This window comes from Amycolatopsis sp., from assembly GCF_036008905.1.
GTDB lineage: Bacteria > Actinomycetota > Actinomycetes > Mycobacteriales > Pseudonocardiaceae > Amycolatopsis.
Genome location: NZ_DASYMU010000134.1, coordinates 1 through 56,535 on the forward strand (window position 1 = coordinate 1; position 56,535 = coordinate 56,535).

The following is a 56,535-nucleotide window of genomic DNA, read 5'->3' on the forward strand; positions in this document are numbered from 1 at the left end:
ACCGGCGCGGGGCTGACGGTGAATCCGGTCATCGCGGCGCAGAACTTCCCCGGTTTCGCCTCGTTGTCGATGCCCGGAGTGCTGCGCATCGTCTACCCCACCTTCATCCACTACGAGTTCTACGTGCCGGTGGACGAGGACACCCACCAGTACGTCGGGCTGATGGTCAACTTCGTGACCGGAGTCAAGAAGCTCGCGTTCTATGCCAAGTACCTCGGTGCGATCCGCTGGCTGTTCCACGGCCAGTTCTCCGGACAGGACGAGTGGATGGTCCGGGTCACCGACGCGCCACCGGAGAAGTTGTATCGCCCAGACCTGTCGCTGACGGCGTGGCGAAACCTGGCCGAGCGGGAATACGCCGAAAAGATCGCCGCCGCTGTGGCACACGAACCCGAGCGGCCGGTCCGACCGGCGCGTGAACGCGGCAAACCGTCGGCGCGCAAACCTGCTGAACCGGCGTCCGAATCCACCGTCCCCGGCGCCACCGAGTAGAGGAGACCTCTGATGTTCAAGACCCTCGTGAACGTGACCATCGGCGTACTGCTGGCCGTGGGCGCGCCGATGGCCTGGCGTTTTCTCGCCGCGCGCACCAATACCCAGGTGCACCAGGTGAACCCGTGACTGTGGTCGCCGATCCGCTCGCCGGCCTCGACGAGGCCCGGCGGCGGTGGACCGAGCAGGCGTGGGCTCGAATCGACCGGGAACGACTGCGCGACCTGATTGTCGCGATGGTGGATATCGCGAGCCCCACCGGCGACGAAGCGCCGCTCGCGCGGCACATCAGCCGGACTCTCGCAGACCGCGGCATCGAGTCACACACGATGTATCTCGATGATCGGCAGGCGAATTCGTGGGGCCGGCTGCGCGGCGACGGAACCGGACCGGACCTGCTGCTGTACGCCCCGATCGACACCGTCACGAGCGGAACCGTCGAGGAGGACGTGCCATGGGCGGCGGACACGCTGCGCCCGGACCTCACCGCGCGGGCGATGGCCGTCGACGACTACGTCATCGGGCTGGGCGCCTCCAACCCCAAGGGCCACGCGGCGTGCGTGCAGGCCGCCGTCGAAGCGATCCGCGCCGCCGAGGTTCCCCTCACCGGCGACCTGCTTGTCGGATTCGGGGCGGGCGGGATGCCGACCAACGCACGCCCGGACGTCGGCAACCCGCGCCGCAACACCGGTCAGGGAGTCGGCTGCTCCTTCCTGCTCGAGCAAGGCGTCTGGGCGGACTTCGCCCTCATCGCCAAACCTGGGTGGACGGTGTCCTGGGAGGAGGTCGGCCTGACCTGGTTCGAGATCACCGTGCACGGCAGCCACACCTATGTCGGGTCGCGCCATCGGCTCCCGTACCGCAACCCGGTGGCGCTCGCGGGAGAGGTGGCGCTGCGGCTGGAGCGATGGTTTCCGGAATACTCGGCCGCCCACGACGACGGACTGGTGTTGCCGCAGGGCATGGTGGCCAATATCCGGGGTGGCTGGGAGCGCACCGCATCGTTCACGCCGCAACTGGTGCGGATGATGGTGGACCTGCGGTTGAGTCCGCGCACGACGCCGACGGCCGCGAAACGGGAACTCGTCGCGGCGGTGCGGGCAATCGCGTCGGAGCTCGATGCGCGCGTCGACGTCGAACAGATCTTGGCGATCCGAAGTGAGTCGTCGGACCCGCGGATGTGGTTGTGCCGCAGCGCTGTCGAAGCATGGGAGGCCGCGGAGGACGAGCCGCACCGCGAGGTCCGTGACGGTAGCGGTGCCACCGATGCGAACATCCTGCGCGGCCGTGGCATCCCCACCGTGCGGGTCGGCATGCCGAAGGTCGTGGATGCGCCTTTCGAGGTGGATTTCGCGATGGGGATGAACACGGTGGATCTGCGCGAGGCGGAGCGGCTGACCCGGTATCTCGTCCGCGTCGCCGTCGACACGGTGACCCGGACACTCGTGGAAGTAGGAATGAGCTGATGGCGAAGATCGTGCTCGGTGTCGGTGCCTCGCACAGCACCCTGATGAACACGCACTGGGAGGAGACCACCCACAAGGCCGAGGCCGAGCGTTTCCGGGACGCGCTGTACGCGACCCGCGAGCGCATCGCCGCCGCGCGACCGGACGCGGTGATCCTGCTCGGCTCCAACCACTTTCGCGGCTTCTGGCTCGACCTGATTCCGCCGTTCACGCTGGGTGTCGGCGAATGCAACGCGAGCGGCGAATCGGGCACTCCGGCCGGACCACAACAGGTCGATGTGCCGCTCGCACAGCATCTGGCCGCCGAGATCGTGGAGAGCGGGCGTTTCGATCTCGCCTTCTCCGCCAGGCTGCAGATCGACCACGGACAGTCGCACGCCATCCAATACCTGCTTGCGGGCCTGGATGTCCCGATCGTGCCGTTGGTGGTCAATGTGTTCGCACCGCCGCTGCCGACGTTCAAGCGGTCCGAAGAACTCGCCGTCGCGCTCGGTGCGGCGATCGAGTCCTTTCCGGAAGACAAGCGGGTGGTGGTGATCGCCTCCGGTGGGCTCTCACACCAGCTGCCGTGGCCGGACTGGCGTGATCCGCACGGCGAGGACGAGGACTTCATGGTTCGGGCCTGGCTGGACGGCCGGGAGAACTGGGCCGGCTACGACGTTCGCCGCCGCCAGATCATTCGTGCCGCCGAGGCCGCGATCTCCCCTGAGTTCGACAACCGGGTCCTCGACCTGTTCACAACGGGCAAGGCGGCCGAAGTCGCCGACTACTCCACGAGCGAGCTGGAGGCAGCGGCAGGAAATGGCGCCCAGGAGTTGCGCACCTGGTTGATGATGGCGGCGATCATGAATTACATTCCCGCCGAGCGCATTGCCTATGAAGCGATTCCGGAATGGTTGACCGGAATGGGTGTCGTCGTACTCGACCCCGCCGGGCTGCCGGCGCAGTGATTTCGCTCGCTTTCCCACTCCCATTGTAAAGGAGCAACGCATGACAATCTGGAATGAGCTGGGCGGCCTCGACTTCACCGTGCGGACCGTCGACGCCGGCGGCGTCCCTACCCGCGCGCTGCAGGCCGGCTCGGGGGAGGAGGCGGTGGTGTTCCTGCACGGAACCAGCGGTCACCTCGAAGCCTTCGCCCGCAATATTGCGGTGCACGCCCCGTCCTACGAATGCCACGCCATCGATATGCTCGGGCACGGTTATACCGGAAAGCCCGACTACAAGTACGAGATTCCGCGCTACGTCGAGCATCTGGTGAACTATCTCGATGCGGTCGGGCTGGCAAAGGTTCACCTGGTGGGCGAGTCGCTCGGTGGCTGGGTGGCGGCGCAGCTGGCGAGCGAGCAGCCCGATCGGGTGCGGTCGCTGCAACTGCTTGCCGCCGGTGGCACGGTCGCGAACCCGGAGGTCATGCAGCGCATCAAGACCTCTACCACCAATGCCGTGCGCAGCGATGACATCGAGTTGACTCGAGCCCGGTTGCGGCTGCTCATGCACGATCCGGCGCACGCGACCGAGGAACTGGTCCAGGTCAGGCACCAGATCTACCATCAGCCCGATTTCGTGGCGAACATCCACAACCTGCTTTCCCTGCAGGAGATGGAGATCCGGCAGCGCAATCTGCTGCGTCCGGACCGGCTGGCTCGCATCGAGGCGCCCACGCTGGTGGTGTGGGGCCACGAGAATCCCTTCGGCGACGTGCCGGAAGCCAAGAAGATGGCCGAGGACATTCCCGGCGCGCGGCTGCAGTTGTTCACCGAGTGCGGCCATTGGCCGCAGCATGAGCAGGCCGCGTTGTACAACCCGCTGAGCCTGGAGTTCCTTGCCGAGGCGTCGGCGCGCGCGAAGAGCGTCGCCTGACGCTTCGGTCGCTACCCGCCCCGAGCCGGCCGCGCACACCCGCGCGGCCGACTTCCGGCATCGAGAGGACCGAGTACGGCCACTCGATGTTCGCGCCGTTTCAGCTGGGTTACGTGGATCTGGTTGTGCCACGTGCAATGTTGCCTGCGGGTAATTTCCCCGGCCCGGTCCGCTCGGTGAACCGGATTGGTATTCGCGTTGCGGCGGTGCGTTTAGGTTCCTTCACCACGGTCCGCTAATGCGGCACAGATCACAAATTGAGGTGGGCAGACATGGCCTGGCGATCGGAATTCGGCAAGGTGGCCCTTGTTGCGGCATCGGTGGTTCTCAGCATCGCCACCGTTGTAGCGTGCAGCCGCCCGGCGACCCGGAGCACTGCGGACGTGGGCGGTGGCCCGCTGCGGATCGCGGTCGGAATCGACCCGGCCTACGCGCCGTTCTTCGTCGCCGATCAGGAGGGCATGTTCTCCGCCGCGGGACTGGACGTGAAGCTGGTCCAGTTCGGTCGCGGCGGCGAGGCCGTCGACGCACTGGCGACCGGACAGGTGCAGGTTGCGGGTAGCTCCGACACGACAACCATCTCGCAGCTGCGGCAGAACCCGTCGCTGCGTGCCATGTACTCGTACGAGGCGTCCGGCAGTTACGTCAAGGTGGTGCTGCGCAACGGTGTCGACTCCGCCGCCGGCGTCAAGAAGATGGGCATCGTGGCCGGGCTGAGCCAGATCTCCACCGACAAGTACCTCGAAGCCCATGGCGTGCCCGCGGGGTCGGTGCAGATGATCACCGCGACCCCGGCCGACATGCCCGCGCTACTCGCCCGCGGTGACATCGACGGCTACGTGCTGTGGGAGCCGTGGCCGGCCACCGCGCTGTCGCAGGGCACCGGTCACGTCGTCGCGGTCACCGGGGACTACAACTGGTTCTACCACCACTGGGCGATCACCACGGCGCCGTGGCTCCAGGCCAACGAGGCCGCCGCCCGTTCGATCGCCAAGGTGCTCGCCGAGGCCAGCCAACGGGTCGAGGCCGATCCTCAGCTCGCGGCCACCGCCACCAAGAAGGCGGTCAACGTCGCCGAGGACCAGACCATCACCGCGGTCAACGAAATCGACTTCGGTATAGCGAATCTCACCAAGAAGGACGTCGAAGCCGCACAGTCCGTCGTCGACTTCTACAAGAGGATCGGTGTGTTGTCGGAGCAGCCGGATCTGGCCTCGACGATGCTGCTCGACATGTACCAGGAGGGCAAGTGATGAGTGCCGTCAGCACCACCGGCGTCCCCGTCGACATTCGCGGGCTCGGCATCAGTTTCGGCGCGGCCGAGGTCGTTTCGGAGATCAACCTGGAAGTGCTGCCGGGCGAATTCGTCTGTCTGCTCGGGCCGAGTGGGTGCGGCAAGTCGACCCTGCTCTCCGCGGTGGCCGGCTTCGTCAAGCCCAGCGCGGGTGAGATCCGCTGTGACGGAGAAGAGGTCGCGGGCAGCAATTCGCACGCGGGCATGGTCTTCCAGAGCTCCGAGGCGTTGTTCGACTGGCTGACAGTGAGCCGGAACGTCGCCTACGGACCGCGCATGCACGGCGCGAACAAGTCGGAGCAGGCCAGGATCGCCGCCGAGTACCTGGCGATGGTCGGACTTCCCCACGCCGGCGACAAGTTCCCGGCGCAGCTGTCGGGCGGTATGCGTCAGCGGGTGCAGATCGCGCGGGTGCTCGCGAACCAGCCGTCGCTGGTGTTGATGGACGAGCCGTTCGGCGCGCTCGACGCACAGACCCGGCAGGTCCTTCAGGGCGAACTCGGCAAGATCTGGCGGCACACCGGTTGCACGGTCGTTTTCGTCACCCACGACATCGATGAGGCGCTGACCCTCGCCGACCGGGTGGTGGTGATGTCGGCCGGCCCGAACGCCCGGATCAAGAGCATCTACGAGGTGCGTGCGACGCGACCGCGGGACCGCGCCGATCCGGACGTGATCGAGTTGTACCACCAACTGCGTGACGACATCCGCGCCGAGGTAGTGGCGTCGCTGCGCAACCAGGGCATCGAAGAGGAGCAGCTATGACCCCAGTGGTGCAGACCCCGGCTCCCGTGCGTGCCGCGGCCACGCAGCGCACTCGCAACCGCGGCGCCGGCGTGCTGCGCACGGCCGCGTTGTGGACGGCCTCGGCCGCCATCGGGCTCGGCGTCTGGTCCTTCCTGGCCTGGTGGTACGGGCCGACAACCATCGCGTCCCCGGGTGAAGTGTGGTCGGCCGCACGGGAACTGGCTGAGAGCGGGGTGCTGTGGAGTTCGATCCGGGCGTCGGCGCAGCGCGTCCTGATCGGCTGGGCCCTTGGCGTGGTGATCGGTGCGCCGATCGGCATCCTGATGGGCCGGGTCAGCGTCGTCCGTCAGCTGTTGGACCCATACATCGAGTTCTTCCGGTTCATTCCGCCGATTGCGTTCGTGACGCTCGCGGTGGTGTGGTTCGGGATCGGCGAGACCTCCAAGGTAGTGCTGATCTTCTACACTTCGGTGTTCATCGTGACCGTCAGCGCCATCGCCGCGACGGTCGCGATCAGCGAGAACAAGCTGCAGGCCGCGACCAACCTTGGCGCGGGCAAGCTGCAGATCATGAAGACGGTGGTGCTGCCGTCCTCGGTGCCCGGCATAGTCACCGGCGCCCGCCTTGCCATGGGTAACAGCTTCCTGACCATCGTTTCCGCCGAAATCGTCGCCGCGGACCGCGGCATCGGCTCGATGATCTGGCAGGCTCGCAACTACGGCCGGATCGACTGGACCTTCGTCGGCATCATCGTGCTCGGGATCATGGGCTTTGTATTCGACCGAGTGCTGCGCCTGCTCTCCACCCGCTACCTGTCCCGCTATGGCGTCAAGTAACGGGACAGATAACCGCAACAATGGGTCCATCCGCATCCTTCGGGGTGCCGATGGACCCATTGTTGCGTCAGGTGGGTGCGGTTAGTGAATATAGTCTGCTCAATGGACCGAATTCGTTTCTTCGGTCCCGCGACATTATTAGCGTTACCGACGTGAACGCATCGTCCGAAGCGTCGACCGGCACCGAGCTCGATGTCGACATCCTGATCATCGGCGCCGGCCCGGCCGGGCTGTACGCCGCGTACTACGCCGGGTTCCGAGGGCTGCGCGTGGCGGTGATCGACGCGCTGTCCGAGGCCGGGGGTCAGGTCAGCGCGATGTACCCCGAGAAGGCCATCCTCGACGTCGCCGGCTTCCCGTTGGTGCGGGGGCGGGATCTGATCGGCGCCCTGCTCGAGCAGGCCGCTCCCTACGACCCGGCTTACCTGCTCGGCGAGCAGGCGCAGACCCTGAGCCACCGCGTCGACGGCCGAGTTGTGATCGGAACCAGCAAGGACCGCAACGTCACCGCGGGCGCCGTGGTGATCACCGGCGGGATCGGAACGTTCATCCCGCGGCCGTTGGCCAGGGGGCTCGACTTCCTCGACCGCGGTCTGAGCTATTTCGTGCCCGACCTGTCCGCGCACGCGGGCAAGGACGTGGTGATCGTCGGCGGCGGCGACAGCGCATTCGACTGGGCGGTGCACCTCGAGCCGATCGCCGCCTCGGTGACTCTGGTGCATCGGCGCGACAAGTTCCGCGCGCACGGCGCGATGGTGACCAGGGTGCAGGGCAGCAGCGTGCGGATGTTCGTCAACGCCGACATCTCCGCGGTGCGGGGCAACGGCTGGATCGCGGAGGTCGACGTCGCGCACAAGCTCGATGAAACCATCACCACCCTGCCGGCGCAGTCCGTGATCGCGGCACTCGGATTCACCGCCGATCTCGGGCCGATGATGCGGTGGGGCATCCAAATCGACGCGCGTCACATCGTCGTCAACACCCGTATGGAGACGACCGCGCCGCGCGTATACGCGGCCGGGGATATCACCGACTACCCGGGCAAGGTCCGGCTGATCGCCGTGGGATTCGGCGAGGCGGCGACCGCGGTCAACAACGCGGCCGCGACGCTCGACCCGGACGCCGAGATCTTCCCTGGCCACTCCACCGAACAGGAGGGCTGAGCAATGGCTTTCGTCATCGGCGAACCGTGCATCGACTACACGGATCGCTCGTGCATGGAGGAGTGTCCAGTCGACTGCATATATGAGGGCGAGCGCAAGCTCTACATCAACCCGACCGAGTGCATCGACTGTGGCGCCTGCGAACTCGCCTGCCCGGTGGAGGCGATCACAGTCGACCGCAAGGCCGACCCAGAGTTCAAAGAGGACGCCAAGCGGTTCTTCCTCGAGATCTTGCCGAGCCGTTCCGAGCCGATCGGCAATCCTGGTGGCGCGGCGAAGATCGATGTGGTCGGCGTCGACACCCCGATGGTGGCGGAGTTCTGATGGGGGTGCGATTCGGGTACGCCGACACCTCATTCGGGCAGCTGCACTACGCCGAGCAGGGCAGCGGTCCGGCATTGCTGATGCTGCACCAGACTCCGCGATCCTGGGACGAGTTCCGGGAACTGATCCCCTTGCTCGCCGTCGACTTCCGTGCGATAGCGATGGACATGCCGGGATTCGGCGCCAGCGCCGCGTTGTCCGCGCCGCAGACGATCGAGGCGTTCGCCTGCGGCGCGTGGGAATTGCTCGACGGCCTCGGCATCGAGCGGGCCACGGTGCTCGGTCATCACACCGGCGCCGCGGTGGCGGTCGAGATGGCGGCAGGCCGAGGCGAGCGCCTCGACGCCGTGGTGCTGTCGTCGTGCCCGTGGGCAGATGCGGCATATCGGGCCGGGCACTCGAATGCCGGCGGTGTCGACCGCGCCGACCGGACGCCCGACGGCGGGCACCTGCGGACGCTGTGGGAGTTGCGCCGCCCTTACTACCCGGACCCGGTGACCGACCTGCTGGACCGGTTCATCCACGACGCGCTCTCCTTCGGCGTCGACCCGGCCGAGGGGCACCGAGCCTGTGGCCGGTACCGGATGGAGGAGCGGATCGGCGCGGTGCCGGTGCCGGTGCTGCTGCTGGCCGCGGGCGCGGATCCGTTCTCGATGCCGAACCTGCCGAAGCTGCGTGACCACCTGACCGGCGCCCCGATGGTGGAGAGCGTGGTGATCGAGTCCGGCACCGTCGCGCTCGTCGAGCGCGAAGCGGAGGAAGTGGCAGCGGCCGTGCGGAGATTCTTCGCATCGATCGAAGCGGGCATGGCGCAGTGAGCCTTTCCGCGTGACACGCAGGCGGGGGACTGGTTCACCTGCGTGGATCGGGTCCGCTGACCGGACCGACCGGATGTGCGCCGCGGCCCTCGGTGACCTACCGTCTCGTATCAGGTGCGCAGGCCCCGCTTGACACAAGACGTCGATCGATAGCGCCGGACCCGCCAGGAGGTACCCATTGACAGCCGCACGGGAATCAACCGAATACGGAACGGTGGTGCCGACCAACGCCGCCGGGCTGCCGGTCGGCGGGGACGTGTCCTCTGTGCTCGGCAAGACGCGGCTGATCCTGGATGCGTTCGACAGCGACCACAGTGACCTTTCGCTGACGGAACTCGCACGCCGCAGCGGGGTCGCGAAGGCGTCCGTGCACCGGCTGGCGGGCGAACTGGTCGAGTGGGGTCTGCTCGAGCGGGCGGGCACGAAGTACCGACTCGGCCTGCGGTTGTTCGAACTCGGACAGCTGGTGCCGCGACAACGGATCCTGCGGGACGCCGCGCTGCCGTACATGGAGGACCTGCTGCTCGCCACTCAGGAGACCGTGCATTTCGCGGTCCGGGACGGCCTCGACGTGCTGTACATCGAAAAGATCATCGGGCATCGTGGCCTCAACCAGCAGTCGCGGGTGGCGGGCCGGTTGCCGCTGTACTGCACGGCCACCGGCAAGATGATCCTCGCGTATTCCCCGCAGTCCGTCTTCGACGAGGTGGTCGGGCAGGGCATCACCGCGTTGACGACGCGGACCACCATGTCGGTCGCCGTGCTACGCCAGCAGCTCCAGCGAATGCGCAAGGAACAGCTGGCCGTCGAGGTGGAGGAGACCAAGCTCGGCTACATGAGCGTCGCGGTACCGGTGTTCAGCGGCCCGAACACACTCGCCGCGGCGCTCTCGGTAACCGGGCCGACCGCCCGCATCAACGTCAGCCGGTTGACCGGCGCCCTCCGGACCGCGGGGGCGGGGATCAGCCGTGCGTTGCAAGCGATGAAGTGTACGCATTCGGCGAACGACCGTGCCGCCCGGATAACCTCGTGCAGCCCCACGATTTGCTCGTTCAACGGCTGCGGCAAGTAGAAGCGCCGCTCAGCGTCGCCGGTCTCGGCCGGTCTCGGCGTCCCACGTCGCCGGGCCGACACCGCGCGTCCGAAGCTCGGTTTTGCGGACCTTCCCGGTCTCGGTGAGCGGCAGCGCGTCCACCGTTTCGAAGTACCGCGGTACCGCGAAGCCGGCCAACCGGCGCCCGGCGAACCACCTCAACTCGGCAGGGTCCACTGTCATGCCGCGGCGCGGCACGATCGCGGCCATGACCTCGTCCTCGGCCAGCTCGGACGGCACCGGGAACACCGCGACCTGCGCGACCGTCGGATGCCGGGCGAGTATCTCCTCGACCTCGCAGGCGGAGATGTTCTCGCCGCGCCGACGGATGACGTCCTTGATGCGATCGACGAAGCGGAACCAGCCGTCGGTCTCACGGACCACCCGATCCCCGGTGCGCAGCCAGGAGCCCGGTTCCGGCGGCGGCTCGCCGACGTAGCCGAGCGCGAAAGCGCCAGGCAGGGCGGTGCGGACGACGAGCTCGCCCGCCGTTCCGTCGTGAACGCCCTGGCCCGCGTCGTCGATTACCCGCGCGTCGTAGCCGTCCATGGCGGTGCCGAGGTAGCCAGGGCGACGGTCGCCCGGCAATGTGCCAAGCACGAGATTTGTTTCGGTACTGCCGAACCCGTCGATCAGCTCGACGCCGAAGCGCTCCCGGAACGGCGCCCACAGATGCTTCGGCGTTGCGGGCGAGAGCGCCCGGGTGACGCGATGCGCGCGATCGCTCGCCGAGGGTGGTTGTCCCGCGAGCATCGCGACCATCGCACCGAGCAGATACACCACCGTCGCGTCCGCATCGGCCAGCCGGCGCCAGTGCTCCCGCACCGAGAAGTGTTGTCCCAGCACGAAAGTGCCGCCCGCGACGAGAGCCTGGAACAGCGCGTTGATGGCGTTGGTGTGGAACAGCGGAAGGCCGTTGTAGAGCACGTCGTCCGGGCCGAGCCCGAGCGAGGCGCCGACGCCACGTCCCCACCACAGGAACTGGGCATGCGGGCAGCGCACCCCCTTCGGCCGGCCGGTGGTGCCCGAGGTGAACAGGATCGCGGCCGGGTCGAGCGCGGACACCGCGTTCGCCGGGTCGGGGGCGGGCGGGAAATCCGGCCGTGGCGCGGTGTCGGTGCCCAAAATCCACCGGACGCCGGTGAAACCGGCTTCGTCGATCCGGTCGAGGAACGTGGGCTCGACCAGCACGTGTCGGGTGCCCGACCGGGCGAGCGCGTGGGCAAGGGCGTCGCCGCGCAGCGCGGTGTTCAGCGGCACCGCGATGGCGCCCAACCATCCGCAGCCGAGGATCAGGTCGAGCAGTTCGATCCGATTGGTGGACATCGCGGCCACCGGCTCGGTGGCGCGTATACCGCGATCGGCCAATGACGCGGCCATCGCCGCCGCGCGCCGCGCGAGAGCGGTGTAACTCAGGCACAGGTCACCGACCCGCAAGGCGGGGTGGGCGCCGCGGGTCTCGGCGCGGTCGATCAGGAGCGCCGGGATGGTCATGGCCGCCGGCAGCGGGGGCTGACGGTCCGATGCCGTCATGCCTGCGGCCGTGTTGACGTTTGCTCGATCATCTCGTGTTCAGGGAACGACAACCGCACGGCCGGTGACCTTCCCGTCCCGCATCAACCGCAGGGCATCGGCGATGTCGTCGAGCGGGAACCGCTGTACCGCGAGGCTGACCTCGCCTGCCACGAGCCGGTCGATCAGCTGCGGTGCGAGCTGGGCTTGGCGTTCGGTGCGGCGCATCATGTTGACCGGCAGGACCGCCACGTCGCTGAGCAGCCAGTTGGGCAGGTCGATCCGGAGTTCGGTGCCGAGCGTGTAGCCGACCAGGACGGCGCGGCCACCCGGCGCCACCCGCTCGAGCAGGGGCGGCAGAGCGTCACCGCCGAGGGTGTCGATCAGCACCTCCGCTACCGGCTCGGCCCCCAGCGCCGCGGCCAACTCGGGCCCGCGTCCGACGACCGCGCGCACGCCCGAGGGCACCAGCGCTGCCTGGTCCTCCCGCGGCACCACCCCGATCACCTCGGACGCGCCCGCGAGCAGCGCGAACTGGGCGGCCATCGACCCCACCGCGCCGGACGCGCCGGAGACGACGACCCGCTCGCCCGGGACCACCTGGGCCACGTCGTTGACGGTGACGAAGCCGGTGGTGCTCGGCAGGAAGAACGTAGCTGCCACGTGCGGGTCGAGTGCGGAGTCGAACGGGGTGAACACCTTGTCGGCGGCCACCAGGTACTCGGCCCAGCAGCCCGCCTTGAACAGCCCGATCCCGCCGCCGCGCACCAGAACCTTCGTACCCGGCTCGAAGGTGTCGGACTCTACGACGGTGCCGGCGCCGTCGGTGCCGCCGATGTGCGGCAGGGGCGGACGGACATTGAACGTTCCGCTGGCGACCGTCATATCGAGGTGCCCCAGCGCGGCCGCATCGATGCGGACCAGCGTCTGCCCACCGACCGGGGTCGGGGTCTCGATCTCATCAATGATCGGGGCTTGTCCGTAGCTGTGCAGTCGGGCGGCGCGCATCTGTTCTCCTTCAAGGTTTTTCGTACGCAATGAGCGGTCCGCGCGGGTCAGGACAGCACCGAGCCGGCGCGCAGTCGCGCAATGGTTTCCGACGAGTACCCGGCCACGTCACCGAGCACGGCGTCGGTGTCAGTGCCGAGCATCGGCGCGGCCCGGCGCACCGCGACCGGCCGGCCGATTCGGACGGGTGCACCCTCGTGCAGGAAGGGGCCGACCCGCGGGTGGACGCCGCGCACGTAGTAGCCGCGCGCCCGTAGATGGGGGTCCGCTTCGACCAGGTCACGTCCGTTCTGCACCGCGCCCGCCGGAACTCCCACGCTCTGCAGTTGCTCGGCGGCGAGGTCGGCCGGCATGGACACGGTCCACGCGGTGATCACCGCGGCGATCTCGTCCTGGTGCTCACGCCGGGTCTCAGCGGTTCGGAAGCGTTCGTCGACAACCCATTCGGGACGTTCGATCACCACACACAGTCGCTCCCAATCGGCTTGGTCGCGTACCGCGATCGCACACCAGCGGTCCGGTCCGAGGCAGCGGAACACTCCGTGCGGGGACATCGTGGGATGCGCGTTGCCCAGCGGAGTCGGAACTTGACCGGAACCGGCGGCTCGCACGACGCTGGTGCCCATATGCGAGGCCATCGCCTCGTATTGGGACAGGTCGACGTGCTGGCCGCGGCCGGTGCGGTCCCGGTGGTCGAGGGCCGCGAGGACGGCGGTGGCGGCCTGTAGTCCGGCCACGATGTCGCCGTGCCCGTAGATCACGCCGACAACTTCATCGGCGCTCCAGCCGGTCAGTGCCGTCAAACCGGCTGCCGCGGAGACGATGTCGGCGTACGAAACCCAACCGCGCAACGGCCCGGTATGGCCCATTCCGGACATCGACACATACACGATGTCCGAGCGCAGTTCACGCATTCTCTCGTAGCCGAGGCCCATCCTCTCCATTACCGACGAGCTGAAGTTCTCGATCACCACGTCGCTTTGCGCGATCAGGTCCGCGAGTACGGCCAGCCCCTCCGCGGAGCGGGTATCGAGAGTGATGCTGCGCTTGTTCCGGTTGACGTCGTTGAAGTAGCCGCTGGTGTCCGGGTCGTCGTGCGGGCCGCGCGACAGGTGCATAGCGGGAGCGAAGCGAGTCGGATCAGGCCGTCCGAGCGACTCCACCTTGATGACGTCGGCACCGTGGTCGGCGAGGATGCGGGTGCAGTAGGGGCCGGCGAGCACCCAGGTGAGGTCGAGCACTCGGATTCCGTCGAGCGGCATTCGGCCACCGCCTGGCGAGGTGGCCGCTTGTCGCGCCGCGCTCTGCCCTCGGAGCGGACCAAGCAGCGCCTGATGCTCGCCGAGTTCGGGCACGGTCAGCGCACGGACTCGCGCGCCCTCGGGAAAGGCGAAACCGAAACCAAGGTCACGGGTGACCGATTCACCGGACACCACGTCGAGGAAGAAGTCCCGATCGTTCAGCTGCGGGTTGAGCAGCAGTTCGTCCGGGCGGTCAACGGCGGCCCATGGCAGTTTGCGCTCTTGGGCCGCGACCGCGAATTCCTGCTTGGTCCATTTGCCGAGGAACCGTTGCACGACCTCGAAGATGTGGTCCTGGTGGATCTTTCGTTCCACCGGATCGTTCCACCGCGGGTCGTCGAGGTCTTCGGCGGCGCCCTCCTCGATCAGCCAGGCCAGCAGCGCGTCCCACATGCGTGGGCTGCCGCCGAGGCCGCCGCCGAGGTATCCGTCGGCGGCGCGGAACAGTCCGTGCGGCACCAGCGGATGCACCCGGCCCGGACGCGGTGGCACCCGATCCTCGTGCAGGTAGGCGAGGGCGCCTGCCTCGAGACCGGCCGCAACGCATTCCTGCACGGCGATGTCCACCGTGGGAACCGGGCCGTTCGCACGCATGCGGAGTCCGAGCAAGGCCCCGATCGCGGCGTTCACCCCCGCCAGTTGCTCGGCCTGGCCTTCGGGCAGCGCGAGCGGTGGACCATCCGGATCGCCGACCTGTGCGAGCATGCCACCGAGCGCCGCGACCACGAGGTCGGTCGCGGCCCAGCGTCGGCGCGGGCCTTCCATACCGAACGGCGTGACCCGGACGTGGACGGTCGAACCATGCTGCGGCGGAGCGGGTTCGGTGCCGACGTCGCTGCCGTCGAGGAAGATGTCGGCGTTCGCCAGCAGCCGGGTCAGATTGCGCCGACTTGCCTCGGTCGCGAGGTCGAGGACCACCGACTTCTTGCCGGCGTGCCAGTGCGCGAAGGCGTGCCCGTCGAACTCACGGCGGGCGGGATCACCTTCGGGAGGTTCGACGAGGATGACCTCGAATCCGAGCCCGACGAGGATGCGCCCGGCAGATCGGATGAACGGGCTCGACAGCTCCACTACCCGACCAGCAGATTCGACCATCGCTACTCCGTTCGCTCGTGTTGTCCGGCACGCGTGTCCCCGGCGGCCCCGGTTGGCCCGAACCTACGGTTGATGACGCGGTCGGGGTAAGCATTTTGTCCTGCTGAACGGACCGGAACGGGGCGGTGCGACAGACACATTCCTCAGGCAGGCGGTCCGGCGACATGCTTGGTCACCCAACCGCGCAGGATGCCGGTGCCGGTGTCAACGGGCCCGGAGATCTTGTTCTGGCCGCGGAAGAACTTCACGAGGGAATCGGCGCGGGTGATGTCGTCGTCGGTGAAATCGCGTGCACCGAAGTTGATCTGGGTGACGGTGCGCTTCGCCGCGGCGGGATCCATCTGGATGGAGGCGGAGACAGCCTTCGCCGCCCTGTCCGGATCGGGCTGCACGATGGCGGCAGCGTCGGCGACGACCCGGAATACGCGCGCGGCGGTGTCCTCGTGCGTCGCGAGCCAGGATTGCGAGGCGAGCAACCACTGTGAGTACTGCGCTCCGAAGTCACCGCTCGTCGCGACCACCTTGCCGCCGGTTCCGACAGCCTGAGCGATCCACGGGTCGAACGATATGAAGCCGTCGATGTCGCCGCGCGCGAGAAGCGCGGGTTGTTCCGGCGGGCCGGTGTTCACCAGTTTCGTGTTCGCCGGATCGATCCCGAGGCTGCGCAGGTAGATGTCGGTGAAGTACAGGCTGATGCCGGGGAACACCCCCATCGTCTTGATCGACTGTGGAGTCACGCCCGGGCGCAGCACCACCTGGAAGTATCGCTGCGAATCCTCGTAGACACCGAGTGCCCGCAAGGTCGGGTTGGCGGCCATGACGGTCAGGGCGGTCGAGTCCGCGTTGCCCGACATCTCGGAGGTACCGGCGACGACGTTCTGCGCGCCGGCCGCACCGCCCTCGGTCTGGACGATCTGCACGTCCAGACCGGCCGCCTTGAACAAGCCTTCCCTGTCGGCGAGGAAGAACGGGGCGTAGGAGGGGTCGACGCCGACCGAGATGCGGATCGGGCCGTTTCCCGACGCCGCCGTGGTCGCGGGGCGGGAGCAGGCGGTGGCGGCGAGGGTGACCGCCGCGAGCACGGCGATGGCAACAAATGTGGGTCGACAAAATCTGGATGTCATGGTGGTTTTCCTGCACGTAGTCGGAATGCCGATTCGATTCGTCTCAGCGGCCGGTGAAGACCGGGGCCCGCTTGTCCAGAAACGCCTGCAAGCCCTCGGCGGTGTCGGCGGTCGTTATCAGTTCCAGGACAGCGGCGAACTCCACATCCAGCGCTTGATCGATGGGCAATTCGCGTCCCTCCTCGATAACGTGCTTGAGCAACCCGATGGTTCGGGTCGGCTTGGCCGCAAGCGATCGGGCGATACCGTCTATGCGGGAATCGAATTCGGCGTCCGGTACGACCTCGTCCACCAACCCGATCCGCAGCGCTTCCTCGCCCGCGAGCCGGTCACCGTTGATCATGAGCAGCTTTGCGCGGTGCGCACCGAGAAGCCGCGGCAGGCGTTGGCTCCCGCCCGCGCCGGGAAACAGTCCGAGGCCCACCTCCGGGAAGCCGATGGTCGCCGAAGAGGTCATCACCCGCATGTCGCAGGCCAGTGACAGTTCGGCGCCGCCGCCGAGCGCATGGCCGTTGATCGCGGCGAGCACCGGTTTCGGGGCCGTCTCCAGCAGGCGCTGCACCTCGACCCATGGTCGCATCGCACGCTGGGTTTCCTCGGTGAGCTCGCGCATCACGGCAATATCGGCTCCGGCGACGAAGAAGCGTCCGACGCCGCGGACAACGATGCAGCGGATGTCGGGATCGGTGGTCAGCGGCCCGAGCGCGTCGAGTAGCTCGGCGATCAGGGCGGGGTCGAAGGCGTTGGCCGGCGGCCGGTCGATCCGAACAGTGGCCACCGCACCGGAGATGCTCACGTGCAATCGCGATGCGTTAGTGGGCGGGATGGGCGTCATCACTGGCTCCGGTGGGTCGGGAAACGTCGAATCACGTGACAGCGCCGAGTATCGCCACCATCGGGGAGGATGGACACCGACAGGGTCCGGTGGGCGAACCGCACGTTCGTCCGGTTCCCGAGTCCGGTGCGGCCAGCTCAGCGGGATCGCTGAAGCCACTGGGCAGGTGGGGTCGTGAGTGACAACAAGTGTTCTAACACTCGTAGACACTCACGAGCCCACCCACCAGATTGAGCGGTCTGCCGACAGAAGAGCACGCCACGTTTGGCTTCCCCACGGTAAGGACCGAACAGTCCTTGACGCGGTTTCGGTTCGCGGCTAAGGTCGGGCTTGCCGGGTCGGCCGAGGCGTTCAGGTCGACGGTGAGTCGGGGACTAACTATTTCTGCAGGTCCCGCGTGAACCCTGGAGCGTCGACGAACTCGGAGAAGGCGTAGTGCCGGAGTACGTCGAGGAAGGCCTGTTGCTGGGTGGGATCGACATGACCAAGGAGATCCTGTTCGGCCTTCTGCGTCGCGGCCGTCGCACGCTGGCAGAGCTTGCGCCCGCGTGCGGTAAGGGTCGGTCGGCGAGCCCTCCGGTCCCGTGGATCCGGGGTTCGGACAACCAGTCCTTTGGTCTCGAGGGAGTCAAGGGTCGCGGAGATGACGGATTTGTCGATCTTGACGAGCGCGGACAACTCCAGCTGGGTCATCGGCGAGGACATCAGCGCGACCATCACGAAGTGTTCTTTGAGGGTCACCCCGGTCGCCTCCAGTGCGGCGGACTTACTCTGGCCGAATCCGAGCCAAGCGCGATTCAGTAGCCAATTGATGTCGCCGTGCAGCGGATGTTCGGAGCCTTCCATTCGAGCATCGTACCCAATGTCCGCGCCGTGGCGTCCTCGGAGCTAGACCGTACTCCTCGGCCGTCAGTGTCCTCAGTGGACTAATCTTGACAAAGAACATCTTGGCAAATACTATCCTGTCCTGGTCAATCGCGGATCCTGGGTTGACGAGGCCGCTCCTGGCCACCGCTTCACCCAGCTGGACGTGAGTCGGACAGTGTCCCTTCGCGCTTGTCGGGTAGCCGGCGCCTGCTGCCACGAGCGATCTTCCAATGATCATGACAAGGAGAAAAAGGCATGAGCGACTCGAGCTCAATCAGTGCGGCACTCGACCGGCCGGTGATTCTCATCAACGGCATGGGGTCGAACTTCGACTCGCTGTGGCGACGGAACGGCTGGGTCGACAAACTCGAGGCGGCCGGCCGAACCGTGATCGGCGTGGATCTTCCCGGCCATGGGGCCTCCAAGGATGCCGCGGGGCGCGACGCCGCCGATCTCCTCCTCGACGAGGCCGCGAAGCACGGTTCGGTCGACGCCATCGGGTTCTCCGCCGGCGCGTGGGCGTTGCTGCTTGCGGCGAGCGAACAGCCGGATCTGTTCGAGCGGATCGCTGTTCTCGCCGCCGCCGACGCCGTGATGACCGGCGGGATGCACAGCGCGGCCATGAACCAGCCTCTCATCGACAGCCTGCGTTCCTCGGAACCCTCGGACAATCCCATGGTGAACCTGCTTCGCGCGGTGATCGCCGATGCCGGCAACGATCCGGAGGCGATCGCGGACTACCTTGCCGCAAGCAAGCGGTTCGTCACCGTCGAAGGCTTGGGCCTGATCACGGCGAACGCGCTGGTCATCGACGGCAGCGCGGACGGCGCCGGGCAATCGGAGCTGGTGGCCACGACGATTCCGAAGGCGGAACACGTAACCCTCGACGGCGCGGACCACTTTGAGATCCCCACCCTCGCGAAATGCTTGGACGTCGCTGTTTCGTTCGTCACCAACGATTAGTAAGCGGCATACGAGCTCAGCGCCGCTATGTCGCTGTCACCGAACTCACATCGTTGTGACGAGGAGAAGTTGAAATGACCGACAATCCCGAAGTGCTGATCATCGGTGGGGGTCCGGTCGGCTTGAGCGCCGCGCTGGCCCTCGGCCGCGCGGGCATCACCTGCTTGGTGCTGGAACGGCGTACCGAATTCTCCAGGTATCCCAAGGCCAATGGGGTGCACGCACGGACGATGGAGATCTTCCGGGAATGGGAGGTCGCCGGACCGGTCAAGGCGCTGACCGCCGGCATGCCCGACGAGGTCACGATCGCCTGGATGACCCGCTTGACCGGTATCGAGCTCGGACAACTCGTCCTCGGCGAGGACGGTGGGGTTTCCCGCGTGTTCGACGAGCAATCGCCGGAAAAGATGTCGACCGTGGGACAGCACATGTTCGAGCCGGTGCTCGCCGAAGTCGCCGGCGACCTGGACAGCGTGACCATCGAACTCGGCTGCGAGGTCGTCGACCTCACCGCCGGCGACGCTTCGGTCACGGCGACCTATACCGACCGTACCGGCGCGCGGCAATCCGTCGTCGCGCAGTACGTGATCGGGGCGGACGGTATACGCAGTGTCGCCCGGCGCAAGCTGGGGATCGGTGAGCACGGCGAGGCGTCGCTGGGTACGGCGATCAACGTTCAGTTCGACGCGGACCTGGACGCCATTCTCGGTGGCCGTCGTTCCCCCATCATCTGGATTATCAACGCCGACACGCAGGGGGCGTTCATTCGCGACAGTCCCACTCGGTGGCGTTACAACTTCGAGATCCCGCCCGGCGCGGACGTCGACGCGGTTACCCGAGATCGTTGTGAGCGGGAGGTCGCCGACGCGATCGGTGCGGTCGTGCCGTTCACCATTCATCACATCTGGTCCTGGGGCCACGATCAGGCGGTCACGGACAGGTGGCGTGAGGGCCGGGTCTTCTTGGCAGGAGACGCCGCGCACCATTTCCCGCCGCATGGCGGCTTCGGGATGAACAGTGGAATACAGGACGCGCACAACCTGGTCTGGAAACTGATCGCGAGCTTGCGATGGCGCGCCGGCGACGGACTGCTCGAGTCGTACGAGGCCGAGCGGCTCCCGGTTGCGGAGTTCAACGGCGACAAGATGATGGAGAACACGCGGCAGATGGAGAAGACAGGATTTCTGTCGCAGGACAAGAGTCTTCTTTCGGCCATCGAGACCGACGCGGGAGAACCCGTTCGCCGCGCGATCGCCGAAGGTATTCCCGCGCAACGAGACCAGCTCGCCTCGCACGGCCAGCAATTCGGATACCAGTACGTCAGCGGGGCGGTGGTACCCGACGGTACCGAGCTGCTCGTGTCGGGCGTCGCCGAGTACCGGCCGACCGCCCGGCCGGGTGCGCGGGCTCCGCACTCCTGGGTGTGTCTCGGTGGTGAGCGGATTTCGACGATCGACGTCTACGACGGCGGATTCGTCCTCCTGACCGGCCCGGACAACGCGGGCTGGGTGCGGGCCGCGGATGAGGTTCGTGCCGAACTGGCCGTCCCGGTCAAGGTGCTCGGGCTGGGCACCGATCTCGTGCCGGTCGATGAGCTCATCGGCGATCTCCTGGGGCGTTACGGCCTGGAGCCGACTGGTGCGCTGCTTGTCCGGCCGGACGGATTCGTCGGCTTTCGCTCAGCCGACCGCGCCGACGACGAGCACAAGGCGTTGAGCGGCGCGCTGCGTCAAATCCTCAACAGGAGCGTTTCATGAGCAATCCCGGTATGTCCGAAGAATCACTGATCCGGAACGACGTGGTTCGGCTCCGGGAAGTTTCCGCGGGCTGCTTCGCGGTGGTGATCGACAATCCACCCTTCAACCTGGTTGATTCCCAGGTGTTCGCCGGCCTGCAGTCGGTCAGGTCATTCGCCGGGGATTCGGCGAACGACGTCTCCGTACTCGTCTTCGAAAGCGCGAACCCGGAGTTCTTCATCAACCACGTGGGCCTCGACATCTCCGATGAGGGGGTGTCCGAACCCATGGTGATCCACCAGGAGTGGCCGGCCTTCAGCCACTGGCTCAGCTCGAGCCCGGTGGTCACCATCGCGATCCTGCGCGGACGGGCTCGGGGGTTTGGCTGCGAGTTCGCCCTGAGCGCCGACATGCGGTTCGCCAGTAAGGAGAACGCTCGAATCGCGATGCTCGAGGTCGGCTTCGGTGCGGTCCCCGGCGGCGGCGGACTCGAATGGAGCCAGCTCCTCGCCGGACGCGCACGAGCCATGGAGTTCGTCCTGAGCTCCGATGATTTCGACGCTGACACCGCGGAGCTGTACGGCTTGGTGAACCGGTCCATTCCGGACGCGGAGCTCGATGCCTATGTATATCGGCTCGCTTGCCGCATCGCGAGCTTCAATCCGTCCGCGGTCGCGACGGTCAAGAGCTATCTCACCAAGCGCCAGGCCATCCCACTTCCGGCGGACCTGGCCGATATCGGTGCTGTCGCGGGAAGTCTGCTGTCGACAGACGCGGGGCAGGCCGTCGTTGCCCGGATCATGGCCAAGGCAGGAGGTGTCCCCTTCGACTACCAGGTGGAACTCGACTTGCCGAAACTCTGCGACACGCCCTGACTTGGCCCTGGCGATCTCTTTTTCTTGGGAGCTTCAACTATGTCTCGAACCGCGCTGCTGCTCGGCGGCACCGGACTCGTCGGCGGCCACTGCCTGAACCAGCTCGTCGCCGACAACCGGTACAGCCGGGTCACGGTACTGACCCGCCGGCCCCTATCGGGCGTCGACGAGTCCGCGGGGCGCCTGGACGTACGCGTCGTCGATTTCGATCGGCTCGCCGAGCAGTGGGAGTTCACCGCCACCGACGTCTACTGCTGCCTGGGTACCACCATGAACTCCTCCCGAGAGGAGTTCCAGCGCGTCGATCACGACTATCCGGTCGAGGCAGCGCGGCTGGCCAACGGCGCCGGAGCGCAACGACTCGCGATTGTCTCGGCGGTCGGTGCCAACCCCCGGTCGCGAATTTCCCTGTTGCGGGTCAAGGGTGAGACCGAGCGTGACGTCTCGGCTCTCGGCTACGGCGGTGTCGAGATCTTCCAGCCTGGGACGTTGCTCGGCGACCGCGCCAAACGGCGCTCCGGGCAGGGGATCGCGAACGCGGTCGGCCCCGTGGCGGCCCGCGTGATGGCGGGTCCGCTCAGGCGCTTCCGGCCGGTCGGGTCCGAAGTCGTGGCGAGGGCGATGATCACCGCCCTGCAGCTGGACAGGCCAGGGGTACATGTTCACACCAACAAGGAGATCCTGGCGCTGGCCGCAACCGCGGGATAAGCCCGCCGGCCACCTGACCCTGACCGGTCAGGTGGCCGAGCCCCGCCGCTCGAACCGCTCCCAGCGCAGGACCGCGGTAAGTTCTCGGCCGCCGTACGGCAGGGTTTCCGGGTTGGTCAGTTCGAGGCGTGGCTCGACCAGGACGACCTCGCGGGCCGCGGGCGCGTGGACCCAGTTCGGGAACAGGCTCACTTCCGGCTCGTGGACGACAACCGAATCGCGCTCGACGTGGTAAGGCCCGGCGTACGCCACGTAGCCGCGGGCGGCTGCGGCGGACTCGGCGTCGGTGCCGTCGCCGAGTCCGCCTGCCTGATACCTGGGGCGGCCGAGCCGCATGATCTGTACGGACATGAAACCGTCCACTGTGTACACGAGGTAGCCCATTGCATCCTCTCCCAACGGGTAGCCGACGAGCACACCGGCCCCGTCACGCACCTCATAGGACACCAGCCGCCACGATCCCACCAGGCGCTCCCGAAGTGGTCGGGAATCAGCACCGGCCCGCAGGGACATGATTGTCCTTCCCGCTGAATTCGATGGGTGGGCGTCAGACCCGCAAAGTGCCGGCGAGGCCGCGGCCGTGCTCGTGCGCGGTCTGCTTGGCGGCGGCGCGGATCTGCTTGGCCAGCTCCTTGAACGGTTTGAGCGCCGGGTTCACGTCGGCCAGCGTGAATTCCAACTCGACGACCTTCAGTTCCAGCTTCCACACGTCGGCGAGGACGCGGCGCATCCAAGCGGTGGCGTGATCCCACCCTTCGCGCGGTGTGCCCTGCGCGTAGCTGCCGCCGCGCACGGTCACCAGCACCGCCTGCTTGCCCGCTGTCGCCGGCTCGACGCCCGCGGTCATCCTCGGATCGCAGATCACCAGGTCCACCCAGGCCTTGAAATGCTGCGAAACCCCGAAGTTGTACAGGGGTACGGCAAGCAGCAAGGCGTCGGCGTCGATCAGCTGATCGGCCGCCGCCGCGGCCAAGTCCACGGCCTCGCGCTGTTCGGGGGAGCGGTCGCCCTCGGGCACGTACGTCGCGTTCACCGCGGTCGACCACGCGGTCGCCGGGATCGGGTCGATGCCGATATGCCGCGTGACCACCGGTGATTGCGGGTGGGTGGTGCGCCACTCCTGCTCGACGATGTCGGCGATTTCGCGGCTGTGCGAGCCTTCGACCCGGATGCTCGCGTCGAGACGGAACAGGGACATGACGACCTCCTGGTCGCTATTGGATGTCTGGTGACTTACCGCGGCCGCCGGCCGGGCGAGACGATTCTGGTCGGCCGTGGTCAGCAGACGATTTGTGCGGCAAGCATCTCGGCGCTCGTGCGTCGACGGGAGAAAGTCAGACGCCGCAGGACGAAAGAGCTATCCGGCAGTTCGTAATCGAGCCTATCCACGAACCAGGCATCAGTCAAGGACTCGTTAGTCCTTGACTGATGCCCTCTTTTCTTCGGCACCATTTAAGGACAAATTCGTCCTTGACTGGTGCCGGGTTTCTGGCTAACCTCAAGGACAACGACGCCGCCCGGCTTTCGCCGGCTCAGCGGATTTCCGAGACGCCGCGTCGACGTGCCTTCTATCGAGAAGAGGAAAGAAATGGCGCCACCGAAACTTTCTCACCTTGTTGTGAACACCAGCAACTACGAAGTGATGAAGAACTGGTATATCGATGTGCTCGAGGCGACGATCGGTGTCGAGACCACGGACCACAGCGCGTGTTTCCTTCGGATCGACGAAAGTCACCATCGCTTCGGCATGTTCAACGTCGCCGAGACCGACGAATCCGTGTCGATGGCGCGGCCGGGAGCCGCCGTCGGTTCCGTTGCCCGGCTGAACCATTTCGCGTTCGAGTATCCGACGCTGGAGGGGCTTTGTGAGACGCACGTGCGGCTCGCCGGCTCCTCGACGACTCCGTCGATCTGCCTCAACCACGGCCCGACGATGTCGATGTACTACGAGGACCCGGACAAGAACACCGTCGAGTTGTACTTCGACAGCGGGTACACCGAGGAAGACATGGTCGCGTTCTACGCGGGAGGTGACAGCTACGTCCTGAGCCCCACCCCCTTTGACCCCGCAGAGCTGCTGAAAGGGCTCCGCGGTGGAAAGTCCGTCGCCGAACTGATCGCCTGGTCTCCGCCCGGCGAGTGACCGGCCGCCTTCGTAATCGTGTCAATCGAAAGGATGTAGGCAGATGCGGCTCGTCAGTTTCGGTCCACGTGGCAGCGAACTTCCCGGTGCGGTCGTCGGCGACTCCGTACTGCCGCTGGGACGGGTCCTGGCCGATATCGGACTCGAGAGGGCAGGGTCTCTTCGCAGTGCGCTGCCGTTCCTCGGCATTCTCGGCGAGGGGATCGACGCGGCGCTGAAACGGGGCGACGAGCTGATCCCGGTCGCCCGGACACGTCTCGGTCCGCCGATCGTGGATCCGCCGAACATCTTCTGCTGCGGCGCGAACTACTTCGGTCACCTGATAGAGCAAGGTATCGACCCGGCGAAGATGCCCACCCTCCCGGTCATTTTCCTCAAGCCCGCCTCGGCGCTTTCGGGCCCTGCCGATCCGATCGTGCGTCCGGTCGAGTGCGCGCAGTTCGACTACGAGGCGGAGCTCGCGGTCGTGATCGGCAAGGGCGGCCGGAGGATCTCCGCGGACCGCGCCGCGGAGCACATCGCGGGCTACATGATCTCGAATGACGTCAGCGCCCGCGATCTCGGCGAGGGTGAGAGCAAGAAGCTGAATATGGCGCCGCTGTTTCAAGTAATGCGGATGAAGGGGTGGGACACGTTTCTCCCGACCGGGCCGTGGCTGGTCACCCTCGACGAGGCAGGTGGTTACGAGGACATTCGTATCCAGACGTGGGTCAACGACGAACCTCGGCAGGACGCGTATGCGAAGGAAATGGCGAACAGTCCCTACCAGCTCGTCGAGTGGGTGAGCGCCACCACCACACTTCGGCCTGGTGACATCATCACGACCGGTACCCCGGCGGGTCCCGCAGTCGGGATGTCGTCACCGAAGTGGCTCACGCCCGGCGACGCCGTCCGTATCGAGATGACCGGACTCGGGTCCATGAAGACGTCCGTGGTGGACGAGTAGACGCGACGAAACTGTCTGGAGAAACAGTGGGTGGCCCCAAGCGAAGTGCGTCGACGACGCGGCCTACGCGCGAGCGCCTGACGTATGCTTGCGCGATGTCGAATCGCAGCAGCGCCGGTATTCAGGTCACTGAGCGGGCAGTCCGTACCCGGCGGGGCGCTGCCGAAGTCCAGCAGGCGATCACCGATGCTGTCGTCGCCGAACTGGCCGAGGTCGGGTTCGGGCGCCTTACCTTCGACAGCGTCGCCGAGCGTGCCGGCACCGGCAAAAGCCCACTGTACCGGCGGTGGCCTGACACGACGGCGCTGGTGATCGACGCGTTGGAGACGCTGGGGATGGATCCGGCCGGTTTTGCGAGGAGCGGCGTCCTGCGGAAGGACCTGATCGGGCTCACCCGTTACATGACCCGCACGCATCAAGGCGTCAAGGGTGCGGCATTCCGCAGCCTGCTGGGAGAAGCGCACCGCTACCCGGAGCTTCTCGACCGGTTCAAGGCCCAGGTCCTGGCCCCACTGTTCGACGCGCTGACCGAACTGCTGCGCGACGCAGCCAAGCGTGGCGAAGTGTCGTCGAAGCGTCTGACGCCCGTGGTCCTCGAGGTGTTGCACGCACTGGTCATCAAACGTCTGCTCTTGGAACCTCGCGACCTGACCACTAAGGACATCACCGAGATGGTCGACCAGGTACTCCTCCCTCTCGTCGTCGCATGAGACCGGCGCCTCCACAGAACCCGGGGCACATCACTCGCGGGTATGGTCGGGGAGAGATCGAGAAACCCTGACAGGAGAAGCGGTTGCGCACATCGCGGCAGATCCACGCGGTCGACTCGCACACCGAAGGCATGCCCACGCGCGTCGTGGTTGGCGGTGTCGGCGTGCTCCCGGGCGAAACGATGGCGCAGCGTCGTCTCCATTTCCTCGAGCACAGGAACGATCTCCGTACGTTCCTCATGTGCGAACCCCGTGGCCATGAAGCGATGTCCGGAGCGCTGCTGCAGCCACCGATCCACCCGGAAGCGGATTTCGGCGTCATCTACATGGACGTCGAAGGCGCCGTGCCGGTGTGCGGCCACGGCGCGATGGGCGTGGCGACGGTGCTCGTCGAGACGGGCATGGTCGAGGTACGCGAACCCGTCACCGTCGTCCGGCTCGACACTCCGTCCGGATTGGTCGTCGCCGAGGTGGAGGTGCGGGACGGGAGCGCGCTGCGGGTTTCGGTGAGCGGTGTGCCGTCTTTCCTGGCGGGTAAGGATCTCGAGATCGAGGTACCGGGGTTCGGCGATGTCACTTACGACCTCGCGTACGGCGGGAACTACAGCGCTATCCTCGACCTCGAGCAACTCGGCCTGCCGTTCACGCGCGATGCGGGCAGGCAGATCCTCGAGGCCGGTCTTGCTGTCGTCGCCGCGATCTCGGAGAAGCAGCCGCCCGTGCATCCGTTGGGGGAACCCGCCGCCTTCCGCCACGCGCACCTGGTCGCCCCCGGCGCGACAGGTCTGCATTCCCGGCACGCCATGGTGATCAGCCCGGGCTGGTTCGACCGTTCCCCGTGTGGCACCGGCACGGCGGCGCGGATGGCGCAGCTGCACGCCCGCGGCTCGCTTCGGCTGGAGACCGATTTCGTCAACGAATCGTTCTTCGGCAGCAAGTTCACCGGCCGCCTCCTGGCGGAGACCTCCGTTGGCGACGTCAGCGCCGTGGTGCCGCGGATCTCGGGGCGCGCGTGGGTGACGGGGACGGCGCAGTACAGCCTGGACCCGGGAGACGCGTTCCCGGTCGGGTTCCTCTGAGTGGCTCGCGGCCGTCCCTCGCCACTGCTGGTCGTATCGGGTCAGTCGGCCCAGTTCGTGGAGTGGCTGAGGCCCAGCTCGATGTCGGCGGCCGCTTCCTGCACCAGGGGGACCAGCGCGCGCATGTCTTCGACGGACTTCCGGCCGATGTGCGTCGAGAGGTTGATCGCGGCACGCGCGCGCCCCATCCGGTCGCGTACGGGGACGGCGATGGCGACCAGGCCTTCTTCCAGCTCTTGGTTGACCAGCGCATAACCCTCTTCGCGCACCTTCTTGAGCTCGGCGCGGAAGGCGTTGTGGTCGGTGATGGTGCGGGGGAGCACCGGGGTCAGCTCATAGGTACGCAGGTAGGTTTCGAGGTCGGCCGTCGGCAGGTTCGCCAGCAGGACGCGCCCCATCGCGGTCGCGTAGGCCGGGCGGCGGGCGCCGACGTTGACCGAGATCGTCATCATCGCGGAACCGGGAACCCGGACGACGTAGACGATGTCGCCGCGGTCGAGGATCGAGCCCTCGCTCGCCTCCGCCGTGTCGCCGACGAGTTTTTCCAGCCGTGGCAACGCGATGTCGGGGAACGACAGCGCGGAGAGGTACGAGTAGCCGAGCTCCAGGGTCTTCGGGGTGAGCTGGAAGCGGTTGTTCTTGCCGTACACGTAACCCAGTTCGGTCAGCGTCAGCAGGAACCGCCGTACCGCGGCGCGGGTCAGCCCCGAGACGTGCGCGATCTCCGAAACCGTCATCGACGGCCGCTCGGCGTTGAACACGCGGATGATCGCCAGGCCTCGCTCCAGGGATTGGACGAAGTCGCGGGAACGTCCGGCAGACCGGTCGTCGAGTTCGGGATCATCGGACGGTGGGGCGGAAACCACGAAACGACCTCCTAGGGAGCGGGACCGGAAACTATCTGAGGTAAGAGGCGCCGTTGACGTCCAGCGTGGCCCCGGTGAGGCTGGGGCAGGCATCGGTGGCGAGGAAGGCGATGAGGGCCGCGATCTCGTCGGCTTCGACCAGGCGCCCCATCGCCAGGCCGTCCGCGACGGCTTGCCGCGCCGCTTCGTCCTGCCCGGCGATCGCCATCCCGGCGTTGACGACTCCAGGAGCCAGCACGTAAACCCGAAGCCCCTCCTTCGCGAAGTTGCGAGCGAACGTCTGCGCGAGGTTGCGGAGCGCGGCCTTTGACGCCGCATAGGACGTGAGATCCCGTATCCGCGATCCCTGCTCCGCCGCCCAGCTCGACAGCACGACGATCGTGCCCGACCCACGCGCGACAAAGTAGCGTACCGCTTCGCGCATCAGGGCACCCGCCCCGATCACGTTCACCTGCAGGGCTTCCTGCCATCCCGCGTCCCAGTCCTCGTCCGGTCCGTCGATGGGCGTGTCCGGGATGACCGCGGCGTTCAGCACGAGCACGTCCACCGCGCCCCATTCGACAGCCGAGCGCCAGAGCTCCCGCGCGCCCGCCGGGGTGCCGAGGTCGGCCTGCAGGACCAGCTTCTGCTTGTCCGGCAAGGCTTCGACGGCGTTTTCGGCACCGTCACGCTGGTTGCGGTACTGCGCGATGATGGTCGCGTTCGACGCCGCGAGGGCCCGCGCTGTCACCGCGCCGATACCGCGTGAGGCACCGGTAAGCAGGACCGTGCGTCCGGCGAGGGCGTTCTGATCTAGATACATCTGGCTCATAAGACACCCCCTAGTGGATTCCGCCGTCGACATTGATCAACTGGCCGGTGATGCCCGAAGACAGGTCGCTGGTGAGAAAGGCGATCGTGTCGGCGACTTCGGCCGCCGTCGCGATCCGGCCGAGCGAGGTCGCGCGGGCCGCTTGTTCGAGGGCGTTGTCCACGGGCAGGCCGGTGACGTCCAGCCGCGACGCCATCCGCGTGCGCAATGCTTCGGTCGCGATCGGGCCGGGCGCCACGGCGTTGACCCGGACCCCGCCGGGACCGAGCGCGAGCGCCGCCGAGCGGACGATGCCGAGTGCCGCGTGCTTGCTGGCCGCGTAGGACAGGATGTTCGGGTCGCCCCGCCACGAGTTCAGCGAGGCGACGACCGTGATCGTCGAGCCCACCCCGAGCGTGCCGGAGGTGTGCTTGACCGTGTTGGCCACCCCGCGAGCGTTGATGGCGAGCACGCGGTCGAAGTCGTCGAGGTCCATCTCTCCGGGGTGTTGCCAGGACGGCACGACCCCGGCGGCGGCCACGACGGCGTCGAGCCCGCCCAGCAGCCGTGCCGACTCGGCCACGGCCTCCCGCATCGAGGCTTCGTCGCGGACGTCGACCGGAAGTTCGTGCCACCCCTCGGGCTGCGTGCCGGTCAGCGCCAGATCGAGGACGACGCCATGGGCGCCCATCTCGGCGAAGCGCCGGGCGACGACGGCGCCGATCCCGTTCGCACCACCGGTGACGAGGACACGACGCCCGGTGAGCAGGGCCAGGGCGCTCATCGGTTGCTCGCGTCGCGCAGGATCGCGTGATCGCCGGCCGCGTCCCCGTCGAGCGGGTCGACGTCGACGATGATCTCGCCGACCCCGGCCTTGGCGAGGTCCCCGATGCGCTTCGCGACTTCCGCGGCCCGCCCGGTCGACTCGACGAGCCGCAGGACGATGTGCAGCTTCGCCGGATCACGCCCGGCGGCCGACGCCGCCTCGCGGATGACCGCGATGTCCGCGGCGAGCTGATCGGGATCGAGCGCGGGGACGGCCTGCTGCGCGAGCCAGCCGTCGGCGAGCCGTCCCGCGCGTTTCAACGCCACCGGGGAATGGCCGCCTATGTAAAGGGGTATTTGGTGGGCGGGTGCCGGAAAAACCATTGTGCCCCCGGGAAGTTCGTAATGTTTACCGGAATGTGCCGCGGGTTGGCCCGTCCAGCAGTCGCGCAACAGCCCGATCCACTCGACCATGCGCGCGCCGCGGGTCTCGAATGGAGTGTCCAGGGCTTCGAACTCCTCACGCAGCCAGCCGGCGCCGATCCCGAGCGCGACCCGGCCGCCCGACATCGCGTCCACAGTGGCCACCTGCTTGGCCAGCAAAACGGGATTACGCTGGGGAAGTACGAGCGAAGCCGTGCCGAGCCGAACTCGATCGGTGACAGCCGCAGCCGCCGCCAGCACGACCAGAGCCTCCAGATACGGCGTGTCCGTGGGCCACGTCGCCTTGCCGTCCGCCCCGAACGGGTACCACGATTCGATGACATTCGGCTGCACCACGTGGTCGCTGACCCATAGTGAATCGAAGCCCGCGCTTTCGAGGTGCTGCGCGCGGCGCGCCACGGTCGACGCGGGTACCGCGGTGCCGGTGTGCGGCAGTTTGACGCCGATGTGCATGTGACTGAACATAAGGACCGCATGACTGTGCGTCAAGCGCACGATTGACCGCATTGCGGATCACTGCACGTATTGCGTCCATCGGATCGGTGTGCGAGCATCGCTCAACTCGCTTTGACGGGTTGTTCCGTCAATGGCCGGGGCTGAGCTGGCAGCCAGGAGGTAGCCGAACACGATGGTCGACACCACTCGCAGACACGGAACGCTGATGGGCCTTGACCACATCGGCGTAGGCGTTTCGGACATGACAGCGTCGCTGGATTTCTACGCTGAGCTGGGCTTCACCGACGCCGCCTTCGACTACTCCGGCCCGCTGCCGGGGCTGTCCGCGGTGACCGGGCACGACGACACCGAAGCCAGGGTCGTCTTCCTCCGCACGGCCAACCCGACGGTGCTCGGCCGGGCCTCGCTCAAGCTGGTGCAGATCACGAACCGGGAACAATCCCCGGCGCCCGAGGGGCAGGCGTGGGGCGAGCCCGGGATCTGCGAGGTCTGCGTCCACGTCAACGGGCAAAGCGACTTCTACCGCTCACTCGTCGCGAACGGGCGCACCGGCCTGATGGAGCCCAACGAAGCCGATCTGCCGCCGTACGAGACACACTGTGGACTGTCCTATGTGGCCGACCCGGACGGCGGAAAGATCGAACTGATCGAGTGGTCCACACTCGAAGCCGGCTGGCCCGTCGAGCCCGGCCCGCAGGGGGTCAACCACGTCGCGTTCGGCGTAGCCGACATCGAGCGCACTCGCGACTTCTACCGGAACCTCGGCTTCACCGGGCAGCTGTTCGAATCCGACGGCTACTTCGAGCCGATGCACCCGTGGTTCCACCCGCGTACCCCGCCGCGCCAGCGGATGATGCTGCTCACCAGCCCGCACGGCGGCAATCTCGAACCGGTACAGCACTTCCCGCCCTCCCCGGACATGCGCGGCGGCTGGGGCCACTTCGGCACCTTCGAGTTCGCGATCGGCGCCCGGTGCATCGACAGCGCGCTCGAACACCTCGCCGAAAGTGGGATCGAGCTCGCCGGCGAACCGGCCACGATCGACCTTGGCGGCGGCGCGACCTGGCGCTACGCCTACTTCCGCGATCCCGACGATCTCTACGTCTGCGTGACGGAGGTCCGCGCATGAGCGGCCTCAACACCGGCGAACCCGTCTCCGACGAGGTTTCCGCGGCCAACCAGGCGGCGCCGGTCATCCAACTGCGCGGGCTTCGCAAGTCGTTCGGCGACCTCGAAGTCCTGCGCGGCATCGACCTCGACGTCGTCACCGGGCAGCACGTGGTGATCTTCGGGCCGTCGGGCTCCGGCAAGTCGACGATGCTGCGCAGCCTCAACATGCTCGAACAGCCCACCGCCGGCTCGCTCAAGGTCGACGGCGTCGAGTACGGCCCGGGCCTGCCCGACGAACCCGGCGTCCGCCGCGGCAAGGTGCTCGACCTGCGCCGCACCGTCGGCATGGTCTTCCAGCAGTTCAACCTGTTCCCGCACCTCACCGCGCTCGACAACGTGGCCTTGCCGCTGCGTTCGGTGCGGGGGCTCAAGGGCGCCGCGGCGCAGCTCAAGGCGGCCGAGGCGCTACGCCGGGTCGGGCTGCTGCAACGCGCCGCGCACTACCCGCAACAGCTGTCCGGCGGGCAGCAGCAGCGGGTCGCCATCGCCCGCGCCCTGGCCATGGACCCGAAGGTGATGCTCTTCGACGAGCCGACCTCCGCGCTGGACCCGGAACTGGTCGGCGAGGTGCTCAAGACGATGCGGGAAGTCGCGGAGACCGGGATGACCATGGTCGTCGTCACCCACGAACTGGGCTTCGCCAAAGAGATCGGAGACCTGAACGTGTTCATGGAGGACGGGCTCGTCGTCGAAAGCGGGCCGCGGGGATTCTTCGAAAACTGCGTGAGCCCCCGCGCCCGTGAATTCATCCTGGCGGTGCGCTGATGAACATCTCGAACTACGACTGGGGCCTCATCTGGGAGAACCACGGCGTCCTGCTGAACGGGCTGCTCGTCGCGCTCCAGGTCTCGGTCATCGCGCTGGTCATCTCGATCTTCGGCGGGCTCCTGCTCGCCGTGATGCGGCTTTCGAAGCCGCCGATCTCCTGGATCGCGGTCGCCTACATCAACGTCTTCCGCGGCGTGCCCGCGCTGGTGAGCGTCATCTGGGTGTACTTCGGGGTGGCGCTGCTGCTCGGCGTGAACTTCACCGTCTTCCAGGCCGGCGTCATCGCGTTGTCGTTGCTGTACAGCGCTTTCATGGCGGAGATCTTCCGCTCGGCACTGGGCGCGATCCCGCCGGGGCACCGTGAGGCCGGGCAGGCGCTCGGCATGCGGGGCACCCGGATCTTCTTCTCGGTGGTGCTGCCGCAGGCCATCAAGATCGCGCTGCCGAACCTCGGCAGCATGTTCATCGGGATGGTGAAGGACACCTCGACCTTCACGGTCATCGGCCTGCTCGAGGTCGTCCGGGTCACGCAGAACCTGGTCTCCCAATCGTTCCAGCCGTTCGTGCTCTACACCGCGGCCGCGGCGATCTACGTGCTCGCGGCGTTCGTCATCGACATCGTGTTCCGGCTCATCGAAGGCGCGTACGCCAGCCCGCCGCGAGGAGCGATTTCCAGGGTCTTGCGTTCCCGCAAGCGGCAGCGCATCCAGCAGCTCATGGCGGAGGTCGGCCCATGACCATCCGCATGACCTCCACCACCACCCAGCACCTTTTCCGCGCGAAGAGAGGAAAACCTGTGTCCAGGAGCGTGAAATCGAGGTCCGCCAGACGCACCGTCGTCGGCGTATGCCTGACCGCCGTCGTCGCCTTGGCGCTGACGGCCTGCGGCAGTAGTTCGTCCGACGCCTCGTCCGGCGGCCTCGGCGTGATGAACGCGGGGACGCTGACCGTCGGGATGAACCTGCAGTTCAAGCCCGAGATGTACCTCGACGAGGCCGGCAAGCCCGCCGGTTACGACGTCGACCTGCTCAACAAGCTCGCCACCGAGCTGGGCGTGAAGCTCGACATCCAGAACCTGGACTTCAACGGGCTCATCCCTGGCCTGCAGAGCAAGAAGTTCGACATGGTCTCGGTGGGCCTCACCGCGACCGACGCGCGCAAGCAGGTCATCGACTTCTCCCGCGGCTATGTCCCGTACACGAGCGTGCTCGCGGTGGGCCAGAACGACAACTCGCCAGCGACGGTCGAGACCTACAACGCCTCGGGCAAGATCATCACCGCGCTGCAGGGCTCGAGTGGCGAGCAGCTGGCGAAGTCGACCTTCCCGGCGGCGTCGGTCAAGAGCTTCAGCGAGCAGAACGCGGCCCTGCTGGAAGTGGCGACGGGACGCGCCAACGGCAGTGTGCTCGAGGACTACATCCTGGCCCAGTACCAGAAGGCCAACCCCAACCAGGTGAAGAAGGCGGCGCTGCCGAAGCCGCTCGACCTCTCCTACGGTTCGTGGGCCGTGCAGAAGGGCAACAGCACGCTGCAGCAGAAGCTGGACGCGTTCCTGTGCAAGGCGCAGAACGACGGTTCGCTCGGCCAGCTCTACAACAAGGACTTCGGGGTGGCGGACTTCCCGGCCATGCCGGCGGGTTGCTGAGTTGGCGGAGAACAACAGTACCGATCCCGTTGCCGAACCTGACGTGCTCGTGGTCGGCGGCGGCCCGGCGGGGATCTCCGCCGCCAGGGCCGCCGCCGGTGCGGGGCTGAAAGTCGTCCTCGCCGACGAACGCCCCACGCTCGGCGGTCAGATCTACAAACAGCCGGGGCCCGGCTTCACGGTCACGGACCCGGCCGCGATGGACCGCCAGTTCCGTTACGGCAGAACGCTGATCGAGTCCCTCGACGGCAGCGGTGTCGACGTGCGGCTGCGCACCGGCGTCGTGGCCGTCGAGGACGGGCACGCGGTACTCGTCACCGAGGGCGAACCCGCGCGGACCGTGTCGGCACAGCGGATGATTCTCGCGCCGGGCGCGCACGACAGGCCGGTCGCGTTCCCCGGCTGGACGCTGCCGGGCGTGATCACCGCGGGCGGGCTGCAGACGCTGGCGAAAACACAACGAGTGCTGCCGGGCAAGCGGGTGCTGTTCGCGGGCGCCGGGCCGGTCGCGCTGGCCTTCCCGGCGCAGCTGGCCCACTACGGCGCCAACATCGTCCTCGCGCTGGAAGCGGGACCGTCGCCACGGGCCGCCGACATCGTGAAGGTCGCCGGGGCGGCACGCGGGAACAGCGCACTCCTGCGCGACGCCGTGCGCTACCGGGCAGGCCTGCTGAAGCACCGGATTCCGTTGCGGTACGGGCGGATCGTCGTCCGCGCCGAGGGGGACGGGAAGGTCGAGCGGGTCGTGCACGCGGCCGTCGACGCGGACTGGCGCGTGGTGCCCGGCACCGAGCAGACCGTCGAGGTCGACGTGCTCTGCATCGGGTACGGCTTCGTCCCGTCGCTGGAGCTGATGCGCTTGACGGGCTGCGAGTTCGACTACCAGGAGAACCTCGGCGGGCACGTCGTCCACCGGGACGGCTGGCATCGCACCAGTGTCGAAGGCGTTTACGCGGCCGGTGACGGTGCCGGTGTCGAAGGGTCCTTCGTGGCCATCGACGAAGGCACCATCGCGGGCTTGGCGGCGGCGATGGACGCGGGCGTGATCAGCATCGAAGCCGCGGCCAGGTCGGCCGCGCCCGCCCGGCAACGGCTCGCTCGCCGCCGGGCGCTCAGCGCCGCGACCACGAGGATGTACCGCGTCGGGCCGGGGGTATTCGAACTGTCCACTGAGGACACGGTAATCTGCCGGTGCGAGGTGGTCCGGCAGCGTGACCTGGCGGCGGCGATCGAGTCCACGGAGGACATCAACGTCGTCAAGGCGTACACGCGGGCGGGAATGGGTCCGTGTCAGGGAAAGAACTGCCAGCGGCACATCTCTTCGCTCATCGCGCGGCGCCACGGCCGGGAGATCTCCGACATCGCACCGGCCACGCCCCGCATGCCGGTGCGGCCGGTGCCGATCAGCTCGATCGCCGACCATTCGATCGAAGGCCCCGGCCTGTTCGTCGCCGAGGAGACCGTGCTCGCCGAAGAGAAGGAGGTGACGCCGTGACGGCCCAGCAGTGGGTGCCCGCCGAGAGCGGGCGGGCGTCGCTTCCGCCGAGCACCGACGTCGTCGTCATCGGCGGCGGGATCGCCGGAGCGGCCATGGCGTACTACCTGGCCAAAGGCGGGGCCGAGGTCACGCTCATCGAGCGCGGCGAGCTCAACCGCGAAGCGTCCGGCACGAACGCGGGCAGCTTCCATCTGCAGCTCGCCATCCACCAGCTGTCCGGTCAGGGCAACGACGCCGACCGCGACCGGCTGCTGGCCGAAGCCAGGCTCAGCCTCGAAGCGTTCTCCGTCTGGCAGGAGCTCGGCAAGGAACTCGACGGCTCCCTGGACGTCCACCTGACCGGCGGCTGGATGGTCGCCGAAACCCCCGAGCAGCTGCAGATCCTGCACGACAAGCACGAGCTCGAAGAGCTCGCCGGGATCGAAACCGAAGTCGTCGTCGGCGACGAACTCCGCCGCCGCGCCCCGTACTTCGCGGACAACATCCTCGGCGCGACGTACTGCCCCGTGGAAGGGCACGCCAATCCACTGGTCGTCGCTCCGCTGTACGCGTTGCGCGCCACCGAACACGGCGCGGTCATTCGCACCCACGCCGACGTGCGCGCCATCGAAGTGCACGCGGCGATCGGTGCCCGGCGGTTCACCGTCCACACGGGAGCCGGGGCGATCGACGCGCATCGCGTCGTCGACTGCGGGGGAGCGTGGGCGGGTGAGCTGGCGAAGATGGTCGGCATCCGGCTGCCCGTGCGCAGTGAGGGCCTGCACGTCAACGTCACCGAGCCACGGCCGCCGATGTTCACCCCGATGATCCAGCACATCGGGCGCCGCCTCACCTTGAAGCAGACCGAGAACGACACGTTCATCATCGGTGGTGGCTGGCCCACGCCGACCGCTCCGCCTCCGAAGCGTTACCCGACGAGTTGGCACAGCGCCGCGGGAAACACCGCCGTCGCCGTGTCGGTGGTGCCGGGGCTCGCGGATGTCCGGGTCGTGCGGACCTGGTCCGGGGTGATCGTGTTCACCAACGACTTCTCGCCTGTCGTCGGCGAGTCGGTTCAGGTGCCGGGGTTCCACGCCTGCGTTTCGTCGACCGGATTCACCTTCAGCCCCTTGTTCGCCCGGCAGCTCGCCGAGCAGATGCTCTCACCGGCGGCCGCTTCCCCGTTCCCGCAACGGTATTCGCTGGACCGGGTCCCCGCCGCACCTGTCTATTGACCGAACCAGTCCGAATGGAGAAGAGATGAACCGCGACGACGTCGACTGGCAGGGTTACTTCCCCGCCTTTGTCACCCCGTTCACCGAGACGGGCGAGCTCGACCTCGACACCCTGCGCGCGCTGGTGGACCATTACGTGGCCGAAGGCATGCACGGCATCGTGGTCAACGGCACCTGCGGTGAATGGTTCTCCCAGGAGCCGGACGAGCGCCGCGCGGTCGCGGAGACCGCCGTCAAGCAGGCCGCCGGGCGGATGCGCGTCCTCGTCGGCTGCACCGCGTACACCGCGAAGGAGACCGCGGGCTTCGCACGGCACGCCCTCGCCGCCGGAGCCGACGGCGTGCTGGCGTCCCCGCCGCCGTACGCGAAGCTGTTCCCCGACGAGGTGATCGCGTTCTACGAGGACATCAACGCCGCGATCGACGGCCCGCTCGCGGTCTACAACTGGCCGCACGGCAGCGGTGTCGACATCGGCCCGGAGCTGGCCGACAAGCTCGCCGACATCGGCCAGATCGTGGCCATCAAGGACAGCACCCCCGACGCGGACCAGTTCTTCGAGACCTCACGCCGGGTGCGTGACCGCGTGCGGGTCTTCGGCCCGTACATGACGGCGCGAGGCATCGACGTCCTGCGCACCGAAGGCGGGGACGGCACGGTCGGCGGCGGTTCGCTGCACGGAAGCCCGGACCCGCGGTTCTGGGAGTCCGTGTGGCGTGGGGAGTTCGAGGCCCCGGCGGCGCACGCGGAGGCGGGGGACAGGCTCTTCCCGAAGCTCTGGCTGCCAGGCGGCTGGGCGGGCAAGTTCGGCGCGTACCAGAGCCAGTTGAAGGTCCTCATGAAGATGCTCGGCCAGCCCGCCGGGCATGTCCGGCGCCCGCGCCTGCCGGTCACCGACCCGGCGAGCCTCGAGACGATGCGCGGCGTGCTCGTGGAGGAGGGCCTGTTGCCGTTGGCGGCCAAGCCGTGACGATCAGGCGGCCCCGGCTCCCGGTGCCCCGTGGGCTCGAGCGTGGACCGGCGGTGACCATCACGGTCGACGGCCGGTCCACCTCGGCCTACGTCGGCGAGAGCGTCGCGGCGGCGTTGATGGCCGACGGGGATTTGTCGGCCCGGACGACTTCGGGCGGCGAACCGCGCGGGCTGTTCTGCGGCATGGGCGTGTGCTTCGACTGCCTGGTGATCGTCGACGGCGTGCCGGGCACACGTGCCTGTGTCACCTGGGTTCGCGAAGGAATGGACGTCTCGAGACAGGACGGCGCGGGCTACCGCCGGGGGACCGGTGACCCGGGCCATGCGCCCGCCGAGTGAACCGGGCGGGCGCATGGCTGATCGGTATACGGCCGGGGTCTCAGCCCAGCCCGTCGATGCAGAGGTACTTGATCTCGGTGAACTCGTCGATGCCGTGCCGCGAACCTTCGCGGCCCACACCGGATTCCTTCACCCCGCCGAACGGCGCGCCCTCGTAGGAGATCAGCCCGGTGTTCACCCCGACGACACCGAATTCGAGACCTTCGCCGACCCTCCACATGCGACCCAGGTCGGCGGTGAAGAAGTACGCGGCGAGCCCGAACGGGGTGTCGTTGGCGATCGAGACGGCTTCTTCCTCGGTCTCGAACTCGATGACGGCGGCCACCGGGCCGAACGTCTCTTCGTTCGCCACCAGCATGTCCCGCTTCACGCCGGTGAGCAGGGTCGGCTCGAAGTAGGTGTACCCGAGCGGATGCCTGTTGCCACCGCTGAGCACGGTCGCGCCGCCTTCGACGGCGTCGCTGATGTGGCGTTGAACCTTCTCGACGGCGGCCTCCGAGATCAGCGGGCCCTGCTCGGAACCGTCGTCGAACCCATTGCCGACCTTCAGCGCCTCGACGGCCACCTGGAGCCGCTCGACGAACGCGTCGTGGATACCGGACTGCACGAGGATCCTGTTGGCGCACACGCAGGTCTGCCCGGCGTTGCGGAATTTCGACGCCATCGCCCCGGTGACAGCGGCGTCCAGGTCGGCGTCGTCGAACACGATGAGCGGCGCGTTGCCGCCCAGTTCGAGCGCGACCTTCTTGACCGTGCGCGCGCTCTGCGCCATCAGCAGCTTGCCGACCTCGGTGGAGCCGGTGAAGCTCAGCGCCCGCACCGACGCGTGCGAAGTCAGGATCTCGCCGATCATCACCGGCGGGCCGGGCACGACGCTCAGCACACCGTTCGGGATTCCCGCCCTGGCACCGAGTTCCGCGAGCGCGGTGGCAGAAAGCGGGGTCTCCTCGGCGGGCTTGATGATCATCGGGCAGCCCGCCGCGAGCGCCGGGCCCGCCTTGCGCAGGATCATCGCCGACGGGAAGTTCCACGGCGTGATCGCCGCGGTCACCCCCACCGGCTGGCGCAGGGTGAGCAGGCGTCGTCCGTCCACATTGGACGGGATCACGTCGCCGTAGGTGCGCTTGCACTCCTCGGCGTACCACTCGACGAATCCGGCACCGTAAAGGATTTCCCCGCGCGCCTCGGCGAACGGCTTGCCCTGCTCGGCGGTCAGGATCGTCGCCAGGTCGTCGGCGTTCTCGACGATCAGGTCGTACCACCGGCGCATCACGCGCGCGCGGGCCGTGGCCGTCATGCGGCCCCAAGCGGGTGCCGCCGCGTCGGCGGCCGAGATCGCGTTGAGGACGTCGTCGGCGGTCGCGCTCGCCATGCGCGCGATGACGGCGCCGGTGGCGGGGTCGGTGACCTCGGTCCGCTCCCCGCCGGCGCCGGGCGCCCAGACGCCGTCGATGAACAGGTCCTCGCGCAGCAGATCGCCGTCGCGCAGCTGGGAGCGGTCGAACTTCGAATCCACGGCGGCTGCCTCCACAGGTTGAAGAATTCCCCAGAAAGGGGACGAATGACGCGAAATGAGAGTCGATGCGGGACCTTGATGGCCGCGATGCGCCCAATAGTACGTCAGGCGGCCATTTCTTGCTACATTGACGACGCGGCCACCGCGGTCGCCGTTCCCCTAACCGATCACGACGGATGTGTAGGCCTATGACCATCGAGGACATCGACAAAGAGTTCGTCTTCCACCCCTTCACGCATCTTCGTGAGCATGAGAAGAACGGCCCGCTGACCATCGTCGAAGGGCACGGCACGACGCTGACCGATACCCGGGGCAAGACCTACCTCGACGCGCTCGCGGGGCTGTGGTGCGTCAACATCGGTTACGGCAGCACGGAAATGGCCGAGACGCTGCGTGCGCAGACCGAGCGGCTGTCCTACTACCACACGTTCGCCTCGATGGGGAACGAGCCGGTGGCGCGGCTGGCCCAGCGGCTGGTGGGGATGGCGCCCGGCACGATGTCGAAGGTCTTCTTCGGCAACAGCGGGTCCGACGCGAACGACACCCAGGTCAAGCTCGTCTGGTACTACAACAACGTCCTGGGCCGTCCCGAGAAGAAGAAGATCATCTCGCGCGACCGCGGCTACCACGGCGTGACGGTGATGTCCGGCAGCCTGTGTGGTCTCCCCGGCATGCACGGCGGGTTCGACCTGCCGCTGCCGATGGTGCGCTTCGTGCGCGCTCCGCACCGGCTGTGGGAGCAGAAGCCCGGTCAGAGCGATGAAGAATTCGTGCGCGGCCTTGCCGGAGATCTCGAACAGCTGATTCTCACCGAGGGCCCGGAGACCGTCGCCGCGTTCATTGCCGAGCCCGTCCAGGCGGCGGGCGGGGTGATCGTGCCGCCGGAGTCCTACTTTCCCGCGATCCAGGAAGTGCTGCGGCGCTACGACATCCTGCTGATCGCCGACGAGGTCGTCTGCGGGTTCGGCCGTACCGGCGAGAACTTCGGCTCGCAGGTCTTCGGCATGGAGCCCGACCTCATGACCGTCGCGAAGGGCATCACCTCGGCGTACATGCCGCTGTCGGCGTGCCTGGTCTCGGAAGCGGTCTGGGAGGTGATCGCCGGCGGGTCGGAGAAGTACGGCGTCTTCAGCCACGGTTACACCTACTCGGCGCACCCGCTCGCGGCGGCCGCCGCGATGACGAACCTGGACATCATCGAGCGCGACGGCCTGGTGGCACAGGCGAAAGCCCGCGGCGACCACCTCGCCGAACGGCTGCGCGCGGAATTCGGCGGTCACCCGCTGGTGGGTGAAGTGCGCGGCTACGGCCTGCTCGGCGCGGTCGAGTTCGTCGAGTCGAAGGACCCGCTGAAGGCGTTCGACCCGACGAACAAGGTGTCGGCCGCGGTCGTGCAGCGCAGCCGGGAGCTCGGCGTGATCACCCGGGCGCTGCCCGCCTCCGACACGATCTCGTTCTCACCGCCGTTCGTCGTCACCGAAGCCGAGATCGACGAGATGGCGGCCGTCACGAGGCAAGCACTGGACGACGTGGCGGCCCGGCTGAGGCTCCTGCCGTGACCTCGCGCGTCGGTGTCGTCGTCAACCCGATCGCCGGTATGGGCGGCCGGGTCGGACTGCACGGCACCGACGGGCCCGCGCTGGACGCGGCGGTGCACCGGGGAGCCGATGCCGTCGCGCCGCATCGCGCCCGGCGCGCGTTGAACCGGCTGCACGCCCTCGCCCCGGAACTGCCGATCCTCACCGTCGGCGGCCCAATGGGCACCGACCACCTGACCGGTCCCGGATGGACAGTGGAGACGTTGTCCCGTAATGGTCCCGGGCCTACAACGGCGGCGGACACCCGCGACGCGGTGCAGGCGATGGTAACGGCCGGGGTCGACCTCGTGTTGTTCGTCGGCGGGGACGGCACCGCGCGCGATGTCGTCGACGTGGCGGGGATCGGCGTGCCCGTGCTCGGCGTGCCCTCGGGGGTGAAGATGCACTCCGGGGTCTTCGCGACCGGGCCCGAGGTCGCCGGCGAGACCGCAGCCCGGTTCGCCGCGGATCCCGCCCGCACAGGGGTTGCCGAAGCGGAGGTTGTGGACCTCAGCGAAGGCGGCTCGCCCCGAATGCTGGGTATCGCCAGGGTGCCCAACATCGGTGGCTCGCTGCAGCGCGCCAAAGCGGTGACCGCGCGGACCGACGACGCGGATCTCGTCGCGCTGGGCCGTGAGGTCGCGGGGGAGATGGACCTGGGGACGCTGTACCTGCTCGGGCCGGGCACCACCGTTGCCCACGTCAACACCGCGCTCGGGCTCGCCGCGTCACCACTCGGCGTCGACGTCGTCCTGAATGGACAGTTGCTCGCGGCGGACGCGAGCGAGACTGAGCTGCTGGCGTTGCTGCGGCGGCATCCGGTGGCGAAACTCGTGCTCGGGGTCGTCGGCGGGCAGGGTTTCCTGCTGGGGCGAGGAAATCAGCAGATCAGCGCAGCGGTACTTGACGCTGTCGGCACGGACGACGTTGAAATCCTCGCCGCCAACGGCAAAGTCGCCGCCCTCAGCCCGCCGGTACTGCGGGTCGACGTCGGCGACGAGCACGCGACAGCCCCGATCACCGGCTACCGCAAGGTCCGGACCGGCCGTGGCCGCAGCACCGTTTTACGCATAGTGACCAGCTAGAAGGGAACCGTCAGCGTGGCACATCCGTACATGCCGAACTCCACACCGGACACGAAGAGCGCGATGATGCGGGCCGTCGGCATCACCGGCGTCGACGAGCTGTTCGAGCAGATCCCCGCCGACCACCTCCTGGCGACGCCCATCGCGCTGGGCGCGGGCATCCGCGCGGAGTCGACGTTGCAGCGGCACGTGCGCAAACTGCTCGACCGCAACGAAAGCTGCGCCGAGAACCTGAACTTCCTGGGCGCGGGCTGCTGGCAGCACCACGTTCCGGCGGTCTGCGACGAGATCGGGTCACGCAGTGAGTTCCTGACGCCGGTGTGGGGCACGCCGTCGTCGGACCACGGCCGCAACCAGGCGTGGTTCGAGTACGCCTCGCAGCTCGGCGAGCTGGTCGGGATGGAGTTCGTCGGGCTGCCGGTCTACAGCTGGGGCGCGGCCGCGGGGCACGCGCTGCGGATGGCCGCCCGGATCACCGACCGGCACGAGGTGCTGGTGCCGGGCCCACTCGACCCCGAACGGCTCGCCGTCATCAAGACCTATTGCGGGCCCAGCGAGGTCAACCACCCGATCACCGTGGTCACCGTTCGCCACGACCCGGCGACCGGGAAACTGGACCAGGCGGACCTCGAAGCCAAGCTGAGTGACGCGACCGCCGCGGTGTACCTCGAGACACCGAACTATCTCGGTGTCATCGAGGCCGGCGCGGCGGCCATCGCCGAACTCGCGCACGGCCACGGCGCCGAGATGGTCGTCGGTGTCGACCCGATCTCGCTGGGCGTGCTGCTGCCGCCGTCGGAGTACGGCGCGGACATCGTGGTCGGCACGACCCAGCCGCTCGGGGTGCACATGAACGCGGGCGGCGGCGTCGGCGGGTTCATCGCGACGCGCGACGAAGAGCGTTACGCGCGTGAGTATCCGACGCTGCAGGTCAGCCTGGCCGACACGATCGTCCCTGGCGAGCGCGCTTTCGGCATGACGTTGTTCCACCAGAGTTCCTACGGGTCAAGGGAAGACGGCAACGACTGGACCGGGAACTCGGTCTACCTGTGGACAGTGGTGAACGCCGTCTACATGGCACTGATGGGGCCGCGGGGGTTCGCCGAGATCGGCGAGACGATCGTGCGCAACAGCGCGTACGCCGCCCGGCGCGTCGAGGGGATTCCGGGGGTGCGGGTGCGCTGGCCGTCGGGATTCTTCAAGGAGTTCGTCGTGGACTTCTCCGAGACGGGCAAGACCGTCGCACAGATCAACGAAACCCTGCGGGGCAAGGCGATTTTCGGTGGCAAGGACCTGTCGGCCGACTTCCCGGAGCTCGGCCAGGCCGCGCTCTACTGCGTCACCGAAATCCACACCGAATCCGATATCACCGCGCTGGTCGGCGCGCTCACCGAGGCGGTCACCGTATGAGCCAGGGTACGAACCTTCGTCGCTATCACGCGGCCGTCTGGGACGAGCCGCTGATCATGGAGCAGGGCGCGCCCGGCCGCCGCGGTACCGTCCCGCCCGCGCCGATCGAGGGCTCGGGGATCGACGACCTGATCCCGGCGGCCATGCGCCGCAAGACACCGCCGGTATTGCCGGAGGCGGCCGAGCCGGACACCCTGCGCCATTACCTGCACCTCTCGCAGCAGACGATGGGGATGGTCGGGATCAGCCTGTTCGGCACCTGCACGATGAAGTACAACCCCCGGGTCAACGAGCGGCTCGCGGCGCGCGACCAGGTCGCCGAGATCCACCCGCACCAGGACGACAGCACGGTGCAGGGGCTGCTCGAAGTCGTCCACGAGTTCGACCTGATGCTGCGCGACCTGTCCGGAATGGACAGGTTCGTCTTCCAAGCCGGTGGCGGGGCCGCGGCCGCCTACATCCACGCGTGCGTCACCCGCGCCTACCACGAGTCGCGGGGTGAACTGGCGCAGCGGCGCGACGTCATCACCACCGCGCAGGCCCATCCGTGCAACCCGGCCACCGCGGCCGCGGCGGGGTTCAACGTGATCACGCTGCCCGTCGAGGAGGACGGCTACCCGTCGCTCGACGCGCTGCGGGCCGTCGTCGGCGAGCGCACCGCGTCGCTGATGATCAACAACCCGGACGACATGGGCATCTACAACCCGAACATCAAGCAGTGGGTCGACATCGTGCACGAAGCCGGTGGCCTGTGCTTCTACGACCACGCCAACTTCAACGGCGTGATGGGCCGCATCCGCGCGGCCGAACTGGGCTTCGACGCCTGCATGTTCATGCTGCACAAGACTTTCGGCGTACCGAAGGGCGGCGGCGGCCCGGCCGTCGGGGCCTACGGGTGCACTGCCGAACTCGAGCCCTTCCTGCCCGGGCCGCTCGTGGTGAAGACGGACTCAGGCTACGAGCGTCGCGAGAACGAAGCGGGCGTCGGGCGGGTGCGGGAGTTCCTCGGGAACCTGCCGCAGGTCGTCAAGGCGTACTCGTGGCTGCTCGCGATGGGCGGCGACGGAATCCGTGAGGCGGCCGATATTTCGGTGCTGGCCAACAACTACATGGAGTCCCGCCTGCTGGCGATCCCCGGGATCACGAAGTCGTTCGGCCACCTCACCCTGCGGCGCCTGGAGATGACGCGGTTCAGCCTGGGGGAGTACACCGAGGAGACCGGCGTGACCGTCGTGGATGTCCAGAACCGCATGACCGACTTCGGCGTCGACGCGTTCTGGCTCAGCCACGAACCGTGGATCGTGCCGGAGCCGTTCACGCCCGAAGCGGGCGAGGCCTGGTCCATCGAGGACATCGACTACTGGATCGACGTACTCGAACACGTGCTGGGGGAGGGGCGGGCCGATCCGGCGATGGTCAAATCGGCCCCGCACAACCAGGTGGTGGCTCAGATCGACGGCTCGTCCCTCGACGACCCCGCCCGATGGGCCACTACCTGGCGCGCCTACCAGCGGAAGAACGCCTGATGAAGATCGCGGTCATCGGCGCGGGCAGTATCGGTGTGGCGTGGGCGATCGTGTTCGCCCGCGCGGGTCATGGCGTCGCGCTGTACGACGTCGACGCGGACCGCGCCGCCGCCGCGTTCGGCGAGATCGGGCGCCGGCTGCTCCGGCTCGACGAGCACGACCTGGTCGGGGACGAGGTCACCGCGGTGCTGGGCCGGGTGACCGCCGCGGCGAGCCTGGACGACGCGCTGGAATCCGCCGTCTACGTCCAGGAGTGCGTGATCGAGTCGGTCGAGGTCAAGCGGAGCCTGTTCGCCGAACTCGACCGGCTCGCCGCGCCCGAAGCCGTCCTCGCGAGCTCGACGTCGATGATCCCGTGCTCGCGGTTCGCCGCCGACCTGCCGGGCCGGGCGCGCTGCCTGGTCGTCCACCCGGGAAACCCGCCGTACCTGCTGCCGATCGCCGAACTCGCCCCCGCGCCCTTCACCGACTCGGAAATCGTCGACCGCGCCAGGGAGTTGCTGACCGCGTCGGGCATGGTGCCCGTGTTGGTGGGCAAGGAAAACGAAGGCTTCATCTTCAACCGGCTGCAGGGAGCGCTGCTGCGTGAGGCTTACTGCCTCGTGCGCGACGGCATCGCGTCACCGCAGGATGTCGACCTCGTCGTCAGCAACGGACTCGGCCGCCGCTGGGCCGTCCTCGGCCCCTTCGCGACCGCCGAACTGAACACCCGCGGCGGCATCGAACGGCACGCCGAGGTGATGGGCCCCGCCTACGCCCGCATGGGCGCCGAACGCGGCCAGCACGACCCCTGGCCCCCGGACCTCGTCGCCCGGGTCGTCGCCGCCATCCACGAAGCCCTGCCCCCCGAGGACTGGGCCGAGCACGTCGACCAACGCGACCTTGCCCTCATGAAGCTGGAGCGGGCCCGGCGATCTCCTGCCTGAGGCACTGCGTGAACGGAACTGGCCTGGCGAAACACGGGTGGCTACCTCACAGTCGCATGCAAGATCGAGGTTAACTCGAGGCCGCACGAGTAACACGCATCTGTTCTGGATGAAACGAGTTGGAAATATTTTAGCGGTCCACTTGCAATCGTCGAATCGTCGCGTTGCAGGAGGCAGCCGTGCCCGAGGTGTTCTTCCGTATTCGCTGGCCGGACAAAACGGTCGATCGATGCTACTCGCCCTCGACCGTTTTGGAGGATTACTTCGCGGTCGGTGACACCTACCCGGTGACCGAATTCGTCGACCGGAGCCGGCAAGCGTTGACGGCGGCTTCGGAACAGGTCCGCAACATCTACCGCTACGGCTGCTCGCAAGCGGCCGCGCAGCTGGCCGACATCGAGCGCGTCGCGGCGCGATTCACCGCCCAGGGTGCGACCGTCACAGTCGAGGGATTCGAGCGATGAGCGAACCCCCGCGAACTGTCCGCGACGACATCGTGGCCTACATCGAGGACTATGTGCTGGCCACGGGCCCGTACCAGGTGCCGCTCAAGCCGCGTATCGCCGGGCGCGTATCGGATGACGTGGCACAACTACACGACAACGCCGATGCGATAGTCGAGGGGATCAAGGCTTCGATCGACGCCTATATCGAAGCCGACGGCCTCGACGCACCCACAGAGAACCGCTACGTCCCGGTGTGGGAGCCCGGCGCCGGACAGTCCGAAGTGGACTTGGGTGCCGCGGGTGTGACGTCGGTCGTGTGGAGCGCGGGATTCGGCCGGGAGCATCGCTGGATCGAGGAGCCGGAGCGCGGCGTCGCCGGTTGCCCTGGGTTGTACTTCATCGGCTTGCCTTGGCAATACACCTGGAGGTCCGGACGATTCCGCGGCGCCGCCGGTGATGCCGAATACCTCGCCACCAACATAGTGTCCTCAGGCAGAGCCGGCACCCGCGAGGTGCATTGGATCGCCGGGACACCGGATAGCACGCTCCCCAGTGACGAATACTGGACGGCGCCGCGCGCGGTGGCTTGAGCGGTACCGGAAGCACCGTGATCCCGTTCACACATTAGCAACATTCGTAACGTTCTTTTGTTCTCGAAGAAATCGCTCCGAAACGACTAATGGATGGAATTGCCCTCATGGATGATTGGGGTATCTTCGACGCACATCGACATATCGGTGTCATGCCCGCATATCCATTTTATGGCGGACCGGCGGTGTGTCCTGACCTGGGCGCCAGGGCGACCATTTCTGAATTGATTTGCGCTTTGGATGCCGAGGGTCGGCGAACTCGTCGAGACGTACGGCGATCAGGTGGCAGTGCACCTCGTCCATTTCGGCGGCGGTATGAGCGGTCATATCAAGCTCGTCGGGCAGCGATTCGTCGATTGGATCGAGGCGGGCAAGCGGGTTTACATGGATTTATCGTGGGCGATCGGGCATGACCGTGTTCTGTTCGCCAACGACCAGTCTTGGGGAGATCGTGCCGGGGAATACGCCCGCCTGCGCGCCACCGTAGGCGACGGCGAACTTGGCGACCTGGCTTCCGGGCGCCTTCGAAAAGCTCTACAGGTAACACTGTAGTGAACAAAATATCCGAGAAAATCAAGGAGAGATCGCGTGTCCGAATTGACCGAGACGGAACAGCAGAGCCTCGCGGAAATCCCGCACCCTTCCCTTCCGGAAGGCTCGAACATTTATGGCGGAACCAAGGTTTTCCCGGACTACCAGGCAGGGCCGGGCCAGTCGTATTTCACGCTGGTGCACGGTATCGCGCACGAGTCCTCGGTGAGCTTCGTGGCGATCCTGCAGGCCACCCGCGCATTGCGCAAGGGGTTCGAGACGGCGATCTACTTCTACGGTCCCGGTTCGATGAACGCCATGGCCACACGAGGGTTTCCGACCACCGGAAACTCGGCGTTCCCGGGTGAGCACAACATCAACGACCAGTTGAAGACCTTCATCAAAGAAGGCGGCAAAGTCTTCTGCTGCCGGTTTGGTCTTTCGCTGCACGGACTTCGGGAGGAAGACCTCATCGAAGGCGTCATCCCGACGCATCCGCTCGACGTGCAGGATGCGCTGATCCACTACGCCAACAAGGGGGCGATCATCAACTCCACCTACATGTGGTAGCCGTCGCGGTGAATTCGCGTTCCCTCTCTCCGGGAGCGCAGGCTGCCGGCCGCCGACGGACCTGATCCGTCCAGCGGGGGCCGGCAGCCCGTGCCACCTAGCCGCAGTAAATCCTCAACCAGGCCCAGCGGTGTTCGAGTTGACTCCTCCGTCACCGCGGGGCATGTGCATTGGCCGCGACGTTTCCACTCTACCAGATTGTCGAGTTGGGCGGCCGCATCTAATCTCTTGCTACGAAAGGATGAACCAGTGCCGCCAATTACCGTAATCTTCGTCGTCTCCGGACTGGCTGTATGGCTCAATGGTCTCGCATTTCTCGGAATCGGCGCAAAAGGGGCGGACTACGGTCCTAACCCACTGAAGACTGTCGGCTGGGTCACTTTGCTGGCCGGCATCGTCGACGGCATCCAGGCCGCCGTGATCATTGTGAAGGCGCCCAGCGAGGTGGGAATTCCACTTGCCGGAATCGTCACGTTCTATTCGACTTTCTTCTTCGCTTTGGGCATTACCCTGATCAACGGTCTCGACCTCAAGCCGATCGGCAACCTGGCGATCGCGGTCGCGATCGTGCCGTTGTTCTGGTGGAAGTTCTTCGACGGCAGCTGGATGCTGCAGTCGATCCTGGTCGTTTGGCTGGTCGCCTTCCTCTCGGTGGCCGGCACGACTTACGGCAAACTGCCGGGCAAGGCACTCGGTGTGGTTCTCACCATCACTTCGCTTTATACGTTCCTCGCCCCCGCCGCGCTGCTTGCACTGGGTAAAACGATTCCTTAACCAAGAAAGTTCCGGTTGTCCGGGGGTGGGCGCAGCGCGGCGTCCGCCCCCGGACGTCCACTCGCTCGTGAAATCTCCCCGCAATATCACCAACTCAACCGTAGTCCGGATGTCACCGGCCAGAATTAATCGTCGTGTTCACTGAATTCATCATTTCAGGGAGTGGTCGTGCGCGTTGATGCAGATGAAAAGCTTGCAGCCAGGGTCGACCTGGCGATAAAGGGCGTGCGAGTGGACGCGCCGGTGCAGCGGAGCAAGGGCGCCGGGCCGAGCGACGACGGCCACCTTGTGGTCGACGGTGCCAACGCGACATTGCCGTTGAATCCGGACAGTCCTTACATCGTGCGCGATGGACGGGTGTTCAACGGCCGGATCGACCTCGGTCTCTCGGTGGAGCCTGTGGCGCGACCGAAATTCTACGATCTCAAGACCGCCGACGGCGTGCCGTACCAGCAGATCGCCTTGCTGCACGGACGTGACGTGCTGGCGACCACCGTCGTGCAGACCTGCATTCGTTATGTGGAAGACCAGCGCTGCCGATTCTGCACCATCGAGGAGTCGCTGCGGGCCGGGTCGACCGTCGCGGCGAAGACTCCCGCGCAATTGGCCGAGGTCGCCGAGGCGGCGGTGCGGCTGGACGGCGTCAGGCAGATGGTCATGACGACAGGTACCACCTCAGGACCGGACCGTGGCGCGCGGCACCTTGTGCGCTGTGTGCGCGCGGTGCTGGACGCCGTGCCTGGCCTGCCGATCCAGGTGCAGATCGAGCCGCCGGGCGAACTGTCGGTGCTCGCCGACCTGCATGCGGCCGGCGCGACTTCGATCGGCATCCACGTCGAATCCCTCGACGAGGAGGTTCGGCGCCGGTGGATGCCGGGCAAGTCCGCGGTGCCGATGAGCGAATACGAGGCCGCCTGGGATGAGGCCGTACGAATCTTCGGCCGGAACCGGGTATCGACTTACCTCCTCATCGGTCTCGGCGAGAAGCCGGATGAGCTGGTCGCGGGCGCGTCGCGGCTGATCGAACGTGGCGTGTACCCGTTCGTGGTCCCGATGCGCCCGATGCTCGGCACGCTCGCCCGGCGAGACGGCGTGCAGGCACCGTCAACGGAACTGGTGCGGGACGTCACCGAGCGGGTGGCAGCGTTGTTGCGCGCCGCGGAGATGAAGGGTGCCGACCAGGAGGCGGGCTGCGCGGCATGCGGCGCGTGTGGTGCGCTGAGCGCCGCGGGGGCGTGACCATGCACGACGTGCTGGCCATTCTCGGCGACCGGGTCAGCAACGCGCGGCAACCGGGGTTCCGGATAACAAGGGCCGACGACGCGCCGGCCATCGCCGCCTATCAGGCCTTACGCACCACGGTTTTCGTTGACGAGCAGGGCCTGTTCACCGGCCACGATCTCGACGAACACGACGCCGATCCGCGCACGGTGGTCCTCGTCGCGCGCGACCGCGACGGCACGGTGATCGGCGGCGTGCGGCTCGGGCCCGCCGACGATGGACCGGATCTGGGCTGGTGGCTCGGTGGCCGGCTGGTCGTGGCCAAGGCCAGCCGGGGTCGCGTCGGGCCCGCGCTGATCCGCGCGGCCTGTGCCTACGCGGAAAACGCCGGCGTGCTGCGATTCGAAGCCACCGTGCAGGTCACCAATGTCGCCCTGTTCACGGAACTGGGCTGGGATTCGGTGCGACCGGTGACCGTTGCGGACACGGCACACGAGTTGATGCGCTGGCCCATTGGCCGGATCGCGACGCTGGCGAAGGCCACCAAGAGCGACCTCGGCTCGCTACTCACCGGGTTGACCGGTGTGCCGGGTTTTGTCGGGGATGATGGTGTTCCGGTGCCGGGCAGCGACCTGGTGGCCGCCTGTGACGCGATCGTGCCGTCCATGGTGGAGCGCGACCCGGAGTGGGCCGGCTGGTGCTCGGTCCTGGTCAACGTCAACGATCTCGCCGCGATGGGCGCTGATCCGGTGGGGCTGCTGGACGCGGTCGGCGCGCGAGACAGGTCCTTCGCGACGCGGGTGTTCGCGGGGCTCCGGCGAGCCAGCGAGGCGTATGGGGTGCCGGTGCTGGGTGGGCACACCCAACTCGGTGTCCCCGCGGCGCTGTCTGTCACGGCCTTGGGCCGGACGGCGGAGCCGATTCCGGGCGGGGGTGGCCGGCCGGGGCATCAGGTGCGGCTGACGGCTGACCTTGGCGGGCAGTGGCGGCAGGGTTATGCCGGTCGGCAGTGGGACAGCACGACTTCCCGGCGCCGGCCGGAATTGCGGGCCATGCTGGGCGCCGTCGCGCAGGGCCGGCCTGCCGCGGCGAAGGACGTCTCGATGGCCGGGATCGCGGGAACACTGGGCATGCTCGCCGAGGCCAGCGGTTGTGGCGCCGAACTCGAACTGGCTCGGATACCGAGGCCGGGCGAGGCCAGTATGGGCGACTGGCTGACCTGTTTCCCCGGTTTCGCGATGCTGACCACCGGCGAACCGGGCGGGGCGCCGCTTCCGGCGGGCCCCGCGACGTCTGTCGATTGTGGACGGCTGGTCGGGGGACAGGGAGTCGTCTTGTGTTGGCCCGATGGGGAGCGGACGGAAGTTCTCGGCGGCGGTGTGACGGGATTGGGAACAGCATGAGCAAGATTCGACTGGCTGCCGTCGCGGCGCCATTTGACCGGGACTTGGCCGGCGATTTCGCTCGAATCGAGCGGATCATCGGGCAGGCACGAGCGGACGGCATCGGGTTACTGGCATTCCCGGAGGCCTGTTTGGGTGGGTATCTGGCCGACCTGGACGGTGACGCGGAAGGGCCGCCGCCGTTGCGGCTCGACAGCCCGGAGATCCTGCGGTTGAGCGCACTCGCGGGAGAAATGGTGGTGGTCGCGGGTTACTGCGAGGACGCCGGTGACAAGTTGTACAACAGTGCGGTGTGCGTCAATGGTGATGGAGTTCTGGGTAATCACCGGAAAGTGCATCAGCCTTTGTCGGAGGACGCCAGCTACGGCGCAGGCAGTTCCTTCGCGGCGTTCGACACACCGGTGGGCCGGGTGGGCATGATGATTTGCTACGACAAGGCGTTTCCCGAATCGGCGCGAATGCTGGCGCTGGACGGGGCGGAGATCGGGGTGTGTATTTCCGCGTGGCCGGGCAGTCGCACGAACTCGGCGGCCGATCTTGCCCAGGACCGGTGGAAACGCCGATTCGATTTGCTGGACCGGGCACGCGCATTGGAGAACCAGATTATCTGGGTGTCGGCGAACCACTCGGGCACGTTTGGTTCGCTGCGGTTCGTGGCCAGTGCCAAGGTGGTGGATCCCGGTGGCGACGTGGTCGCCGACACCGGAGTGGCCGAGGGGCTCGCGGTCGCGGAATTCGACGTCGCACAGGCGCTGGACACGGCGCGCAGATCGATGGGTCACCTGCGGGATCGGCGGCCGGAGGTCTACCCGGACTTTGGGAACGGCGAGAGGGAACTCGCCGTCACGACCTACTGACGCCGATGGGTCTCATCAGGATTGGTGCGGTCGCCGCGCACTTCAGCCGTGATCTCGACTTCGACGTGCAGCGCGTCGGGACGCTCATCGAGCACGCGCGCGGCTCCGGAGTCGGGCTGCTGGTGTTGCCGGACGCGGCACTCGGCGGCTACCTCGCCGACCTGCGCAACCCCGCCCCTGACGCCCTGCCGCCGGCGTTGGCGCGGGAAAGCCCCTACCTGAAGCAGATCGCCGAGTTCGCGGCGGAAATGGTGGTGTGCTTCGGGTTCTGTGAGGCCGAAGGGGACATCCGGTACAACGCGGCCGTCTGCGTGACCGGCGACGGCGTGCTCGGGTGGCATCGGAAGGTACACCAGCCTGCCGGCGAATCCGTGGCCTACACGCCGGGCGACCGGTTCGCGGCCTTCGATACCCCGGTGGGCCGGGTCGGGATGCTGATCGACTACGACAAGACATTCCCGGAGTCGGCGAGAACGCTCGCGGTGGATGGGGCGGAGATCCTCGCGTGCCTTTCGGCGTGGCCCACCAGCATCACCAACCGGGCGCCACGGATGGCGCAGGACCGGCAGTCGCGGTTGTTCGACCTTTACGACCAGGCCAGAGCCGCCGAGAACCAGCTCGTGCTGGCGTCGTCGAACCAGACCGGCGCGATGGGTGGCATGCGCTTCCTCGGGCAGGCCAAGGTCGTCGGCCCCGGCGGAGACATCCTCGCCCGCACCTGGAGCAAAGCCGGGATCGCGGTAGCCGAACTGGATGTGCAGGCCGACATCACCACCGCGCGCCGGGTACTGAAGCACCTCGACGAGCGTAAGCCGACAGCCTACGCCCAATGAAGATCGCACTGCCCGGTTATTCGACGAAGCCGTGGAAGGCGAAGGCGCCGTGCACCACATCGGTCTCCGCCACGGTGGCCGCCGGGGTGTCGTAGTCGGGCTACTTGGCGTTTCGTGCCATGAAGGTGGTGGCGTCGTCCGATTCGGAGTCGATGAAGACGATGTCGTCCGGTCGCCTGCGCGGAACGTCGATGGAAAGAACGACGAATGGATGTTCGTCGATGCGGGGGAAACCGTGCACCTTCTGCCGTTCGAAGCACAGGAACACGCCCGGGCGCGCCTCGTACTCGTTCCCGTCGAGATGGAACAGGCCCTTGCCGCTCACAACGTAGAGGTACTCGTCGCAGTGGTTGTGATAGTGCAGGGGAAGGTCCCGGTAGATGCGGAATATCCGGGAGCTGGCCGACTCCTTGTCGGTGAAGTACTTGTCGGACAGCATCGTTTCCGCCGTCTCCGGCAGCGTGGCCATTTCTTGATGGATGTCGAATACGCTTTGCTTGTTGTCGCTTTCCATGGCGGTCGGTTTCCTTCCTCGGGGGAGCTGACCCTGGACGCAACGATGCCCTCGTTCAAGCGCATCGTCATCGCAGGCAGCGGGAGCGTTGTCCTTTATGGACCATTGGTCGGTGGCCGGCTTGCATGTCGCGGAGCGCGGTGCGGGTTTGTCCGGTGCTCAGCCGCCGGTCCGGGTCCTTGGCGAGGAGTCCCTCGATGACCGGGCGCAGGGGGCCCGCGCGCTGGAACGGCGCCGGTGCGTCTTCGACGACGGCGGTGAACGTGGCGTGCGGGGAGCCCCGGTCGAAGGGTGGTCTGCCCTCGACCGCTGCGAACAGTGTCGCGCCGAGCGAGAACAGATCGGACGCCGGCCCGAATTCACCGCCGTCCACCCGTTCCGGTGCGACGTATGCCGGGCTGCCGGCGAACGTGTCAGCCGCCGAGAGGGTGTCGTCAATGGCGCACGCGATACCGAAGTCGGTCAGGACCACCCGCTCGTCATCGCAGAGATGCACGTTGCCCGGCTTCACATCGAGGTGCACCACACCCGCCTGATGCGTCGCCTGCAGCACGTCGACAAGGCACAGGCCGATTCTTGTCACCTGGTCGACCGGCAGGGGCCCTGCCGCGTGCAGCGTCTCCCGCAGTGTCCGTCCCGACAGTGGCTCCATGACGATCCAGGGGCAGTGGTCCTCCTCGACGACATCGTGAATCTTGACGGCTCCGATGTGGTCGACGCGCGCGGCCGCCCGAGCCTCGCTGAGGGCGGCCGCCCAAGCTTCCCTACGCATCTGTGCCGAGCCCAACCCGTTCAGGAGGACCTGCTTGAGTGCGACAGACCGGTGCAGCACCTCGTCGTCGGCGAGCCAGACGCGACCCATGCCGCCTCGGCCCAGGACCGCCTTGAGGCGATACCGGCGTGCCACGAGGCGACCGGTCGGCTCGGTTACCGGTCCGTCGACGAGGCCGGCCGCGACAGTGGAATGCGGCTCGGCAGCTGCGCAAAGAGTCATGTTCATCTCTTCTTTCGCTTTCACAGAGCCGAATCGCCACCGGGCTGAGCGTCGTCTCACCGAGGAAACTTCGTTGCGAGAACAGCCTCGCGTAACTGTCTTGGCCTGGCGTCGTTGCCAACGGCCGTAGTGCCTTGTTGCTGACTGGAGTCCGCTGATTCCTGCTAGCGGGTAGTCGAGGTGCTCGTCCCCGCTAGTGCCCGTCGTGACTGGGGGCTGGCTGGAATTCGGCGTTATCGGCAAGCGGGTCGATCGGGAGAGCACGGCCGCACGATCGAATGGAAGGTGAGACTGGCCTATCGGCCGGTTCCGAGCGCGCTGGACGCCTCGGCCGTAAGGCCGATGAGCTGGTTCACGGCCTCTGCGATCAGGTACCCGATCTCCAGCTGGATCCATAGGCGGTGGAGCGCGCTCGACATGTCCGAAGTGGTCTGGAACCTTCTGATCGCCATGTCGAGGTCACGAAGCCAGCCGTCCAAGTACGGATCGGCCGCCAGGCGTTGCACCATCTCATTGATGTGGGCGGCGAGAGCTGGGGTGAGCCACGTCCCGCCGGTCTCCAGGAGTCGGCTTCGGACGGTGGAGTTGAGGAAGGACCAGTGTGCCGAAATCTCGGCCACCGCGGTAACAGCCTGCTTGCCCGGTCTGATGGCCGACTTGAAATCCGCCAACGCCGAGTCCAGCGTGCCGTCTGCCATCAACTCCCGCAATGCGCACAGGCTCTCCCTGTCCTGGGTGCTTTCCCACTGTCTGATCGTTTCTTGCGCCGCTCTCTCCACGTTCAGCAGTTCGGTCTCGGCGTTGCGCAGGTCGCTCAGCGGACCAGGGCACAGTCTCGGGGCAGTCGCGGCAAGATCGTCGACAACCGTGGCCGCCAGACGCCGTGCCGCTCGTGCCTCCACCGCTTCTGCCTGCGCCACTCCCAGCCGCTGAAGCACGATCAAAGCGAGCGGGATACCGAACATCGCCGCGGTCAACGACGAGAACACATTGGTGATGAACGGCTTGTTCGACCAGAACCCAGCCTGATCGCCCCACCAGCCCGCCGCGAGCAGGGCAATGCCGATACCCCACAACACCAGCCAGAGACCGCGTAAAGCGCCAGGAGTCTCGTTCCACACCCTGCGCATCAGTCACAACATCCCATCGCGCGACGCCGGAAGGCAGACGCTACGCCGCTTCGCCGGGTTTCCGAAGAGTTCCGTCAAGACCCGCTGAGGCTCGCCGTGTGGTGCGCCACAGTGGCACTCGCGCATTCCCGCTACCCGCAATCGGCGGTTACCGCTGGCGGGCAAGGCGGGCGGCGCGCAGTCCCAGGATTCCAGCCAGCCGGAATGGACAACGGGCGCCTGCCAGGCAGACCTGGCGCCGGCAAAACGGGACTCTTGGCAAGTTAGAGAAACGCGCTGACGGCGACAAGTCAGGGAGAAAATCATGAGCCTGCACTCCACCACTGCCTTTGTTCCCTCGCTCGAGGTGGGATGGGAACCCCGATCGAGGCATCGAGCGATGGTGTTCGCCGTGCTCACCGCCGTCATCGTGCTGGATCAGCTGACAAAATGGTGGGCTTGGCGGCACGCCTCGGTCGCGCATATCAATGACGGTGGCAACCCGCTTGTGGGAGCCACGGTCGGCGGGTGGTACGCCGATCCGCTGACCGGTGCGTTGCTCGATCTGCTGGACGTCGGATTGTTGAGCGTCGCCGTGGCTGTATTGATACGGCGGTGTCGCCCGGTCATGATTCTGATCACCGGAGCGCTCATGACCGGCGGGTGGATCAGCAACCTTGGTGATCGTCTCGGCATGCATTATCTGACCGCTCCCGGAAGTGTGCGTGGCG

The 56,535-nt window shown here is 67.2% G+C and carries 58 protein-coding genes (1 of these 58 only partly in view); 42 read left to right on the plus strand and 16 right to left on the minus strand.

Translation table 11 applies throughout. The features are described 5' to 3' along the window. From VGP60_RS23165 to VGP60_RS23215, 11 genes are all read left to right on the plus strand, one after another. On the plus strand, positions 1–492 hold a 492-nt coding region (locus VGP60_RS23165), incomplete at its 5' end, for a hypothetical protein (protein ID WP_327550163.1). Between the two features lie 125 nt (positions 493–617). After that, positions 618–1,958 (plus strand): hypothetical protein, encoded by a 1,341-nt coding sequence (locus VGP60_RS23170; protein ID WP_327550164.1) that lies wholly within the window; start codon positions 618–620, stop codon positions 1,956–1,958. Beyond that, a complete protein-coding gene (locus VGP60_RS23175) occupies positions 1,958–2,908 on the plus strand; it encodes a hypothetical protein (protein ID WP_327550165.1) in 951 nt (316 codons plus the stop codon). Before VGP60_RS23170 ends, VGP60_RS23175 begins: the two co-directional genes overlap by 1 nt. A gap of 40 nt (positions 2,909–2,948) precedes the next feature. After that, a complete protein-coding gene (locus VGP60_RS23180; protein ID WP_327550166.1) occupies positions 2,949–3,821 on the plus strand; it encodes an alpha/beta hydrolase in 873 nt (290 codons plus the stop codon). Between the two features lie 272 nt (positions 3,822–4,093). Continuing rightward, complete coding sequence (locus VGP60_RS23185; protein ID WP_327550167.1) at positions 4,094–5,074, plus strand: ABC transporter substrate-binding protein; 981 nt, start codon at positions 4,094–4,096, stop codon at positions 5,072–5,074. After that, positions 5,074–5,880, plus strand: coding sequence for an ABC transporter ATP-binding protein (locus VGP60_RS23190; RefSeq protein WP_327550168.1), 807 nt, complete (start codon positions 5,074–5,076; stop codon positions 5,878–5,880). The genes VGP60_RS23185 and VGP60_RS23190 overlap by 1 nt, the downstream gene beginning before the upstream one ends. Then, the gene (locus VGP60_RS23195; RefSeq protein ID WP_327550169.1) at positions 5,877–6,698 is read left to right on the plus strand and encodes an ABC transporter permease; all 822 of its coding nucleotides are present in this window, start codon (positions 5,877–5,879) and stop codon (positions 6,696–6,698) included. Before VGP60_RS23190 ends, VGP60_RS23195 begins: the two co-directional genes overlap by 4 nt. 152 nt (positions 6,699–6,850) lie before the next feature. Then, positions 6,851–7,861: an NAD(P)/FAD-dependent oxidoreductase gene (locus tag VGP60_RS23200; protein ID WP_327550170.1), complete on the plus strand. Its 1,011-nt coding sequence runs from the start codon at positions 6,851–6,853 to the stop codon at positions 7,859–7,861. A 3-nt stretch (positions 7,862–7,864) separates the two neighbouring features. Then, positions 7,865–8,185, plus strand: coding sequence for a ferredoxin family protein (locus VGP60_RS23205; protein ID WP_327550171.1), 321 nt, complete (start codon positions 7,865–7,867; stop codon positions 8,183–8,185). After that, a complete protein-coding gene (locus VGP60_RS23210) occupies positions 8,185–9,003 on the plus strand; it encodes an alpha/beta fold hydrolase (RefSeq protein ID WP_327550172.1) in 819 nt (272 codons plus the stop codon). The genes VGP60_RS23205 and VGP60_RS23210 overlap by 1 nt, the downstream gene beginning before the upstream one ends. 178 nt (positions 9,004–9,181) lie before the next feature. Continuing rightward, a complete protein-coding gene (locus VGP60_RS23215; RefSeq protein ID WP_327550173.1) occupies positions 9,182–10,075 on the plus strand; it encodes an IclR family transcriptional regulator in 894 nt (297 codons plus the stop codon). 9 nt (positions 10,076–10,084) lie between these two features. Here the strand turns inward: VGP60_RS23215 and VGP60_RS23220 are convergent, their stop codons facing one another. The 6 genes from VGP60_RS23220 to VGP60_RS23245 all read right to left on the minus strand — a co-directional run bounded on the left by VGP60_RS23220 (position 10,085) and on the right by VGP60_RS23245 (position 17,817). Further along, positions 10,085–11,629 carry an AMP-binding protein gene (locus VGP60_RS23220; protein ID WP_327550174.1) on the minus strand — a complete coding sequence of 515 codons (1,545 nt, stop codon included), beginning with the start codon at positions 11,627–11,629 and terminating at the stop codon, positions 10,085–10,087. A 39-nt stretch (positions 11,630–11,668) separates the two neighbouring features. Further along, positions 11,669–12,616: a quinone oxidoreductase family protein gene (locus VGP60_RS23225; RefSeq protein ID WP_327550175.1), complete on the minus strand. Its 948-nt coding sequence runs from the start codon at positions 12,614–12,616 to the stop codon at positions 11,669–11,671. Positions 12,617–12,663: 47 nt separating this feature from the next. Further along, on the minus strand, positions 12,664–15,012 hold the full coding sequence (locus tag VGP60_RS23230) for a CaiB/BaiF CoA-transferase family protein (RefSeq protein WP_327550176.1): 2,349 nt from the start codon (positions 15,010–15,012) through the stop codon (positions 12,664–12,666). Positions 15,013–15,155: 143 nt separating this feature from the next. Next, positions 15,156–16,136 (minus strand): ABC transporter substrate-binding protein, encoded by a 981-nt coding sequence (locus VGP60_RS23235; protein ID WP_327550177.1) that lies wholly within the window; start codon positions 16,134–16,136, stop codon positions 15,156–15,158. Between the two features lie 43 nt (positions 16,137–16,179). Next, positions 16,180–16,971 (minus strand): enoyl-CoA hydratase/isomerase family protein, encoded by a 792-nt coding sequence (locus tag VGP60_RS23240; protein WP_327550178.1) that lies wholly within the window; start codon positions 16,969–16,971, stop codon positions 16,180–16,182. Between the two features lie 378 nt (positions 16,972–17,349). Then, positions 17,350–17,817 carry a MarR family winged helix-turn-helix transcriptional regulator gene (locus tag VGP60_RS23245; RefSeq protein WP_327550179.1) on the minus strand — a complete coding sequence of 156 codons (468 nt, stop codon included), beginning with the start codon at positions 17,815–17,817 and terminating at the stop codon, positions 17,350–17,352. 276 nt (positions 17,818–18,093) lie between these two features. On the opposite strand from VGP60_RS23245, the gene VGP60_RS23250 reads away from it, so the two are divergent. The 4 genes from VGP60_RS23250 to VGP60_RS23265 all read left to right on the plus strand — a co-directional run bounded on the left by VGP60_RS23250 (position 18,094) and on the right by VGP60_RS23265 (position 22,120). Further along, positions 18,094–18,801: an alpha/beta fold hydrolase gene (locus VGP60_RS23250; RefSeq protein WP_327550180.1), complete on the plus strand. Its 708-nt coding sequence runs from the start codon at positions 18,094–18,096 to the stop codon at positions 18,799–18,801. A gap of 74 nt (positions 18,802–18,875) precedes the next feature. Further along, entirely contained in the window at positions 18,876–20,558 is a 1,683-nt protein-coding gene (locus VGP60_RS23255; protein ID WP_327550181.1) for an FAD-dependent monooxygenase, read from the plus strand. Next, a complete protein-coding gene (locus tag VGP60_RS23260; protein ID WP_327550182.1) occupies positions 20,555–21,412 on the plus strand; it encodes an enoyl-CoA hydratase/isomerase family protein in 858 nt (285 codons plus the stop codon). Before VGP60_RS23255 ends, VGP60_RS23260 begins: the two co-directional genes overlap by 4 nt. Positions 21,413–21,451: 39 nt before the next feature. After that, positions 21,452–22,120 carry a hypothetical protein gene (locus tag VGP60_RS23265; protein WP_327550183.1) on the plus strand — a complete coding sequence of 223 codons (669 nt, stop codon included), beginning with the start codon at positions 21,452–21,454 and terminating at the stop codon, positions 22,118–22,120. Between the two features lie 27 nt (positions 22,121–22,147). Here the strand turns inward: VGP60_RS23265 and VGP60_RS23270 are convergent, their stop codons facing one another. Then, positions 22,148–22,585 (minus strand): lipocalin-like domain-containing protein, encoded by a 438-nt coding sequence (locus VGP60_RS23270; RefSeq protein ID WP_327550184.1) that lies wholly within the window; start codon positions 22,583–22,585, stop codon positions 22,148–22,150. Positions 22,586–22,667: 82 nt separating this feature from the next. Then, complete coding sequence (locus tag VGP60_RS23275; RefSeq protein WP_327550185.1) at positions 22,668–23,318, minus strand: FMN-dependent NADH-azoreductase; 651 nt, start codon at positions 23,316–23,318, stop codon at positions 22,668–22,670. 279 nt (positions 23,319–23,597) lie between these two features. On the opposite strand from VGP60_RS23275, the gene VGP60_RS23280 reads away from it, so the two are divergent. The 4 genes from VGP60_RS23280 to VGP60_RS23295 all read left to right on the plus strand — a co-directional run bounded on the left by VGP60_RS23280 (position 23,598) and on the right by VGP60_RS23295 (position 26,998). Next, positions 23,598–24,263, plus strand: coding sequence for a VOC family protein (locus tag VGP60_RS23280; RefSeq protein ID WP_327550186.1), 666 nt, complete (start codon positions 23,598–23,600; stop codon positions 24,261–24,263). Between the two features lie 43 nt (positions 24,264–24,306). Then, on the plus strand, positions 24,307–25,209 hold the full coding sequence (locus VGP60_RS23285; protein ID WP_327550187.1) for a fumarylacetoacetate hydrolase family protein: 903 nt from the start codon (positions 24,307–24,309) through the stop codon (positions 25,207–25,209). A 95-nt stretch (positions 25,210–25,304) separates the two neighbouring features. Next, positions 25,305–25,919, plus strand: coding sequence for a TetR/AcrR family transcriptional regulator (locus tag VGP60_RS23290; protein WP_327550188.1), 615 nt, complete (start codon positions 25,305–25,307; stop codon positions 25,917–25,919). An 83-nt stretch (positions 25,920–26,002) separates the two neighbouring features. Further along, entirely contained in the window at positions 26,003–26,998 is a 996-nt protein-coding gene (locus VGP60_RS23295) for a proline racemase family protein (protein ID WP_327550189.1), read from the plus strand. A 41-nt stretch (positions 26,999–27,039) separates the two neighbouring features. Here VGP60_RS23295 and VGP60_RS23300 read toward each other — a convergent pair whose 3' ends face one another. The 4 genes from VGP60_RS23300 to VGP60_RS23315 are packed head-to-tail and all read right to left on the minus strand — an operon-like array spanning position 27,040 to position 30,316. After that, positions 27,040–27,864 (minus strand): IclR family transcriptional regulator domain-containing protein, encoded by an 825-nt coding sequence (locus VGP60_RS23300; RefSeq protein ID WP_327550190.1) that lies wholly within the window; start codon positions 27,862–27,864, stop codon positions 27,040–27,042. A gap of 31 nt (positions 27,865–27,895) precedes the next feature. Beyond that, positions 27,896–28,666 carry an SDR family oxidoreductase gene (locus VGP60_RS23305; protein ID WP_327550191.1) on the minus strand — a complete coding sequence of 257 codons (771 nt, stop codon included), beginning with the start codon at positions 28,664–28,666 and terminating at the stop codon, positions 27,896–27,898. 19 nt (positions 28,667–28,685) lie between these two features. Further along, positions 28,686–29,438, minus strand: a complete 753-nt coding sequence (locus VGP60_RS23310; RefSeq protein WP_327550192.1) for an SDR family oxidoreductase — start codon at positions 29,436–29,438, stop codon at positions 28,686–28,688. Then, entirely contained in the window at positions 29,435–30,316 is an 882-nt protein-coding gene (locus tag VGP60_RS23315; RefSeq protein WP_327550193.1) for an LLM class F420-dependent oxidoreductase, read from the minus strand. Before VGP60_RS23315 ends, VGP60_RS23310 begins: the two co-directional genes overlap by 4 nt. 175 nt (positions 30,317–30,491) lie before the next feature. Between VGP60_RS23315 and VGP60_RS23320 the strand changes: the two genes are divergently transcribed. The 8 genes from VGP60_RS23320 to VGP60_RS23355 all read left to right on the plus strand — a co-directional run bounded on the left by VGP60_RS23320 (position 30,492) and on the right by VGP60_RS23355 (position 37,922). Then, entirely contained in the window at positions 30,492–31,448 is a 957-nt protein-coding gene (locus VGP60_RS23320) for a VOC family protein (protein WP_327550194.1), read from the plus strand. Beyond that, positions 31,445–32,254, plus strand: a complete 810-nt coding sequence (locus VGP60_RS23325; protein WP_327550195.1) for an amino acid ABC transporter ATP-binding protein — start codon at positions 31,445–31,447, stop codon at positions 32,252–32,254. The genes VGP60_RS23320 and VGP60_RS23325 overlap by 4 nt, the downstream gene beginning before the upstream one ends. Further along, positions 32,254–32,994, plus strand: a complete 741-nt coding sequence (locus VGP60_RS23330) for an amino acid ABC transporter permease (protein WP_327550196.1) — start codon at positions 32,254–32,256, stop codon at positions 32,992–32,994. The genes VGP60_RS23325 and VGP60_RS23330 overlap by 1 nt, the downstream gene beginning before the upstream one ends. A 71-nt stretch (positions 32,995–33,065) precedes the next feature. Beyond that, positions 33,066–33,902 carry an ABC transporter substrate-binding protein gene (locus VGP60_RS23335; RefSeq protein WP_327550197.1) on the plus strand — a complete coding sequence of 279 codons (837 nt, stop codon included), beginning with the start codon at positions 33,066–33,068 and terminating at the stop codon, positions 33,900–33,902. Between the two features lies 1 nt (position 33,903). Continuing rightward, positions 33,904–35,397, plus strand: coding sequence for an NAD(P)/FAD-dependent oxidoreductase (locus VGP60_RS23340; RefSeq protein WP_327550198.1), 1,494 nt, complete (start codon positions 33,904–33,906; stop codon positions 35,395–35,397). After that, complete coding sequence (locus tag VGP60_RS23345; protein WP_327550199.1) at positions 35,394–36,614, plus strand: FAD-dependent oxidoreductase; 1,221 nt, start codon at positions 35,394–35,396, stop codon at positions 36,612–36,614. Before VGP60_RS23340 ends, VGP60_RS23345 begins: the two co-directional genes overlap by 4 nt. A gap of 25 nt (positions 36,615–36,639) precedes the next feature. Further along, positions 36,640–37,581, plus strand: coding sequence for a dihydrodipicolinate synthase family protein (locus VGP60_RS23350; RefSeq protein WP_327550200.1), 942 nt, complete (start codon positions 36,640–36,642; stop codon positions 37,579–37,581). A 53-nt stretch (positions 37,582–37,634) separates the two neighbouring features. Next, positions 37,635–37,922, plus strand: coding sequence for a (2Fe-2S)-binding protein (locus VGP60_RS23355; protein ID WP_327550201.1), 288 nt, complete (start codon positions 37,635–37,637; stop codon positions 37,920–37,922). 40 nt (positions 37,923–37,962) lie between these two features. On the opposite strand, the gene VGP60_RS23360 is transcribed toward VGP60_RS23355, so the two are convergent. Continuing rightward, complete coding sequence (locus VGP60_RS23360; protein ID WP_414640397.1) at positions 37,963–39,375, minus strand: NAD-dependent succinate-semialdehyde dehydrogenase; 1,413 nt, start codon at positions 39,373–39,375, stop codon at positions 37,963–37,965. A gap of 251 nt (positions 39,376–39,626) precedes the next feature. Here VGP60_RS23360 and VGP60_RS23365 point away from each other — a divergent pair, with 251 nt between their 5' ends. The 14 genes from VGP60_RS23365 (at position 39,627) to VGP60_RS23430 (ending at position 53,187) form a co-directional block, all read left to right on the plus strand. Continuing rightward, a complete protein-coding gene (locus tag VGP60_RS23365) occupies positions 39,627–40,997 on the plus strand; it encodes an aminotransferase (protein ID WP_327550203.1) in 1,371 nt (456 codons plus the stop codon). After that, complete coding sequence (locus tag VGP60_RS23370; protein WP_327550204.1) at positions 40,994–42,100, plus strand: ATP-NAD kinase family protein; 1,107 nt, start codon at positions 40,994–40,996, stop codon at positions 42,098–42,100. The genes VGP60_RS23365 and VGP60_RS23370 overlap by 4 nt, the downstream gene beginning before the upstream one ends. Positions 42,101–42,115: 15 nt before the next feature. Then, positions 42,116–43,510: an aminomethyl-transferring glycine dehydrogenase subunit GcvPA gene (gcvPA, locus tag VGP60_RS23375; protein WP_327550205.1), complete on the plus strand. Its 1,395-nt coding sequence runs from the start codon at positions 42,116–42,118 to the stop codon at positions 43,508–43,510. Beyond that, complete coding sequence (gene gcvPB / locus VGP60_RS23380) at positions 43,507–45,036, plus strand: aminomethyl-transferring glycine dehydrogenase subunit GcvPB (RefSeq protein WP_327550206.1); 1,530 nt, start codon at positions 43,507–43,509, stop codon at positions 45,034–45,036. The genes gcvPA and gcvPB overlap by 4 nt, the downstream gene beginning before the upstream one ends. After that, a complete protein-coding gene (locus VGP60_RS23385; protein WP_327550207.1) occupies positions 45,036–45,962 on the plus strand; it encodes a 3-hydroxyacyl-CoA dehydrogenase in 927 nt (308 codons plus the stop codon). The genes gcvPB and VGP60_RS23385 overlap by 1 nt, the downstream gene beginning before the upstream one ends. A 179-nt stretch (positions 45,963–46,141) precedes the next feature. Then, a complete protein-coding gene (locus VGP60_RS23390; protein WP_327550208.1) occupies positions 46,142–46,426 on the plus strand; it encodes an MSMEG_0570 family nitrogen starvation response protein in 285 nt (94 codons plus the stop codon). Next, entirely contained in the window at positions 46,423–46,998 is a 576-nt protein-coding gene (locus VGP60_RS23395) for a hypothetical protein (RefSeq protein ID WP_327550209.1), read from the plus strand. The genes VGP60_RS23390 and VGP60_RS23395 overlap by 4 nt, the downstream gene beginning before the upstream one ends. A gap of 240 nt (positions 46,999–47,238) precedes the next feature. Beyond that, positions 47,239–47,550 (plus strand): hypothetical protein, encoded by a 312-nt coding sequence (locus tag VGP60_RS23400; protein ID WP_327550210.1) that lies wholly within the window; start codon positions 47,239–47,241, stop codon positions 47,548–47,550. A gap of 36 nt (positions 47,551–47,586) precedes the next feature. Next, positions 47,587–48,099, plus strand: a complete 513-nt coding sequence (locus tag VGP60_RS23405) for an MSMEG_0572/Sll0783 family nitrogen starvation response protein (RefSeq protein ID WP_327550211.1) — start codon at positions 47,587–47,589, stop codon at positions 48,097–48,099. Between the two features lie 249 nt (positions 48,100–48,348). Then, positions 48,349–48,873, plus strand: a complete 525-nt coding sequence (locus VGP60_RS23410; RefSeq protein WP_327550212.1) for a hypothetical protein — start codon at positions 48,349–48,351, stop codon at positions 48,871–48,873. 168 nt (positions 48,874–49,041) lie between these two features. Further along, positions 49,042–50,112, plus strand: coding sequence for an MSMEG_0568 family radical SAM protein (locus VGP60_RS23415; RefSeq protein WP_327550213.1), 1,071 nt, complete (start codon positions 49,042–49,044; stop codon positions 50,110–50,112). A gap of 2 nt (positions 50,113–50,114) precedes the next feature. Beyond that, complete coding sequence (locus VGP60_RS23420; protein ID WP_327550214.1) at positions 50,115–51,497, plus strand: MSMEG_0567/sll0787 family protein; 1,383 nt, start codon at positions 50,115–50,117, stop codon at positions 51,495–51,497. Next, a complete protein-coding gene (locus tag VGP60_RS23425) occupies positions 51,494–52,354 on the plus strand; it encodes a carbon-nitrogen hydrolase family protein (RefSeq protein WP_327550215.1) in 861 nt (286 codons plus the stop codon). Before VGP60_RS23420 ends, VGP60_RS23425 begins: the two co-directional genes overlap by 4 nt. 5 nt (positions 52,355–52,359) lie before the next feature. Next, positions 52,360–53,187: a carbon-nitrogen hydrolase family protein gene (locus VGP60_RS23430; protein WP_327550216.1), complete on the plus strand. Its 828-nt coding sequence runs from the start codon at positions 52,360–52,362 to the stop codon at positions 53,185–53,187. A 100-nt stretch (positions 53,188–53,287) separates the two neighbouring features. Here VGP60_RS23430 and VGP60_RS23435 read toward each other — a convergent pair whose 3' ends face one another. The 3 genes from VGP60_RS23435 to VGP60_RS23445 all read right to left on the minus strand — a co-directional run bounded on the left by VGP60_RS23435 (position 53,288) and on the right by VGP60_RS23445 (position 55,825). After that, positions 53,288–53,701 carry a cupin domain-containing protein gene (locus tag VGP60_RS23435; protein WP_327550217.1) on the minus strand — a complete coding sequence of 138 codons (414 nt, stop codon included), beginning with the start codon at positions 53,699–53,701 and terminating at the stop codon, positions 53,288–53,290. A gap of 67 nt (positions 53,702–53,768) precedes the next feature. Beyond that, the gene (locus VGP60_RS23440; RefSeq protein WP_327550218.1) at positions 53,769–54,695 is read right to left on the minus strand and encodes a serine/threonine-protein kinase; all 927 of its coding nucleotides are present in this window, start codon (positions 54,693–54,695) and stop codon (positions 53,769–53,771) included. 296 nt (positions 54,696–54,991) lie between these two features. Then, positions 54,992–55,825 carry a hypothetical protein gene (locus tag VGP60_RS23445; protein WP_327550219.1) on the minus strand — a complete coding sequence of 278 codons (834 nt, stop codon included), beginning with the start codon at positions 55,823–55,825 and terminating at the stop codon, positions 54,992–54,994. Between the two features lie 304 nt (positions 55,826–56,129). Here VGP60_RS23445 and VGP60_RS23450 point away from each other — a divergent pair, with 304 nt between their 5' ends. Next, on the plus strand, positions 56,130–56,535 hold the 5' portion of the coding sequence (locus tag VGP60_RS23450) for a signal peptidase II (RefSeq protein ID WP_327550220.1). Its footprint extends 290 nt past the window's final position; only the first 406 of its 696 coding nucleotides appear in the window; it begins with the start codon at positions 56,130–56,132; the stop codon falls past the right edge of the window.

Excerpts from the sequence above, each read along its gene's own strand:
- VGP60_RS23175 (WP_327550165.1), top strand. The coding sequence starts at position 1,958 with ATGGCGAAGATCGTGCTCGGTGTCGGTGCCTCGCACAGCACCCTGATG.
- VGP60_RS23180 (WP_327550166.1), top strand. The coding sequence starts at position 2,949 with ATGACAATCTGGAATGAGCTGGGCGGCCTCGACTTCACCGTGCGGACC.
- VGP60_RS23185 (WP_327550167.1), top strand. The coding sequence starts at position 4,094 with ATGGCCTGGCGATCGGAATTCGGCAAGGTGGCCCTTGTTGCGGCATCG.
- VGP60_RS23190 (WP_327550168.1), top strand. The coding sequence starts at position 5,074 with ATGAGTGCCGTCAGCACCACCGGCGTCCCCGTCGACATTCGCGGGCTC.
- VGP60_RS23195 (WP_327550169.1), top strand. The coding sequence starts at position 5,877 with ATGACCCCAGTGGTGCAGACCCCGGCTCCCGTGCGTGCCGCGGCCACG.
- VGP60_RS23205 (WP_327550171.1), top strand. The coding sequence starts at position 7,865 with ATGGCTTTCGTCATCGGCGAACCGTGCATCGACTACACGGATCGCTCG.
- VGP60_RS23210 (WP_327550172.1), top strand. The coding sequence starts at position 8,185 with ATGGGGGTGCGATTCGGGTACGCCGACACCTCATTCGGGCAGCTGCAC.
- VGP60_RS23220 (WP_327550174.1), bottom strand. The coding sequence starts at position 11,629 with ATGACGGCATCGGACCGTCAGCCCCCGCTGCCGGCGGCCATGACCATC.
- VGP60_RS23225 (WP_327550175.1), bottom strand. The coding sequence starts at position 12,616 with ATGCGCGCCGCCCGACTGCACAGCTACGGACAAGCCCCGATCATTGAT.
- VGP60_RS23230 (WP_327550176.1), bottom strand. The coding sequence starts at position 15,012 with ATGGTCGAATCTGCTGGTCGGGTAGTGGAGCTGTCGAGCCCGTTCATC.
- VGP60_RS23235 (WP_327550177.1), bottom strand. The coding sequence starts at position 16,136 with ATGACATCCAGATTTTGTCGACCCACATTTGTTGCCATCGCCGTGCTC.
- VGP60_RS23240 (WP_327550178.1), bottom strand. The coding sequence starts at position 16,971 with ATGACGCCCATCCCGCCCACTAACGCATCGCGATTGCACGTGAGCATC.
- VGP60_RS23245 (WP_327550179.1), bottom strand. The coding sequence starts at position 17,817 with ATGGAAGGCTCCGAACATCCGCTGCACGGCGACATCAATTGGCTACTG.
- VGP60_RS23250 (WP_327550180.1), top strand. The coding sequence starts at position 18,094 with ATGAGCGACTCGAGCTCAATCAGTGCGGCACTCGACCGGCCGGTGATT.
- VGP60_RS23255 (WP_327550181.1), top strand. The coding sequence starts at position 18,876 with ATGACCGACAATCCCGAAGTGCTGATCATCGGTGGGGGTCCGGTCGGC.
- VGP60_RS23260 (WP_327550182.1), top strand. The coding sequence starts at position 20,555 with ATGAGCAATCCCGGTATGTCCGAAGAATCACTGATCCGGAACGACGTG.
- VGP60_RS23265 (WP_327550183.1), top strand. The coding sequence starts at position 21,452 with ATGTCTCGAACCGCGCTGCTGCTCGGCGGCACCGGACTCGTCGGCGGC.
- VGP60_RS23275 (WP_327550185.1), bottom strand. The coding sequence starts at position 23,318 with ATGTCCCTGTTCCGTCTCGACGCGAGCATCCGGGTCGAAGGCTCGCAC.
- VGP60_RS23285 (WP_327550187.1), top strand. The coding sequence starts at position 24,307 with ATGCGGCTCGTCAGTTTCGGTCCACGTGGCAGCGAACTTCCCGGTGCG.
- VGP60_RS23290 (WP_327550188.1), top strand. The coding sequence starts at position 25,305 with ATGTCGAATCGCAGCAGCGCCGGTATTCAGGTCACTGAGCGGGCAGTC.
- VGP60_RS23305 (WP_327550191.1), bottom strand. The coding sequence starts at position 28,666 with ATGTATCTAGATCAGAACGCCCTCGCCGGACGCACGGTCCTGCTTACC.
- VGP60_RS23310 (WP_327550192.1), bottom strand. The coding sequence starts at position 29,438 with ATGAGCGCCCTGGCCCTGCTCACCGGGCGTCGTGTCCTCGTCACCGGT.
- VGP60_RS23315 (WP_327550193.1), bottom strand. The coding sequence starts at position 30,316 with ATGCACATCGGCGTCAAACTGCCGCACACCGGCACCGCGGTACCCGCG.
- VGP60_RS23320 (WP_327550194.1), top strand. The coding sequence starts at position 30,492 with ATGGTCGACACCACTCGCAGACACGGAACGCTGATGGGCCTTGACCAC.
- VGP60_RS23325 (WP_327550195.1), top strand. The coding sequence starts at position 31,445 with ATGAGCGGCCTCAACACCGGCGAACCCGTCTCCGACGAGGTTTCCGCG.
- VGP60_RS23330 (WP_327550196.1), top strand. The coding sequence starts at position 32,254 with ATGAACATCTCGAACTACGACTGGGGCCTCATCTGGGAGAACCACGGC.
- VGP60_RS23350 (WP_327550200.1), top strand. The coding sequence starts at position 36,640 with ATGAACCGCGACGACGTCGACTGGCAGGGTTACTTCCCCGCCTTTGTC.
- VGP60_RS23365 (WP_327550203.1), top strand. The coding sequence starts at position 39,627 with ATGACCATCGAGGACATCGACAAAGAGTTCGTCTTCCACCCCTTCACG.
- gcvPB (WP_327550206.1), top strand. The coding sequence starts at position 43,507 with ATGAGCCAGGGTACGAACCTTCGTCGCTATCACGCGGCCGTCTGGGAC.
- VGP60_RS23385 (WP_327550207.1), top strand. The coding sequence starts at position 45,036 with ATGAAGATCGCGGTCATCGGCGCGGGCAGTATCGGTGTGGCGTGGGCG.
- VGP60_RS23395 (WP_327550209.1), top strand. The coding sequence starts at position 46,423 with ATGAGCGAACCCCCGCGAACTGTCCGCGACGACATCGTGGCCTACATC.
- VGP60_RS23400 (WP_327550210.1), top strand. The coding sequence starts at position 47,239 with ATGCCGAGGGTCGGCGAACTCGTCGAGACGTACGGCGATCAGGTGGCA.
- VGP60_RS23420 (WP_327550214.1), top strand. The coding sequence starts at position 50,115 with ATGCACGACGTGCTGGCCATTCTCGGCGACCGGGTCAGCAACGCGCGG.
- VGP60_RS23425 (WP_327550215.1), top strand. The coding sequence starts at position 51,494 with ATGAGCAAGATTCGACTGGCTGCCGTCGCGGCGCCATTTGACCGGGAC.
- VGP60_RS23430 (WP_327550216.1), top strand. The coding sequence starts at position 52,360 with ATGGGTCTCATCAGGATTGGTGCGGTCGCCGCGCACTTCAGCCGTGAT.
- VGP60_RS23435 (WP_327550217.1), bottom strand. The coding sequence starts at position 53,701 with ATGGAAAGCGACAACAAGCAAAGCGTATTCGACATCCATCAAGAAATG.
- VGP60_RS23440 (WP_327550218.1), bottom strand. The coding sequence starts at position 54,695 with ATGACTCTTTGCGCAGCTGCCGAGCCGCATTCCACTGTCGCGGCCGGC.
- VGP60_RS23445 (WP_327550219.1), bottom strand. The coding sequence starts at position 55,825 with ATGCGCAGGGTGTGGAACGAGACTCCTGGCGCTTTACGCGGTCTCTGG.